General features: G+C 39.3%; 53 protein-coding genes and 1 pseudogene. 21 read left to right on the top strand and 33 right to left on the bottom strand.

Annotation, left to right across the window (positions count from 1 at the left end; all coding sequences use genetic code 11):
- Positions 1 to 79 precede the first annotated feature (79 nt).
- A pseudogene (locus tag P20495_RS22755) lies at positions 80 to 322 on the top strand (alpha/beta hydrolase-fold protein); the annotation flags it as partial.
- A 15-nt stretch (positions 323 to 337) separates the two neighbouring features.
- Positions 338 to 475, top strand: coding sequence for a hypothetical protein (locus tag P20495_RS22270; RefSeq protein ID WP_008133994.1), 138 nt, complete (start codon positions 338 to 340; stop codon positions 473 to 475).
- Between the two features lie 54 nt (positions 476 to 529).
- Here the strand turns inward: P20495_RS22270 and P20495_RS17580 are convergent, their stop codons facing one another.
- On the bottom strand, positions 530 to 994 hold the full coding sequence (locus P20495_RS17580; protein WP_008133992.1) for a nuclear transport factor 2 family protein: 465 nt from the start codon (positions 992 to 994) through the stop codon (positions 530 to 532).
- A 91-nt stretch (positions 995 to 1,085) separates the two neighbouring features.
- Entirely contained in the window at positions 1,086 to 3,512 is a 2,427-nt protein-coding gene (gene hrpB / locus P20495_RS17585; RefSeq protein ID WP_008133989.1) for an ATP-dependent helicase HrpB, read from the bottom strand.
- 285 nt (positions 3,513 to 3,797) lie between these two features.
- Here hrpB and P20495_RS17590 point away from each other — a divergent pair, with 285 nt between their 5' ends.
- Positions 3,798 to 3,995 (top strand): CsbD family protein, encoded by a 198-nt coding sequence (locus tag P20495_RS17590; protein ID WP_008132353.1) that lies wholly within the window; start codon positions 3,798 to 3,800, stop codon positions 3,993 to 3,995.
- A gap of 63 nt (positions 3,996 to 4,058) precedes the next feature.
- Here the strand turns inward: P20495_RS17590 and P20495_RS17595 are convergent, their stop codons facing one another.
- Together P20495_RS17595 and P20495_RS17600 are read right to left on the bottom strand one after the other, a co-directional pair.
- On the bottom strand, positions 4,059 to 6,320 hold the full coding sequence (locus tag P20495_RS17595) for a xanthine dehydrogenase family protein molybdopterin-binding subunit (RefSeq protein ID WP_008133987.1): 2,262 nt from the start codon (positions 6,318 to 6,320) through the stop codon (positions 4,059 to 4,061).
- On the bottom strand, positions 6,317 to 6,814 hold the full coding sequence (locus P20495_RS17600) for a (2Fe-2S)-binding protein (RefSeq protein WP_008133986.1): 498 nt from the start codon (positions 6,812 to 6,814) through the stop codon (positions 6,317 to 6,319). Before P20495_RS17600 ends, P20495_RS17595 begins: the two co-directional genes overlap by 4 nt.
- Positions 6,815 to 7,228: 414 nt before the next feature.
- Here P20495_RS17600 and P20495_RS17605 point away from each other — a divergent pair, with 414 nt between their 5' ends.
- Positions 7,229 to 7,861, top strand: coding sequence for an RpiB/LacA/LacB family sugar-phosphate isomerase (locus tag P20495_RS17605; RefSeq protein WP_007376162.1), 633 nt, complete (start codon positions 7,229 to 7,231; stop codon positions 7,859 to 7,861).
- 157 nt (positions 7,862 to 8,018) lie between these two features.
- On the opposite strand, the gene P20495_RS17610 is transcribed toward P20495_RS17605, so the two are convergent.
- The 6 genes from P20495_RS17610 to P20495_RS17635 all read right to left on the bottom strand — a co-directional run bounded on the left by P20495_RS17610 (position 8,019) and on the right by P20495_RS17635 (position 15,117).
- Positions 8,019 to 8,720, bottom strand: a complete 702-nt coding sequence (locus tag P20495_RS17610; protein ID WP_008133985.1) for a hypothetical protein — start codon at positions 8,718 to 8,720, stop codon at positions 8,019 to 8,021.
- A gap of 26 nt (positions 8,721 to 8,746) precedes the next feature.
- The gene (locus tag P20495_RS17615; protein ID WP_008133984.1) at positions 8,747 to 9,394 is read right to left on the bottom strand and encodes an AbiV family abortive infection protein; all 648 of its coding nucleotides are present in this window, start codon (positions 9,392 to 9,394) and stop codon (positions 8,747 to 8,749) included.
- Between the two features lie 222 nt (positions 9,395 to 9,616).
- Positions 9,617 to 12,247 (bottom strand): methionine synthase, encoded by a 2,631-nt coding sequence (metH, locus tag P20495_RS17620; RefSeq protein WP_008133983.1) that lies wholly within the window; start codon positions 12,245 to 12,247, stop codon positions 9,617 to 9,619.
- Positions 12,248 to 12,256: 9 nt separating this feature from the next.
- The gene (locus tag P20495_RS17625) at positions 12,257 to 13,330 is read right to left on the bottom strand and encodes a homocysteine S-methyltransferase family protein (RefSeq protein WP_008133982.1); all 1,074 of its coding nucleotides are present in this window, start codon (positions 13,328 to 13,330) and stop codon (positions 12,257 to 12,259) included.
- The gene (gene metA, locus P20495_RS17630; protein WP_008133980.1) at positions 13,320 to 14,267 is read right to left on the bottom strand and encodes a homoserine O-succinyltransferase; all 948 of its coding nucleotides are present in this window, start codon (positions 14,265 to 14,267) and stop codon (positions 13,320 to 13,322) included. The genes P20495_RS17625 and metA overlap by 11 nt, the downstream gene beginning before the upstream one ends.
- A 193-nt stretch (positions 14,268 to 14,460) precedes the next feature.
- On the bottom strand, positions 14,461 to 15,117 hold the full coding sequence (locus tag P20495_RS17635) for an outer membrane beta-barrel protein (protein WP_008133978.1): 657 nt from the start codon (positions 15,115 to 15,117) through the stop codon (positions 14,461 to 14,463).
- A gap of 377 nt (positions 15,118 to 15,494) precedes the next feature.
- On the opposite strand from P20495_RS17635, the gene ettA reads away from it, so the two are divergent.
- The 4 genes from ettA (at position 15,495) to P20495_RS17655 (ending at position 19,220) form a co-directional block, all read left to right on the top strand.
- Complete coding sequence (ettA, locus tag P20495_RS17640; protein WP_033015003.1) at positions 15,495 to 17,168, top strand: energy-dependent translational throttle protein EttA; 1,674 nt, start codon at positions 15,495 to 15,497, stop codon at positions 17,166 to 17,168.
- A gap of 155 nt (positions 17,169 to 17,323) precedes the next feature.
- A complete protein-coding gene (locus tag P20495_RS17645; RefSeq protein ID WP_008133974.1) occupies positions 17,324 to 17,689 on the top strand; it encodes a PilZ domain-containing protein in 366 nt (121 codons plus the stop codon).
- Positions 17,690 to 17,745: 56 nt separating this feature from the next.
- On the top strand, positions 17,746 to 18,654 hold the full coding sequence (locus P20495_RS17650; protein ID WP_008133973.1) for a histone deacetylase: 909 nt from the start codon (positions 17,746 to 17,748) through the stop codon (positions 18,652 to 18,654).
- Between the two features lie 62 nt (positions 18,655 to 18,716).
- On the top strand, positions 18,717 to 19,220 hold the full coding sequence (locus P20495_RS17655; protein WP_008133972.1) for a TlpA disulfide reductase family protein: 504 nt from the start codon (positions 18,717 to 18,719) through the stop codon (positions 19,218 to 19,220).
- A gap of 1 nt (position 19,221) precedes the next feature.
- On the opposite strand, the gene P20495_RS17660 is transcribed toward P20495_RS17655, so the two are convergent.
- Together P20495_RS17660 and P20495_RS17665 are read right to left on the bottom strand one after the other, a co-directional pair.
- Positions 19,222 to 20,223, bottom strand: a complete 1,002-nt coding sequence (locus P20495_RS17660; protein WP_007376151.1) for an AraC family transcriptional regulator — start codon at positions 20,221 to 20,223, stop codon at positions 19,222 to 19,224.
- Entirely contained in the window at positions 20,207 to 21,127 is a 921-nt protein-coding gene (locus P20495_RS17665; protein WP_008133971.1) for a GGDEF domain-containing protein, read from the bottom strand. Before P20495_RS17665 ends, P20495_RS17660 begins: the two co-directional genes overlap by 17 nt.
- Before the next feature lie 580 nt (positions 21,128 to 21,707).
- Between P20495_RS17665 and P20495_RS17670 the strand changes: the two genes are divergently transcribed.
- Positions 21,708 to 23,672, top strand: coding sequence for a phytase (locus P20495_RS17670; protein WP_008133969.1), 1,965 nt, complete (start codon positions 21,708 to 21,710; stop codon positions 23,670 to 23,672).
- 121 nt (positions 23,673 to 23,793) lie between these two features.
- A complete protein-coding gene (locus P20495_RS17675) occupies positions 23,794 to 24,462 on the top strand; it encodes a hypothetical protein (protein WP_007376147.1) in 669 nt (222 codons plus the stop codon).
- Here P20495_RS17675 and P20495_RS17680 read toward each other — a convergent pair whose 3' ends face one another.
- The gene (locus P20495_RS17680; RefSeq protein ID WP_007376146.1) at positions 24,463 to 25,920 is read right to left on the bottom strand and encodes a PLP-dependent aminotransferase family protein; all 1,458 of its coding nucleotides are present in this window, start codon (positions 25,918 to 25,920) and stop codon (positions 24,463 to 24,465) included.
- Positions 25,921 to 26,026: 106 nt separating this feature from the next.
- Here P20495_RS17680 and P20495_RS17685 point away from each other — a divergent pair, with 106 nt between their 5' ends.
- Positions 26,027 to 26,602 (top strand): GNAT family N-acetyltransferase, encoded by a 576-nt coding sequence (locus P20495_RS17685; RefSeq protein ID WP_008133967.1) that lies wholly within the window; start codon positions 26,027 to 26,029, stop codon positions 26,600 to 26,602.
- Positions 26,602 to 27,192, top strand: coding sequence for an FMN-binding negative transcriptional regulator (locus tag P20495_RS17690; protein WP_007376144.1), 591 nt, complete (start codon positions 26,602 to 26,604; stop codon positions 27,190 to 27,192). The genes P20495_RS17685 and P20495_RS17690 overlap by 1 nt, the downstream gene beginning before the upstream one ends.
- Before the next feature lie 206 nt (positions 27,193 to 27,398).
- Here the strand turns inward: P20495_RS17690 and P20495_RS17695 are convergent, their stop codons facing one another.
- The 18 genes from P20495_RS17695 to P20495_RS17775 all read right to left on the bottom strand — a co-directional run bounded on the left by P20495_RS17695 (position 27,399) and on the right by P20495_RS17775 (position 45,698).
- Complete coding sequence (locus P20495_RS17695; protein WP_007376143.1) at positions 27,399 to 28,982, bottom strand: RICIN domain-containing protein; 1,584 nt, start codon at positions 28,980 to 28,982, stop codon at positions 27,399 to 27,401.
- Positions 28,983 to 29,403: 421 nt separating this feature from the next.
- Entirely contained in the window at positions 29,404 to 30,288 is an 885-nt protein-coding gene (gene cyoE / locus P20495_RS17700) for a heme o synthase (RefSeq protein ID WP_008133965.1), read from the bottom strand.
- Between the two features lie 9 nt (positions 30,289 to 30,297).
- Entirely contained in the window at positions 30,298 to 30,654 is a 357-nt protein-coding gene (cyoD, locus tag P20495_RS17705) for a cytochrome o ubiquinol oxidase subunit IV (protein ID WP_002958101.1), read from the bottom strand.
- A complete protein-coding gene (cyoC, locus tag P20495_RS17710; RefSeq protein ID WP_007376141.1) occupies positions 30,654 to 31,280 on the bottom strand; it encodes a cytochrome o ubiquinol oxidase subunit III in 627 nt (208 codons plus the stop codon). Before cyoC ends, cyoD begins: the two co-directional genes overlap by 1 nt.
- On the bottom strand, positions 31,277 to 33,265 hold the full coding sequence (gene cyoB, locus P20495_RS17715) for a cytochrome o ubiquinol oxidase subunit I (protein WP_007376140.1): 1,989 nt from the start codon (positions 33,263 to 33,265) through the stop codon (positions 31,277 to 31,279). Before cyoB ends, cyoC begins: the two co-directional genes overlap by 4 nt.
- 2 nt (positions 33,266 to 33,267) lie before the next feature.
- Complete coding sequence (cyoA, locus tag P20495_RS17720; protein WP_008133960.1) at positions 33,268 to 34,227, bottom strand: ubiquinol oxidase subunit II; 960 nt, start codon at positions 34,225 to 34,227, stop codon at positions 33,268 to 33,270.
- A 318-nt stretch (positions 34,228 to 34,545) separates the two neighbouring features.
- Positions 34,546 to 34,965 carry a hypothetical protein gene (locus tag P20495_RS17725; RefSeq protein WP_008133959.1) on the bottom strand — a complete coding sequence of 140 codons (420 nt, stop codon included), beginning with the start codon at positions 34,963 to 34,965 and terminating at the stop codon, positions 34,546 to 34,548.
- A gap of 824 nt (positions 34,966 to 35,789) precedes the next feature.
- Entirely contained in the window at positions 35,790 to 36,002 is a 213-nt protein-coding gene (nqrM, locus tag P20495_RS20070) for a (Na+)-NQR maturation NqrM (protein ID WP_007376137.1), read from the bottom strand.
- 102 nt (positions 36,003 to 36,104) lie between these two features.
- Positions 36,105 to 37,136, bottom strand: a complete 1,032-nt coding sequence (locus P20495_RS17730) for an FAD:protein FMN transferase (RefSeq protein WP_033015000.1) — start codon at positions 37,134 to 37,136, stop codon at positions 36,105 to 36,107.
- 108 nt (positions 37,137 to 37,244) lie between these two features.
- On the bottom strand, positions 37,245 to 38,474 hold the full coding sequence (gene nqrF / locus P20495_RS17735) for an NADH:ubiquinone reductase (Na(+)-transporting) subunit F (RefSeq protein WP_007376135.1): 1,230 nt from the start codon (positions 38,472 to 38,474) through the stop codon (positions 37,245 to 37,247).
- Between the two features lie 18 nt (positions 38,475 to 38,492).
- Positions 38,493 to 39,101 carry an NADH:ubiquinone reductase (Na(+)-transporting) subunit E gene (gene nqrE, locus P20495_RS17740; RefSeq protein WP_007376134.1) on the bottom strand — a complete coding sequence of 203 codons (609 nt, stop codon included), beginning with the start codon at positions 39,099 to 39,101 and terminating at the stop codon, positions 38,493 to 38,495.
- Between the two features lie 10 nt (positions 39,102 to 39,111).
- Positions 39,112 to 39,744, bottom strand: a complete 633-nt coding sequence (locus tag P20495_RS17745) for an NADH:ubiquinone reductase (Na(+)-transporting) subunit D (RefSeq protein WP_007376133.1) — start codon at positions 39,742 to 39,744, stop codon at positions 39,112 to 39,114.
- Positions 39,744 to 40,496: a Na(+)-translocating NADH-quinone reductase subunit C gene (locus P20495_RS17750; RefSeq protein ID WP_007376132.1), complete on the bottom strand. Its 753-nt coding sequence runs from the start codon at positions 40,494 to 40,496 to the stop codon at positions 39,744 to 39,746. Before P20495_RS17750 ends, P20495_RS17745 begins: the two co-directional genes overlap by 1 nt.
- Positions 40,489 to 41,691 carry an NADH:ubiquinone reductase (Na(+)-transporting) subunit B gene (locus P20495_RS17755; RefSeq protein WP_007376131.1) on the bottom strand — a complete coding sequence of 401 codons (1,203 nt, stop codon included), beginning with the start codon at positions 41,689 to 41,691 and terminating at the stop codon, positions 40,489 to 40,491. The genes P20495_RS17750 and P20495_RS17755 overlap by 8 nt, the downstream gene beginning before the upstream one ends.
- Before the next feature lie 4 nt (positions 41,692 to 41,695).
- Entirely contained in the window at positions 41,696 to 43,039 is a 1,344-nt protein-coding gene (locus P20495_RS17760) for a Na(+)-translocating NADH-quinone reductase subunit A (protein ID WP_007376130.1), read from the bottom strand.
- 374 nt (positions 43,040 to 43,413) lie between these two features.
- Positions 43,414 to 44,607 (bottom strand): enoyl-ACP reductase FabV, encoded by a 1,194-nt coding sequence (gene fabV / locus P20495_RS17765; protein WP_008133957.1) that lies wholly within the window; start codon positions 44,605 to 44,607, stop codon positions 43,414 to 43,416.
- Between the two features lie 107 nt (positions 44,608 to 44,714).
- Positions 44,715 to 45,026 (bottom strand): BolA family transcriptional regulator, encoded by a 312-nt coding sequence (locus P20495_RS17770; protein WP_033015006.1) that lies wholly within the window; start codon positions 45,024 to 45,026, stop codon positions 44,715 to 44,717.
- 63 nt (positions 45,027 to 45,089) lie between these two features.
- Positions 45,090 to 45,698, bottom strand: a complete 609-nt coding sequence (locus tag P20495_RS17775) for an alpha-ketoglutarate-dependent dioxygenase AlkB (protein WP_008133956.1) — start codon at positions 45,696 to 45,698, stop codon at positions 45,090 to 45,092.
- A gap of 41 nt (positions 45,699 to 45,739) precedes the next feature.
- Here P20495_RS17775 and P20495_RS17780 point away from each other — a divergent pair, with 41 nt between their 5' ends.
- The 4 genes from P20495_RS17780 to P20495_RS17795 are packed head-to-tail and all read left to right on the top strand — an operon-like array spanning position 45,740 to position 49,484.
- Positions 45,740 to 46,873 (top strand): methyltransferase, encoded by a 1,134-nt coding sequence (locus P20495_RS17780; protein WP_007376125.1) that lies wholly within the window; start codon positions 45,740 to 45,742, stop codon positions 46,871 to 46,873.
- Between the two features lie 7 nt (positions 46,874 to 46,880).
- Positions 46,881 to 47,435, top strand: a complete 555-nt coding sequence (locus P20495_RS17785; protein ID WP_008133953.1) for a YajG family lipoprotein — start codon at positions 46,881 to 46,883, stop codon at positions 47,433 to 47,435.
- A gap of 2 nt (positions 47,436 to 47,437) precedes the next feature.
- Positions 47,438 to 48,058 (top strand): peptidylprolyl isomerase, encoded by a 621-nt coding sequence (locus tag P20495_RS17790; protein WP_007376123.1) that lies wholly within the window; start codon positions 47,438 to 47,440, stop codon positions 48,056 to 48,058.
- 46 nt (positions 48,059 to 48,104) lie between these two features.
- Positions 48,105 to 49,484 (top strand): MFS transporter, encoded by a 1,380-nt coding sequence (locus tag P20495_RS17795; protein WP_007376122.1) that lies wholly within the window; start codon positions 48,105 to 48,107, stop codon positions 49,482 to 49,484.
- Positions 49,485 to 49,562: 78 nt separating this feature from the next.
- Here the strand turns inward: P20495_RS17795 and P20495_RS17800 are convergent, their stop codons facing one another.
- Positions 49,563 to 49,802: a helix-turn-helix domain-containing protein gene (locus P20495_RS17800; RefSeq protein WP_007376121.1), complete on the bottom strand. Its 240-nt coding sequence runs from the start codon at positions 49,800 to 49,802 to the stop codon at positions 49,563 to 49,565.
- 412 nt (positions 49,803 to 50,214) lie between these two features.
- On the opposite strand from P20495_RS17800, the gene P20495_RS17805 reads away from it, so the two are divergent.
- Complete coding sequence (locus P20495_RS17805; RefSeq protein ID WP_033014996.1) at positions 50,215 to 50,403, top strand: hypothetical protein; 189 nt, start codon at positions 50,215 to 50,217, stop codon at positions 50,401 to 50,403.
- Positions 50,404 to 50,452: 49 nt separating this feature from the next.
- On the opposite strand, the gene erpA is transcribed toward P20495_RS17805, so the two are convergent.
- On the bottom strand, positions 50,453 to 50,791 hold the full coding sequence (gene erpA / locus P20495_RS17810; protein ID WP_007376119.1) for an iron-sulfur cluster insertion protein ErpA: 339 nt from the start codon (positions 50,789 to 50,791) through the stop codon (positions 50,453 to 50,455).
- A gap of 321 nt (positions 50,792 to 51,112) precedes the next feature.
- Between erpA and P20495_RS17815 the strand changes: the two genes are divergently transcribed.
- From P20495_RS17815 to hemL, 4 genes are all read left to right on the top strand, one after another.
- Positions 51,113 to 52,795 carry a chloride channel protein gene (locus P20495_RS17815; protein ID WP_007376117.1) on the top strand — a complete coding sequence of 561 codons (1,683 nt, stop codon included), beginning with the start codon at positions 51,113 to 51,115 and terminating at the stop codon, positions 52,793 to 52,795.
- Between the two features lie 15 nt (positions 52,796 to 52,810).
- Positions 52,811 to 53,245, top strand: coding sequence for a CopD family protein (locus tag P20495_RS17820; protein ID WP_007376116.1), 435 nt, complete (start codon positions 52,811 to 52,813; stop codon positions 53,243 to 53,245).
- Between the two features lie 172 nt (positions 53,246 to 53,417).
- Positions 53,418 to 54,434 carry an aspartate carbamoyltransferase gene (locus P20495_RS17825; RefSeq protein WP_007376115.1) on the top strand — a complete coding sequence of 339 codons (1,017 nt, stop codon included), beginning with the start codon at positions 53,418 to 53,420 and terminating at the stop codon, positions 54,432 to 54,434.
- Positions 54,435 to 54,467: 33 nt separating this feature from the next.
- The gene (gene hemL, locus P20495_RS17830; RefSeq protein ID WP_008133947.1) at positions 54,468 to 55,748 is read left to right on the top strand and encodes a glutamate-1-semialdehyde 2,1-aminomutase; all 1,281 of its coding nucleotides are present in this window, start codon (positions 54,468 to 54,470) and stop codon (positions 55,746 to 55,748) included.
- Positions 55,749 to 55,819 lie beyond the last annotated feature (71 nt).

The following is a 55,819-nucleotide window of genomic DNA, read 5'->3' as shown; positions in this document are numbered from 1 at the left end:
CTTAATTACTGCACAATTAATGTTAAACCAGTCGGTTAAATAGATTGAACGAAAAAGATATTTTTAATAGCACCTTTTTATTAGTTTTATAAACGACAAGCTTCGCCCACTGATTAATAAAACATACCGTACCAACTCAACAAATACTTTAATTGGTCAATCATTAGGTGGTCTACTTTCGAGCGGTATTTTATTTAATCACTCTGCAACTTTTAATTATTACGTAATAATTAGCTCAAGCTTATGGTGGGCCGATAATGAATTACTAAATAGCCCTTTTGATCCACAATCGTTTCCTCAATCGGTTTATATTGGCATTGGTAAAGAAGGTGAATTAATGGAAGGCTTAGCAAGGCGATTGAATAAGGAAACAGCGCCTATTTTTGGTAATAAAAGCCAAGTGAAATTAGGCTATTTTAAAAACCTAGATCACGCCGATGCTCTGTATTTAGCTGTATACGACGCTTTTACATAAATTAACTACCATCCAAAAAAGTAATTAATAAAAATGCTTATAAGACTTTAAGTATTATTCATGGTATTTGCGGATCATCGCCACCTTGCCGTTTTCAACTTCTATTACTTCCATCATTGTGGAGGTGTATTCTATTGGCTGCTTACTTTGCGGGTGAATGCCCTTTGCATGACTCTTATAACGAATAGCAAAGCCTGTATCGTTAAACACAAATGTATTAAGCAGTGTGCTTTCAAACAACGTGTGTGCACCTAAGTAAAAACTCATACCTTTGCGCATCTGCTTTTTACCATCTGGAGTACGTGAGTCATCCGGTTGATACGGAATGTGCTGATTGCCAATATCATCGGTTAACAATGCAAGGTAAGCCTCAAGCTCTTTAGCACCTGCGTTAGGTGCTTGTGTAGCGGTCATTGTTTTATAGTACTGCTGCGCAAACGCATTTAAGTCGAGTGGCTTTTCAGCATTCGCCGAAAAAGCAGTTACTAAAGCCAAACCTAACGTTAAAAGTAGCTTCATCACTTATTCCCTGTAGCTAAAAATATTTTATAGGTACATTACCTTAGTAAGTTCAATAATCAAACAAAATCAGTTTTAAGTGAATTAACACCTACATTTTGCTCTTTACTCTATTAGTTGCAACGCTGTTGGCTGGGTCGTCTGGCCAAAAGTGCTTAGGGTAGCGGCCTTTCATTTCCTTTTGCACATCGCGGTAACTGCTAGCCCAAAAGTGGGCTAAATCTTGAGTAAGTTGCAATGAGCGTTTACCTGGCGATAGCAACTCCATAAGCAGTGACAGCTTACCGTTGGCAAGCATAGGCGTACTGGTCAAGCCGTAAACCTCTTGCATACGCACGCTTAGCTTTGCGGGGCCATCAAGCTGGTATTCTATTTTTATATTTGAGCCACTTGGTACCGTTAAGCGCAGTGGTAACAATGCTTTTAACGCGGTTTGTTGTTGCCAATCAAAACAGTTTTGTAATACTTCAAAGTAGTTAAACTTTTTAAGCTGCGTGAGCGTTTTAATATCTTCTAAAAACACGCCTAGCCACTGCGCTGCATTTTGAATAAGTTGTTGCTCGTTTATTTGCGGGAATTTATCGGGCATTAAATTACTTGCTAGGCTCATACGTATCAGCAATTGTTGCGCATCAGGTTGCTCGTTAAATAAAGCAAAACCGTGTTTAGCAAATAAGCTAAGCCACGCTTTAGCACGCTCGCTCTTATCTAGTTTTTGTTTACTAGGCTGGCTGCTGAGCGTTATAGCCCCGAGCTTTACTTCATCTTGATGAATAAAGCGCGCTGATTTTTCATCAAACTCACAACGAGTAAGTTCACTAAATAAATGCGGTAAAAATTCTTGTAACTCAAATGGGTTAAGCGCGGTGGCTGCAAATATACGCCCGCCTTTGTGCCCGCCCATGGTTGCTATGGCTAAGTAATCGTCGTTGTGCCAGTAATCGGCATTTAACTCAGCACCAGCACCATTGGCAAGTAAATAACCATTACCACGTTTTTTAGCAATACGATCGGGGTATGCCAATGCCACCAGCAAACTTATATAATGCGTATTTAATTCGCTGTTTTCGTCTTTTACTTTTAAACGGCTTTGCCAATATTTTAACTGTTGTTTAAATACCGGATGCGGACGTTGCTGTTGGCTATGCAGCGCTAAACTCAACTCGTTTGCACTGTTTACTCGGCTCTCAAGTAATGCCACTAAATAAATAGCGAGCCTAAAAATACCAGGGAGTTGGTTATCAAGTATTTGTGCTTTTAATAGCATATGCGCCAAACGAATATCAGCACCAAAACCTAACATTTTACTGCCAAGCGGTGTGAGCTTACCTTTGCTATTAATAGCTTCTAGCATGTTAAGCAGGTTACTTGCTTGTTCGCATTGCTGCTCAGTGGGCTTATCGAGCAAGGTTAGCTCATCAATACTGGCTCCCCATTGCTTTGCCTCAAGCATAAGTTGGCTTATGTCTGATGTGAGTATTTCGGGATTGTCGTGGCTATTACGTCTCTCAAAGGTTTGCTTTGAGCCAATTCGATAAACAATGCCCGGCTCTATTCGTCCTGCACGCCCTGCACGCTGCACAGCAGACGAGCGCGATATGCTTTGTGTTGTGAGTTCAGTAACACCTGTTTTTAAATTAAAGGTGGCTGCACGGCGCTTGCCGCTGTCAATTACAATGCGTATACCTTCAATAGTTAAACTGGTTTCGGCTACATTGGTGGTAAGCACTACTTTGCGCATGCCGTTTGGTGCAGGAGCAATAGCAGTTTGCTGATTAGCTTTATCTTGCTCGCCAAATAGCGTTGCAACTTGGCAGTTACTTGGTAAATCGCTTAGTGCTTGTTGCACGCGTAGTATCTCAAACTGCCCTGGTAAAAATACCAATGCGCTGCCTGTTTGCTCATTAAGTGCTTGTTTTATTATGTTAGGAATTGCATCAAGCCAGCGACTTTCATCTTTTATGGGTATGTATACTTCGTCTATTGGATAGCTGCGACCGCTTGATTGAATTACAGGGCAGTCAAAAAACGCAGTGTAACGCTCTGTATCAAGCGTTGCCGACATAAGCATAATGGTTAAATCTTCACGTAGCGCACTTTGGGTTTCAAGCGCAAAGGCAAGTGAGGTATCTGCTGCAATTGAACGTTCATGAAATTCATCAAATATCAGTAAATCAACATCGCTTAATTCGGGGTCGTTTTGCAGTATGCGCGTTAGCATGCCTTCGGTAACTATTTCGAGGCGCGTATTAACGCTTACTTTACTCTCGCCTCTAATCCGCAGGCCCACACTTTGCCCAACACTCTCGTTTTGGCACTTTGCTAGGTAACTGGCAATATTACGTGCAGCTAAACGGCGAGGCTCTAGCATTACAATACGTTTAAAATGCCCGTCGCGCATAAGCTGTAGCGGCAACCACGTAGATTTACCCGCACCAGGCGGTGCTTGTAATAACGTAATAGGATTACTTTGTAATGTAGTAACGAGTTGTTGATATATGTCTTGAACCGGCAGCACTGCTATTTACCCAAAATTGCTTTGCGTGCATTGTAACAAAAACCAAAAATAAACGCGCCGCTAAAGCTATGTGGTTATAAAGGATTTATTAAAGGGTTACATAATCAGAAATAATTACAGACCGCTCTGTACATTTTTTAAGGATGTGCTCACAACATTAATCATTACTGCCTCAATAAAAACATAACACCATGATTATAAATGCAAAATAAAAATTTAACTTATTGGTACACGCCTTGCTCCTTTTATACTGAACGTTAATTAAATCTAAGTAAGGAGAAACTTATGAACAGCGATCGTATGAAAGGTAATTGGAACGAACTTAAAGGTAAGGCTCAACAAAAATGGGGCGATCTTACCAACGACGATTTAGACAAAATTGAAGGTAGCCGTACAGAGCTAGTTGGTAAAATTCAACAGCAATACGGTAAATCTAAAGAAGAAGCAGAGCGTGAAGTTGATGAGTTTGAAAAAACTCACTAATCGCTAACTTCTAAAAAAACCGCCATTTTGGCGGTTTTTTTGTTTAAGCTATAGGTTATTTAGTTACGCTTTTAGCTGGTCACCTATTGGTAACTGCCTAATACGCTTTCCACACGCTGCAAAAATAGCATTACATAATGCTGGCGCATAAACTGGTGTAGACGGCTCGCCTACCCCTGCTGGTGGTGCATCACTTTGTATAATTTCAACTTCAATCTCAAGAGGTGAGTCGCTCATACGCGGTACGCGATAATCATGAAAGTTACTTTGCTGCACGCGGCCTTTATCAAAGGTAATACCATCGCTGATTGCAGTTGTAATCCCATAAATAGAACCACCTTGGGTTTGGTTTTTAACGGTGTCGGTGTTTACAACCGTACCCGCATCAATGGCAACCCACGATTTAATTACGTTTAAATCGCCAGCATCCGACACTTCTACTTCAACTACCGTAGCTACGTAAGTTAAAAAGCTTCTGTGTGCTGCTATGCCTAAACCTCGTCCTTTAGGAAGTTCTCGACCCCATTTACTCATGTCAGCCACTTTTTCAATAACATGGCGCAGTCTGCCAATATCTAAAGGATAAACCGCTTTATCACCACCGTAATTATCGTATGTAGCATTTTGCTCTGTTACATCAACAATACGGCTTGGACCTATGGTATCTAGTAAATAGTCTTTTTGGTCGCGACCGGCTTTGTGCGCTGCTTCACCAATAAATGACTGAATAGCAAAGGCATGAAAAATATTTGATACAGAACGCATCCAACCAATTCGTGCTTTAGCAGGCGCATCACCGTTTTCTAACTTCATATTAGGTGTGTTAATAGGGTTATCGGTAAATCCTAAGCGCAGTTCAAAGCTTCCTGGCGTAGTCGCCCCTTCTGAAAAGGTAGAGGTGATCGGTGAAAACGCGGTGCGGTGTAAATAAGATTCTATAGCGCCATTTTTATCTAGCGATGCTTCAATGTGCTGAGCCGAAACCGCATGGTAAAAACCATGTTGTATGTCGTCTTCACGCGTCCATTGCACACGAATAGGTTTGCCTACTTTCATTGAAAGGTACGCTGCTTCTGCTGAAAAGTCAGGTTTTGACTTACGCCCAAAACCGCCTCCTAACATGGTAACGTGAACATTAATTTTGCTCTCATCCATGCCAAGCATTGCCGCCACTGTTTTCATATCGGCTTGTGGATTTTGCGTAGCAGCCCATATATCAACACTGTCTTTGTTGTACATAGCTGTTGCACAAGGCGGCTCCATTGGTGCTTGAGCAAGATGCGGTGCGTAATAATCAGCTACCAATTTATTGCTCGATTTAGCCAACACGCCCATAGCATCGCCTTTATCACGTATGTTTGCCTGTGGAGTTTGTACTGTTTGTAATAATGACTTTTTAAATTCTTCTGAATTGTAATCGCCATTTTTGCCATCATCCCACACGACTTTTAATGCTTTACGCCCTTGCCATGCAGCCCATGTGTTTTTAGCTATAATCGCAATGCCACCTTTTGGCTGAAACTGCGGCGCGCCTTTTGGTGCAGGTATTTCAATAACATCTACAACGCCGTTTATCGCTTTTGTAGCACTGGCATCAAATGACTTAACAACACCGCCTACTACCGGCGGGCGTTCAATTATAGCCACCAGCGCTTGTGGTTCGCGTACATCGGCTGCAAATATAGCTTTGCCTGTTACTAAATCGGCTAAATCTATGTGCGCCATGCCGATATTAATGTAACGCCATTCTTTGCGTGTTTTAAGCGTTAGTTTGTCTGCTTCTGGTGGCGTTATTGTAAGCGCTAAGTCGATTAAATCTTTATAAGTAAGCGATTTACCTGAGCTGTGTGTAACAACGTGTTGATTAGCAGTACAAGTTTGCGGGTCAACTTTCCAAAACTTAGCGGCAGCATGCTGCATCATGTAACGTACACTTGCGCCCATTTCGCGCAGGCGCTGCATGTTGTATCGAATACTGCGCGAACCATCGGTATTTTGATCGCCGTATTTAGGGTCGCCCTTACCCTGAATAACAATAACCTTATCCCACGCGGCTTCCATTTCATCGGCAACTATTTGTGCAATCGCGGTGCGAATTTGCTGACCCATTTCAGAGCGATGGCACGTTATTTCAACCATGCCGTCTGGGCGCAGTGCAATAAATAAGTTTGCGCGTTTTGCTTGCTCTGATGGCTGCTCTAACACACCCGCAATCGCTCTTGGCGCACTGCCTACAAAATAAGTACCGAGTACTAACGCACCTATTGCACTGGTTTTTAAAAACTTGCGGCGGTTTAAATCAAAGTATTTGTTATCTTGGCTCATACTTCTTCCCCTTGTTCATTTGGGTCAAAATATTGAACACTCGCCATTGTTTTAGCGGCTGATTTAATTGCTTTATGAATACGCGGGTAGGTACCACAACGGCAAATATTACCCGACATATTACTTACTATTTCATCGTCGGTTGGGGTTGGGTTTGCAGCTAATAAGCTTGCAGCTTGCATTATTTGGCCGCACTGGCAAAAACCACACTGCGGTACTTTATGCTCAACCCATGCTTGTTGCACTGGATGGTCGCCCTGCTCGCTTAGCCCTTCAATTGTCGTAATTGAAAGACCCGCTACTGCCGCTACAGGCAATACACACGAGCGCTGAGCTACCCCATCAATATGCACAGTACACGCACCACACTGCGCCATACCACAGCCAAATTTAGGCCCAGTTAAATTCAATTCGTCTCGGAGATACCATAATACTGGCGTTGACGGATCGCCAGAAAACTCATGTTTATTACCATTAATGGTAAGCGTGATCATACTAAACTCCTTGGCAAAGCGCTTTACAGGAGGGTCCCTTGTTGCGCGAGAACTATTTTTAATTACTTACTATTTTATACTTACTACTTTTAGCCTATCACTTAGATCTATTTTATAAAAATACTAATTATTAGAACGTTAGTAAAAATAGGACAACCAACTAACCACAATTTAGATAAAATTTAGGTAGCCGTAAACAGCTTGTTGGTAAAATTGAGCAACAATACGCTAAACCAAAAAAAGTAAATGAGTTGAGAAAGGTTATTAATTTATAAGCATTTTAACTAAAGTAGTGCATCACTGTAGCTATCCAAAACTTTATAATGGATAAATTACTGTTCTGACAACCCACAATTGCCACCGGTGGCAATTGAATGTAGAATAAATTTAATATTAATTAATTTGGTAAAATCTATGAAAATCGCATTAATGAATGAATTTAGTCAAGCAGCAAAAAACCCTATTGTACTTGAGCAACTTAATACTGTGGCCAAAGCCCAAGATCATCAGGTATTTAATGTTGGCATGGATGGTGACAACGACCATAGATTAACATATATCCACCTAGGAATTATCGCCAGCCTATTGCTTAACTCTAAAGCTGTGGACTTTGTTGTAACAGGTTGTGGCACAGGCCAAGGTGCACTTATGGCTAGCAATGCTTTTCCGGGTGTTGCATGTGGTTATTGTATTGACCCTTCTGATGCATATCTATTTGCACAAATAAACAATGGTAATGCACTGGCTTTACCGTATGCAAAAGGTTTTGGGTGGGGTGCTGAGCTAAATATAAAATACATTTTCGAAAAAGCATTTACAGGTGAAAAAGGTCAAGGTTATCCAGCTGATCGTAAAGAATCTCAAGTGACTAACGCTGGTATTTTAAGTCAATTAAAAGTAGATATAGCTAAAGATTATCTCAAGGCACTTGAATCGATAGACCCCGACCTTATTAAACAAGCTATTGGCGGCTCACGGTTTCAAGATTGTTTCTTTAAGCATTGTAAAGACGAAGCAATAGCAGCATTTGTTAAAGCTAGAGCTTAATAATAAAATTGTCACATAGCCTGAGTTCTGGTTAAGAGATTTACTAATATATTGAACCATAATGATATTTAGATTTATTATCCAGAGTTCAGGTTACATACCTCTAATAGCAGCTTCTGCATCATCTTGCGATAACAACTACTCACGTCTTTAAGACCTAAAGCCAACCGGCAGTGATGTAATAGCAGCCAATAATGGCTACTTGTAGCACATAACTATAGCGACAATTTTTAAAAGTATAATGGTAATTCCCACCGCTACCCTCAAACGTAATATCGCCATTTAATAAAGCCATGCTGGGCTTATCACTAAGCTTTTTATTAATACCCCAAACTGCATACCAAAAATTATGTTCGCCTAAATCATCAACACGAATATGGTATTTAGCTGTTTTCCAATCGAGTACTGGTTTTTCAAAAGTATTAATATTTGCGTGCAAGGATTGCTTACCTTGTTCGATTAAGCTTTTAGCAAGTGCCTGCTCTTTAGTATTTTGTGTATTTACAGCAATAATTTTACCTTCGGTATCTACCCACATAACGCCGTTATTTAGCATAATGCCGCGCCAACCTACTTTCTCCCAATCAGTATTAATGTTTGAACTGACAATAACGGCTACTAACTCATCATTAAAAACCTCATCAAAGCGGTTAATAAACTCAGCTCCATTTTTAATGTCAGGTATGGGATATCGTCGTTTTAGCGGGTAGCGAATAAGTGCTGCAATCGCAGTTTTATCATGCGTTTTAAAGGCAGCAATAACAGGTAGAACACTCTCGTGATACTTTTGCTCAAGAGCAAATGTTCTAGATGTAAAAAGTAGGGATAGGCAAAGTAATATGTAATTTAGATACTTCATTAATAGTCCTTGAGATTTTATCAGTGTCACTCTCTATTTTTTTGTCTCCAGCTTTTATTTTTCAATCCACTTTTATGAGGCCACTTTAAAAGCTTTTTATATATTTCATAATCAAAAACTTCATCCATACCTTTTCCACCTTCAAAATAAAACTCCTCGTCTTCAATTCTTGTAATGATTCGAATTAATTCATCATTAATTATTGAAATGAGCTGCTTTGCATCTTTTTGTTTAATTTGCCATGGAGTAGAGATTTTACTATCAATATCAATCTTTCCCTTAATTCTAGGTAAACCAACATAAACTGAGTTTTGTTTTTTACTTTCTAATTCACGGCTTTGAATAACTGAAATAAAGTTTGGAGAATAATCCTCAACTTCCCTTGCAACAAAGTTCCACTGCTTCTTTGGATGACCGTATAAACCTTTTAACCAATCTAGCTCTTCAGCAGCATTTGGGTAGCCTTCATTCGTTTCAGATGACCATATGTAATGATCAACCCAATGGGCTTTTGAAAACTCCTCTAAAGCTAATATTGAGAGTTGTAGTGCACTTGGATAAGATCCGTTATTGTAAAGTAGCACCGAGTCGAAATGTAAGCGGATAGTGTTTCTCAAAGACTCCACTGCAATTTTATTTAACTTATACTTAGATATACCATCTTCTTTTTTCACTGAAGCTCCATTCAAAAAAATCCAATTACTTAGTATAAATTTAATAGTCACACTAACTTATCTATATGCAAACAACTACTTGATATTAAGTAAAGTAGATATAACGATTACTAATTGTTAATACCATTAGTAATTAATCCTAATCTGAAAATAAAAACGAGCCTAATTGGGCTCGTTTTTATTTTACTGATAGCTGACAGCTAAAAACTGACCACCTCTCTTTTACTCCGGATCATACCCCAAATTAGGCGATAGCCATCTTTCAGCCTCTTCAAGCGTCATATTGGTTCGTTTAGCGTAGTCTTCTACTTGATCGCGTTGTACTGCGGCTACGGCGTAGTATTTAGCCTCAGGGTGTGAGAAGTACCAACCTGAAACAGCAGCACCTGGCCACATGGCGTACGAGCTAGTTAGCTGCATACCAATGCGTTTTTCGGTATCGAGCAACTGCCAAATTTTCTTTTTCTCAGTGTGCTCTGGGCACGCAGGGTAACCTGGCGCAGGGCGAATACCTTGGTAGTTTTCGCGTATTAGCTCATCGTTTGCTAGGTTTTCGTCTGGTGCAAACCCCCAATACTCTTTACGTACTTTTTCGTGTAGGTATTCTGCAAACGCTTCGGCGAGCCTATCGGCAACGGCTTTAACCATTATTTTGTTGTAGTCGTCTTGCTGCGCGTCAAACGCATTTGCTAAGTCGTCTTCTTCTAGGCCGCCCGTTACTGCAAACGCGCCAAAGTAATCAGGCGTGCCTTTTGGTGCTATGTAGTCGGCTAGGCAATAATTAGCAAAGTCGGTTTTTTCGGTTTGCTGACGTAAATGGCACGAAGTAGTTAATACTTCTTTGCGTGTTTCGTCGGTGTATATTTCTATGTCATCACCCACGCGGTTTGCAGGGAATAAACCAATTACGCCAAGTGGTTGCAAACTGCCTGCTTTTTCAAGGTCGTCTAACATATCGTTAGCGTCTTTAAATAAGCTTTGCGCTTGCTCGCCTACTACTTCATCGTCCATTATGCGCGGGTATTTACCGGCAATTGACCACGTCATAAAGTATGGCGTCCAATCTATGTATTTACGCAAAGTAGCAATTGATACATTTTTAAACTCGGTCACGCCCAGCTTTTTAGGCACTGGTGGTGTGTAGTTATCCCAATCAAGCTTTGCTGCGTTATCGCGTGCGCGCTGGATTGTAACAGGCTTAGAGCGTGGTTTTTTACGCGCTTGTTGCTCGCGTACTTTTACATATTCAGCTTTAGTTTTAGCTAAAAAGTCAGGTTTAATGTCTTTTGATAATAAGTTTGAAACCACACCAACTGCACGGCTTGCGTTATTTACATACACAACGCCTTTGTCATATTGCGGCTCAATTTTTACTGCGGTGTGCGCTTTAGAGGTAGTTGCACCACCAATAAGTAGCGGCAGTTCAAAACTACGGCGTTTCATTTCTTTTGCTACGTGCACCATTTCGTCAAGCGATGGGGTAATTAAGCCCGATAAACCAATAATATCGGCTTTTTCGTCGATGGCGGTTTGCAGTATTTTATCGGCAGGTACCATTACGCCTAAATCAATAACTTCGTAGTTATTACACTGTAGTACCACGCCTACAATATTTTTACCTATGTCGTGTACGTCGCCTTTTACGGTCGCCATCACTATTTTACCATTGGTTGAGCCTTCTTCTTTTTCGGCTTCAATAAATGGGTCTAGGTAGGCTACGGCTCGTTTCATTACGCGCGCCGATTTAACCACTTGTGGTAAAAACATTTTACCTGCGCCAAATAAATCACCTACCACGTTCATGCCATCCATTAACGGCCCTTCAATTACGTGAATAGGTTTATCGGCAGCAGCGCGGCACTCTTCGGTATCTTCATCTATAAAGGTAGTAATACCTTTTACAAGCGCGTGCTCAAGGCGTTTTGCAACAGGCCATGTGCGCCACTCTAAATCTTCTACTCGCTCGGCTTGTGCCATACCAGAGTATTTTGGTGCAAGCTCTACTAAACGCTCGCCTGCGCCTGGGTCGGTGTTAAGTATTACGTCTGTAACTGCTTTACGTAGTTCTTCTGGTATATCATCGTAAACGGCTAGTTGCCCTGCATTTACAATACCCATGTCCATACCCGCTTTTATGGCGTGGTATAAAAATACCGAGTGAATAGCTTCACGTACGGGGTTATTACCCCTAAACGAAAACGATACATTTGATACACCGCCCGACACTTTACAGTGCGGTAAGTTTTGTTTAATGCGGCGTGTGCCTTCAATAAATTCTACGGCGTAGTTATCGTGCTCTTCTATACCGGTGGCTACGGCAAATATATTAGGGTCGAATATAATATCTTCTGGCGCAAAGCCAATGTCTTCTACCAATATTTTATAACTGCGCGCACATATTGCGAACTTACGGTCTGCCGTGTCGGCTTGTCCGTCGGTATCAAATGCCATTACAACGGCAGCTGCACCAAAGCGTTTTATTATTTTAGCTTGGCGAATAAACGGCTCTTCGCCCTCTTTTAGCGATATAGAATTAACAATAGCCTTACCTTGAATACACTTTAGGCCTGCTTCTATTACTTCCCATTTAGAGGAGTCGACCATAATGGGTACGCGTGAAATATCAGGCTCTGAGGCTATTAAGTTTAAAAACTTAACCATAGCGGCTTTTGAATCCAACATGGCTTCGTCCATGTTTATATCAATAACCTGTGCGCCGTTTTCTACTTGTTCGCGGGCCACTGTTAGCGCGGCTTCAAAGTCTTCTTCCATGATTAAACGTTTAAACATGGCAGAACCGGTTACATTGGTACGTTCGCCGACATTAGTAAATACTGCTATTTGTTGGGTCATGCTGGCTCCTTAATTTAAGTTACAGGCTTCAAGGCCTGATAAACGCATGCGTACTTCAAGCTCGGGGAGTTGGCGTGGTTTAACGCCAGCTAAACCTTTTGCAAAAGCACGAATATGCGCAGGCGTGGTGCCACAACATCCGCCTACTATATTAATAAAGCCCGATTTACCCCAATCGATAATTTCGGTTGCCATTTCAGGCGCTTCTAAGTCGTATTCACCAAACTCATTAGGCAAGCCCGCATTAGGGTGTACCGACGTAAAGGTTTCGCACACGCGCGACAACTCTTCTACGTATTGGCGCAGTAAATCAGGGCCAAGCGCACAGTTTAAACCAATCGAAATAGGCTTAATATGGCGAATAGAGTTATAAAATGCTTCAGTTGTTTGCCCCGAAAGCGTACGGCCAGAGGCGTCGGTAATAGTCCCCGAAATCATAACTGGTAATTTACGCCCTGCCTGCTCAAAGGCTTCTTCTACGCCAAACGAGGCAGCTTTTGCATTAAGCGTGTCAAATATAGTTTCGATTAGTATTAAATCGGCGCCGCCTTCCATTAATGCAAGGGTTGATTCAATATACGCAGTAACTAGCTTATCAAAGGTGACATTTCGGTAACCCGGATCGTTTACGTCTGGCGAAATTGAACACGTTTTAGATGTCGGCCCTAAAACACCGGCTACATAGCGTGGTTTTTCTGGCGTTTTAGCCGTAAATTCATCGCAAATTGCGCGTGCTAATTTAGCCGACTCTAGGTTTATTTCACGGCTTAGGTTTGCCATGTCATAATCTTCCATCGAAATAGTGGTCGAATTAAACGTGTTGGTTTCGATAATATCGGCGCCCGCTGATAAAAAACCACGATGAATATCGGTGATTAAATCGGGCTTGGTTAGGCTTAATAAATCGTTATTGCCTTTAATTAATACATGCCAGTCTTTAAAACGCTCTGCGCGATAGTCTTCTTCTTCTAGCTTATGATCTTGGATCATGGTGCCCATAGCGCCATCTAAAATTAAAATGCGTTCTTTTAATGCGGCACTTATTTCGGCTTGCTTATTATTTGTAGGCGCGTTATTCGGCATAGTTGTTAGTCCTCACGTCTTGGCTAACTAAATTAATATCATACGGTGTGGTTTGGTACACGTAGTAATTTAACCAGTTCGAAAAAAGTAAAAAAGCATGGCTTTGCCACGTTTTTGAAGGTTGTTTGGTTGCATCATCATCCGGGAAGTAATTTTCGGGTTTTGGTGCATCAGGGCTTTTTTTACAATCGCGCTCGTATTCTGCTTTTAGCGAGTCGGCGTCGTACTCAGGGTGGCCAGTTATAAATACTTGGCTACCCGATTTATTTTTAAGTAAGTAAGCCCCTACTCGCTCAGAACCAGCCAGTACTACTAACTCATCACAGGCGTTTATTTTATTTATATCAATATGGCCGTAGCGTGAGTGCGGTACCAAAAAGGTATCGTCGAATCCGCGAGTCAGTGCACCGTGATCAAAGTAACACTGGTGAGTAAATACGCCACACAGTTTATCGTCTTTTAAATCGCGCTTTAAATTGTAACGGTGATATAACGCTGCATGCGCTGCCCAACACGAAAATAACGTAGAGGTAACGTGTTGCTCAGCCCAATCAATAATGACTTTTAGCTCATCCCAATACGCTACATCGTCGTATTCTAAATGCGCAAGTGGCGCACCGGTTACTATTAATGCGTCGTAATTGTTGTCTTTAACCTCAGAAAAATAACGGTAAAAGGTATCAAGGTGCTCTTCTGAATTGCTGCTACTGCGGTGAGTATCGAGGCGCAGTAGTTCTACGTTTACTTGCAAAGGCGAATTGGCAAGTAAACGAATAAACTGAACTTCGGTTTCTACTTTATTAGGCATTAAGTTTAAAATAGCCAAACGCATTGGGCGTATTTCTTGCGTTTTTGCACGTGTTTTTGGCATTACAAATACGTTTTCTTGACGTAAACGTGCAATTGCTGGCAACTCGTCTTTTACTGTAATTGGCATTCTTAAAGCTCCTGCTCATAAAAACCGAGAGTTAATTAGCCCTTATTATGAACAGAATGCCAAAAATATCAACCTCTAGATGTATAGATGTCTAAATGAACTTTAAGATAGTAAACGAAATTTATAGAAGCACTTAAAATTATTAAGTAATACTTTTTGAGTTGCGCTACCAGAGTCAGTAGCGCATGCGGTTTTAAAAACGATAATTTATAGAAAAGTTAAGAGCATAGATATTACCTTCAATTGCATCAAAATACTGGTATTCTGCACTTGCCTGCCAGCGTTGGTTTAACATGTAATCAACCCCCGCCCCAAATGTTTTGCCATCTTTATCGTAGTTTTCCTCTGTAATGAGAAACTGATTTGTGTTTGAGCCAATAACTTCTTTTGCAAAACGGCTGTAATCATCGTTATAGCTCAACTTATTTCTAGCGTATCCTGCAAATAAAAATACACCAACTCGGGAAGAAACTGGGTAATTAGCTTTTAAAAATATGCTTGTTTGTAATTGTAAGCCGGAACCAACTTGAGTATGTACAGGTTCGGAAGTAATTTTTCCTGTTAATGGTTCTTGAGTATAAACATCCCCATTTAATGGCGTTGGCTCCTCATTTAAACCAATACCCAAACGCCCTTCTAGTGCAAAATATGGTGAAAACTGATAACCTACTTGAGTATAAATCGTTGTAAACTGCAGGCTATACCCTTCGTAAACATCGAATTCGGTAGAGCCTAAACCGAGCCCTTGATAAGGTCCATTCACTCGCATTATCTCAGCGTTACTCGCAACTGAGTACCCTCCCAAAATTATTGCGCTTACGCTTAGGGATACAAGCCATTTTAATTTCATAATTATTCCTTTAGTTTAGTATCTGGTGATATTTTAAATACCTTCTATAAACGCCTAAACGCTCAATATAAAAATTCAAGTTGTGTTACAACAAAAGTGAAACCAAATTGCAGCTCTAAAATTAAGATGTGCGCTTTCAAGAAAACGCAAATCAAGTTAGAGTTAAACTTATTCATTATATTTTTCTTCTAAACAACTGTTAACACTATGCAGTTATTTAAATACCCATACAATTGATCAATACAATATAAAACAATTTACTACACTTTCTTACAGCCTACTTATTTTTGAAAAACTACGCCATTCGTTGACTGTTTCACCTGAGAGCCACTACAATACAACATTGAAATTTTTATTATTATTTGAAGGCTCCTTTAATGGTTTTACCTGATAAATTTATATTCTCGATGAGTCGAGTATCTAAGGTTGTGCCACCTAAGCGCACTATCTTAAAGGATATTTCGTTGCACTTTTTTCCTGGCGCTAAAATTGGTGTGCTTGGTTTAAACGGTTCTGGTAAATCTACGTTACTACGCATTATGGCCGGTGTTGACCAAGATTTTGAAGGTGAAGCACATCCTCAGCCTGGTACAAAAATTGGTTACTTGCCGCAAGAGCCAGTACTGGACGGAAGCAAAACAGTGCGCGAAATTGTCGAAGAAGCTGTTGGCGAAGTTAAACACGCACTTAAACGCCTTGACGAAGTGTATAACGAATACGCCATGGAAGGTGCTGACTTTGATGCACTTGCAAAAGAGCAAGGCGAGCTTGAAGCGGTTATTCAGGCGCACGATGGTCACAACATTGATAACGTTTTAGAGCGTGCTGCTGATGCACTTCGCCTACCAGAATGGGATGCTAAAATTGAGCACCTTTCAGGTGGTGAGCGTCGTCGTGTTGCTATATGTCGATTATTACTTGAAAAACCAGACATGCTTATTCTCGATGAACCAACTAACCACTTGGATGCTGAGTCGGTTGCATGGTTAGAGCGCTTCTTACACGATTACGAAGGCACTGTTGTGGCAGTAACGCATGACCGTTACTTCCTTGATAATGTAGCTGGCTGGATATTAGAGCTTGACCGTGGTGAAGGTATTCCATGGGAAGGTAATTACTCTTCTTGGCTTGAACAAAAAGATGCGCGCTTACAGCAAGAACAAAAATCTGAAAAAGCACGTCAAAAATCAATTGCGCAAGAACTTGAATGGGTTCGTTCAAACCCTAAAGGTCGTCAAGCTAAGTCAAAAGCACGTATGGCTCAGTTTACTGAAATGCAGCAGTCTGATTACCAAAAGCGTAACGAAACTAACGAAATGTTTATTCCACCTGGCCCACGTTTAGGCGACCAAGTGCTTGAAGTAACTAATCTTCGTAAGAGTTTTGGCGATCGCGTTTTAATTGACGATTTAAGCTTTAGCATGCCAAAAGGTGCCATTGTGGGCATTATTGGTGCGAATGGCGCGGGTAAATCAACGCTGTTTAAAATGATAAGCGGTGAGCAAGAACAAGACAGCGGTAGTATCAGCGTTGGTGAAACAGTACACCTAGCTACTGTTGATCAGTTCCGCGACGGTATGGATGAAAGCAAAACTGTTTTCCAAGAAATATCAGACGGTCAAGACGTATTAAAAATTGGTAACTTTGAGTTTCCAAGCCGAGCGTATGTAAGTCGCTTTAACTTTAAAGGTAACGATCAGCAAAAGTTTGTTAAAGACCTATCAGGTGGTGAGCGTAACCGTTTACACCTTGCTAAGTTATTAAAAGCTGGCGGCAATGTGTTACTACTCGATGAGCCAACCAATGACTTGGACGTTGAAACACTACGCGCACTAGAGAACGCTATTTTAGAGTTCCCTGGTTGTGTAATGTGTATCTCGCATGACCGTTGGTTCCTTGACCGTATTGCTACGCACATTTTAGATTACCGCGACGAAGGTCAAATTAACTTCTTTGATGGTAACTATACTGAATACGAAGAGTGGCTTAAAAAGACACTCGGTGCGGCAGCAGCTCAACCTAAACGTATTAAGTACAAAAAAATTGGCTAATCTTCACTGAAGCTAATTTATTACAGTAACACTAAGCCCTGCATTTATACGGGGCTTTTTTATGCCACCAGCATTCTAAGCACTTATTTTCTAGCATGTAGAGAATTACCCGCTATGATTAATTTATTATAAAAACAATAAGGCTAAATTAGGATATGCAAAATCGTCGTCAGTTTTCTCGTGTATTATTTTCAACCGATGCACAGGTAATTTTTAATGATCATCAATACCCATGTAAATTGCTTGATATATCTCTACATGGCGCATTGATTAACAAATGCGATGCTTTGACAGGCTGCACCAATAACGATGCAATACTGCGTTTTACACTCCCTCAAAGCGACATAGAAATAAAAATGGAAGTAGTTGTGTGTCATATAGAAGCAGATCACATCGGTTTAAAGTGCCGTCATATTGATATAGATAGCATTACTTATCTAAAGCGATTAATTGAATTAAATTTAGCCGATGACGAGCTGCTGCATCGCGAACTCACTATGCTGATTCACGACGCACAATAATAGACTCATTTAGATTAGTTGATTACCATAGGGCAAATTTTTCAACGTGTGAATACATGACTTTAAATCCACATTTACCTTTGGTGTATCATCCTAACTATTCGTTTAGCTTTGATCCAAAGCATCGTTTTGCAATGAGTAAGTTTGCACATTTATATCAGCATGTTGAAGAGCTTGGTTTGATTGGCGATAACCTAGTTGAGCCAATATTAGGCACGCCAGCGCCACTTGAGCTAATACACTGCGAAAATTACATACACGATTTGTGGAACAACCGCTTAGATGAAAAAGCCATGCGCCGCATTGGCCTACCTTGGTCAAAAAAGCTCATGGCGCGCACATTTACAGCCCCTCAAGGCACATTACAAACGGCTCGTTTAGCGCTAAAACATGGCATAGCATGTCACCTTGCTGGTGGGACACACCACGCACATACCGATTTTGGCTCAGGCTACTGCATGGTTAACGACCTTGCCTTTACCACGCAAACTTTAATTGAATCGGGTGAAGTAACTAACGTACTTATTTTTGATTTAGACGTGCACCAAGGTGATGGCACTGCGGCCATGTTACAGCATCAGGCATACGCTTATACTTGTTCTATCCATTGTGAAAAAAATTTTCCGTTTAGAAAATCTGCTAGCGATTTAGACATTGGCTTAACCGACAATATGAAAGACGACGAATACCTCGCTATAGTGGATGAAACCTTAAGTTACTTACTCAAAGAGTTAAATCCGAGCTTGGTACTTTACGATGCTGGCGTTGATATTTGGCAAGGCGATGGTTTGGGTAAATTAGACATTAGCTGGGATGGTATAATTAAACGCGACCATTTAGTGTTAAAACGCTGCCTTGAACACAGCATACCCGTTGCTACAGTAATAGGTGGAGGTTATGATAAAGACCATCTTCGTCTTGCTAAACGCCACGCTATTGTTGTTGAGCAAGCCGCTCGCTTTTAGTGTGAAATAAAAATGTTAAATTCTCGTTCTTATTTAATACATACAATAAAAACGAAAATACTATGAAACAGTTATTTATCGCCATCACACTCATTTTGTTAAGCTTTACAGCACATGCGCAACAGGAAATAACAAATACCATCCACCCTAAATTACCTACATTAAATTTACAAATGGCCGACGGTTCTATAATTAATACCCACGATTTACTAGGCCAGCCTTATATTTTACATTTTTGGGCCACTTGGTGCCCATACTGTAAAAAGCTGCAACCGGCACTTCAAAAAATTGATGATATGGGCTTAAAGGTCATTGCAGTTAGTTTTAAAGAAGATGAAGATGCTGCTCCCGCCAAAGCTCTTAGCGACAGAGGTTATACTTTTAAAACAGCAATAAAGGCTGATGCGATAGCTAAAAAGTTAGGGATCAGAGGTACGCCTACTACATTATTTATAAATAAACAGGGCGATGTGATTTGGCTCACTAACACCTCAAATTCAGAAGATGCAAACTTGCATTTAAATGCACGTACGTTACTTCACTCTATGGAACTAAAAACAGAGTAATTTACTGCGTTTTTAGCTGACTTGGCGTTAAACCTGTCCAACGCTTAAAAGCACGCCGAAAATTTGGGATGTCATAAAATGCTAGACGCTCAGCAACTTGTTCATTACATTTAGCACGTAAGGTAAGTAGGTAAATTGCTTTGTGTTTGTTTTGCTCGTCAATTAGCGCTGAAAAGCCTACTCCGTTAATTTTCAGTTTTCGTTTAAATGTAGCTGAACTCATAGCAAAGTGCTTTGCGGTACACTCTAAATTAGCACTTGGGTGAGAGTATAAATACCTACAAACAGCTTCAATAAAAGTCATGCTAACTAAATTTTTATTATGTAATTGAGACTGCGCTTGCATAAATCGTAATTGACTAGCGCACGGGTTCTTAGCCCTTAACATGGCTTTATTTAATACCCAGCGAGTACATGGCCTATCAAAACTTATCTTTAGCCCTAAATTTTGTTCGTACTCTTGAATATGCCGAGGGCGCTTAAAAGCAAAGTCAAACTGACAATGCGGGTAACTTTCGCTTACTCGTTTGAGTAAACTATAAAAAGCGGTGCTGTATATTTCTAATACGTAGTGGTGCAGCTCTTCATTGAGTCCATGAGCAGGTTGTAAATAAATATAATATTGCCCGCTTTTAATGTATGTTTGGCTAAATAATAAAGGCGCTAACTGCATTCTTAAATGCGCTAATTGCTTTAGTACTTGCCCTAAATCAGCACTGTACATAAGCGCTTGTACTTCAACTCGCGTATCATTTATTAGTTGGCTACCAAGTAAAAAACCACTGTCGGTACTTTTCATTAACAGTTTAAATTGTGCTAGTAAACGCACCTGCTGAGATAAACTAAACGCATGTTGAAAGTTAAATAAATCTTGCTCAAATATTCCCGTACCACGCAGTAGTTTATGAAGTTCAATACCTCGACTTTGTGTTAATTCAACAATCGCAATTATAAGCCCTTGTGCACTTACAAACTTATCATCTTGATTAACAAAGGTGTGCACGTTGCGCTACTTTTTGTTGGTGCTTTTTTTGTTGTAACTGGCTATGCAATTGGCTTGTTAATGTACCTGTATAATTACGTTCATTACCTTGAATTAGAGCAGTTGTTACATGCTGAAACTTTGCTTTTTTTGAGCCTTCCACTTTAAATGCGCAATACCTCAATGCCCCTTTAATTTGCATCATAAGCTCTTTTGCTTGTTGTTCTGTGGTTTCTGGCATTAACACCATAAAGCAGTCTCCTGCATACCTGCACACAACATCACTTAGCCGGCAGTTCATTAGCAATAACTCGCTCACCTCACGCAGTAACCTATCGCCTTCTTTAAAACCAAATTCGCTATTAAAATGCGAGAAGTCGCGTATATCAATAGCACCGATCCACAAAGGCTGTGTGCTTAAAAGCTGATTTTTTATGGCTAAATCTAAGTACTGCGCTTTATAAAGCCCTGTTACAGAACAAACTTTACTGTGTTCACGCAAGTTAGCTTCACGGCGGCGTAATTGGCGATTTAATACATATTGCTCTTGATGCCAATAATACAACCCCAAGCTAGTTAGTAGCATGCCTACAGGGGCTGGTAATGACTCAATCCAACTTAGCCATTTGTGTGCTGGGTGCATTAACCACTCATCGAGTAAATCTAAAGTAGCTGAGAACATAAACAACCCTACGCCAATCACTAAATAAGTTGTTACTTTACTGGGGGGCCTTGAAATTAATAACACCGTGATCCATACCAGAGCCATGAGTACAATACCGCCCTCGCCCATAATATCTAGCCATTGAATATCAGCATACGTTTTAAGTACACCTAGGTAAGCGCTTAAAAAGCAGGCACTGAAAAACATCGCAATAATACAATTAACTAATAATCGGTGGCTGGTAAATGGGTTAAATCTCATTAATTATATCTTCTCTTTGTAGAGCCTATTTTTATGCTAACTCATATCTATATTTGCCAGCAGGGTCATATTAGCTCAACTATATGACAGCAAGATGATCACCATTTTCAAAACCATCTTACACCACACAAAAAACCTCACTTTATAAGGAGTGCTAGTAGCTCATAAAGCCTTTCATAACAGTAAAACACAGCTCACAGTATATGTTTAAAGTAACCCCTGTCACATTTACGTCATAAAATAACTTTAGTTTGCTCGTCATGCCAAAAATCAATGCAGATTTTAACGTTAACAATAAATTAGATATTTCTATATTAGAATCAGAAGCAACTTGAAAGACGGATTTAGACTAGGGGCGAAGCAGCTTTGCTCAGCTTTTACTAAACCTTCTAGGTTACAAGCCTCGCACCGCGATTAAATAGACCATAGATAGAATAAATTTCAATCAAAAAGGTCAGCTGGCCCAAAATCTATAAAGCATGATTTTTAATAAAGAAAAGCTATTTATTACAACACTCGCTTCATGATTTTTTAGAAGAGACTGAGAAAATATAACGCTGTGTTCAGTAAAGGAACCATTATGAATTTTAGATTAAATAAAACACTTAGCTTACTTGCTAGCTGTTTAATGATTAGTGCCATAACCGCCTGTAGTAACGGTGCTGTAAGTGAGAATATAAGCATTGAGAAGCAAATAGTTAGCACTGTAGAGCTTGGTCCAAATCAAAATATGCAAGGCTCACAAGGCGCGTGGCTAAGCAATAATAATTGGTTATTAGCAAGTGAAAGCAAAGGGCTAGTACTTGTAAATAGCCAAACAGATACAAACCAAATAATTGCGCCCGGAAATTTTGAATCTCTTTCAGTTAGGGCTTTATCAAGCAACGCTTTTTTAGTGGCGAGTATTGATAACAACCAAGACAATGTAGCTATTTTTAAACTTCAACATGTAAATAAAACATGGCAGTTATCTGAGCTAACCCGAATCATATCACCACAGGCTCAGCCCGACACAGTTTGTTTATTTGCTAATAATATCACGCAGACAGTTACTGCATTTATAGCCGATGTTCGCGGCTTAATTACCGAAACGGCTATTTTTGATACAGCTAAAAATCAGCCCGTCAATGTCAGTATACGAGAATTCCCTGGCGTAAGTGAAGCTGCGGGTTGTGCTGTAAGTGATATTACAAGCACGTTGTTTATTAGCGAATCCAACGTGGGGATTTGGGCTATAAATGCAAATGCTGAATCGCAAGCTGATAAAAAACCAATTGCGCTTGTTGCACCCTTTGGCGAACTAAAAAATGAACTTGGCGCTCTCTTTGCCTCAAGTGATGGCATGATATGGTTTACAAGCACTGAAAATAGCCTCCTATATGCTTATAACCCAATTAGTAATAAATTAAAACACTGGAGGTTAAATACTAATTTAAACCCTGAATCAGCCGCTATCAAGTACACCAGTAATAATACAGCGACTGCGGTTATTTATAATGATACGACTGGGGCTTATATGCAAAGCCAACTATCCGTGAAAAAAATAGCGGTTCAAAAAAATAGGCAAAACATAACGCAAATACATGCAAATGCACAAACTACACCTGTAAACGCATTTGGTGATGCCGCCGACGATCCTGCTATTTGGGTAAACCCTAGTGATGCTGAAAACAGCCTTATTTTAGGCACTGATAAACGTCGTGGACTAATGGTATATAGCCTAAATGGCAAGCTTGAACAGTCACTTGAAGTTGGTCGTTTAAATAACGTGGACCTACGACAAAATAGCACCATTAAAAACAGTACCAATACATTAATAACAGCCAGTAATCGAACACTTAACGGTATTAGTGTATTTACAGTACAAGCTAATAATAATGTGAAGTACATTGCTGATATTCCTACCAATCTTGATGAAATTTATGGCTTATGTATGTACTCGTCAAATACGGGGAACTATGTTTTTGTAAATGATAAATCGGGGCTGTATCAGCAATATAAAATCAGTGAGAATAACGAAAAAATAACAGGCAAACTTGTTCGCGAGTTTAACCTTCCAAGCCAGCCAGAAGGCTGTAGTGCAGATGATGAACTAGGACAATTATTTGTAGGCGAAGAAGATGCCGGTATTTGGTTTATAGGTGCGGAGCCAAGCACCGGAACAACACCTATCATGCTACAACACATTAATAAGCAATTAGTTGATGATGTAGAAGGGATGGAAATTTATCATGCAGATAACGCACGTTATTTAGTTGTTTCAAGTCAAGGCGATAATAGCTATGTGTTATACGAAATAGGTAATATAACTCAAAACACTGAAGTGCCATCACTCAAATTTAGTGGTAAATTTAGCGTTATTGCTGATTTAAACTCAGGTATTGATGGCACATCAGAAACCGATGGACTAACTGTTACAGCAAAACCTTTACCAGGTTACCCTGAGGGTATTTTAATAGTACAAGATGGTTATAATCGAATGCCGCAGCAACCACAAAACTTTAAAATAATTGATTGGCGAGAAGTTAAAAAAGCCATCAGATAATACGCGCTACCTAATCATTTTATAAAGGCTCACTTGAGCCTTTAAATTGATCTTGTAATTAGATAAATATTACATACATTTTTATACTACAATTTAAACTCATAAATTAATTGAGATTATTATGCGCCTACTACTTACTTTATTACTAATTACTATAAGTGGCTTTGTAACAGCGGAAGAAGAGAAAAAAGTAGAACTCCCCCCTGTCGATCCTGCTTATAAAGCTAAACATCCAATGGTGTTAGTTAATAAAGGCTCGTCTATCATCGCGATGAATTTGCCTACCTATAATTCACCTCATGATGTACAAGTTGTTTATAAAATAGGTAACCCCGATGTGGCGTTTTTAGGCTTTGTCAGAAATGCTGAATTAATCACCGTAAAACCACAAGCATTTAATATTCAACATTTAATGCGTGGTGAAGAAATTACGATTATTGCCGATATTTTTGAAGGCGATTACCAACAAGGTGGTAGTTTAATTTACTCACAAAAAGAACTTGTACTAGGTAAACAGTTGTATGCCAGAGAACTAAAGGGGTTAAGTGAATCATCACAATGGCAAGACTACGACATAATTAACCTAGGCGGCACTGAGCGTATTTATATTCATAAAATTCAACAAGCGCCGAGCTATAACCATCTTATTTTTGTCGATTTAGTTAATGCGTGTATGCAAAAGTTCCGCACCTCAAAACGAGTTCCACCTGTAAATGAGCTTACCTATAAATTTGTTAATTGCGGGACACTCAAACCACTTTACTACAATGCAAATGATTTTAAAAAATAGTTACTTATAATCAGTTATAAGCTTAAGCCCCTGCTGCATAGCATCGATTGATTGCCCTGCAAAACCTAAACGAACATGGCTAGGTTGCTCGGGCATTAAACTTCTTACTGAATTAGCAAAATAAAATTCAAATTCTGCTTGTAAATACACGCCTTTACTTTGCATTGCTTGTTTTATATTACTCGTATTTTTATTTAAGTTAACCCACATTGCCATGCCGCCATCAGGCTTTTTATACTCTATTGGTAAACCCTGTGATTGCAGTAACGTTAACGTATTGCCCATTGCTTCATAACGTTGTTTATAGTGCTTAGTCATGCGTTTTAAGTGGCGTTCAAACCCGCCCTCTTGCATAAAATGCGCTACAGCTAACTGCATAACAACATCATTTTTATGATTTACTAACTGCTTCCATGCGATTAACTGTGTTAATACTTCAGGGGCTGCGCAAATGTAGCCAATTCTAGCGCCTGAGAACATAATTTTAGAAAATGTAGATAAGTAAATAATAATCCCAGCGGGATCGTTCCCAGCCATAGGTTGTAATGGCTGACAGCGATAGTGAAATTCGTGATCGTAATCATCCTCTATAATCATTACGCCATACTCATAACATAATTGATAAATTTGCATGCGCCGTGTGGGCGAAAGCGTAACGGTGGTTGGATATTGATGCAGCGGCGTTAAGTACAACATTTTTATTGGATATCGTTTAAGTTGCGCTTTTAAATCATCTACACACAACCCATATTCGTCTTGTTTTATATCTATTAATTGCGCACCACAAGCTGCAAACGCTTTACGTGCTGGCGGATAACCTAAGGTTTCGGCAGCGACAAAATCGCTTTTATTTATAAACGCCTTTGAAATTAAAAATAAAGCTTCTTGTGAGCCATTACATACAAGCAAGTCTGATACTTTTAAACTTCTAGTTTTATGTAGATAATTGCCTATCTGAGTTTTTAGCTCACTCACTCCACTTATATCGCCATAATGAAGTTTACTGGTGTCTAAATGATTAAATACATGGCTCATAGAGCGTTTAAATTCTTTATAGGGAAAACTATTTAAATCAGGAAGTCCACCTGCGAAATTATATACGTAGTCTTTTAAATTCATTGTCGGAATAGGCACGGCTAACTCTGTAGCAAATTTATAAGGTTTTGGTGTTAAAACTGGCGTGTGCTCACAGTTAGCACTGCTTTGAATTGGCAGTGTTTGAGTGACGCTATACCCAGAGCGTTCATGGGACTCTAGCCATCCTTCGGCTACGAGTAACTGCAATGCGTTCATTATTGTATGGCGATTTAACTGATACGTTTGCGCCATAACTCGAGCAGAACTAAGTTTTGTAGCAGGTGCAATATCTCCCTTTACGATAGAACCGCGCAGAGCATCTGCAACTTGTAAGTACTTAGCTTTGTTTGAGTTATTAAATTCAATATTAAGCGGTTGCATGTTATCCCTTTATAACTGGTATAGCTAAAAAGCCAATTCTGGTTGTTTTTACCAAACCAAATTAGCGTACATTTGTTGCTCGAAAATAGCAAAGCTTAGAGGCAATATGTTTACTCAACAGATGCATAAAACAAATAAGGTCATACTAGAGCCATTAAATTATGAGCATTTAAAAGGCTTATATAAAGCTGGGCAACATCCAAAAATATGGGAATGGGTATTAAGCAACTATACAAAAACACCCGAACAGTTAAAGGAATGGTTTACCACAAGTGCACAATTTAATAAAAAAGAACAAATTGTATTTGCCATAATAGACATAGCCAGCAAAGAGGTTGTAGGCACTACACGACTATTTAGATTAGATGCACATAACTTAAGTGCTGAAATTGGTCATACATTTATAAGCCATCACTGGCAGCAAACTTATATTAATACTCACACTAAATATTTACTGCTTAGCCATGCTTTTGACGCGTTGAATTTAGTGCGAATAACATTTAATACTCACGAACAAAATCAAAAATCTCGAAATGCAATTACTCGACTAGGCGCCCGATTTGAAGGTGTAGCTTATAAAGACAGGCTCCTTAGTGATGGGAGTTACAGAAGCACTGCAAAATTTAGCATTATTGACGAGCATTGGCAGAGTATTAAATTACAGTTAGAGGAGAAGCTTTAATGTACCCACCCACACATTTTCAAGAACATAATATTGAACGTTTGCAGGCTTTAGTAAAGCAATTTCCACTTGCAACTATTTTAATGCCCTGCTCGCAAAGTGACTTAAATAATATATGCCAAGTACCTGTATTATATGAGCTCTCACGTAATGTATTTATTGCTCACGTAGCAAAACATAACCCGCTAACGCAATGTGATAAACAGTCAGTAAAATTACTCTTTAGTGGCGATAACTGTTATCTATCTCCCTCGTATAGTAATAATAAAACACTGCCGAGCTGGCTTTACTCATCAGTACAAGTAACCGCAAAAGTAGATATTATTAAAAGCGACATTGAGAAAGAAAAAATAATGCGGCAATTAACGAGCTATTTTGAGCAAGGCTTTACGCCAATGTGGAGTATTGATGAGGTGCCAAAAAATCACCGTGAAGCTATGTATCAACAACTTAGTTTTATAACGTTTACTCCTATTAACTGGCAAGGAAACTTTAAATTAAATCAAAACAAACCAGTCGATGTAAGAGCAGCTATAAAAAACAGCTTAGCACGTGAAAATAAAGGTAGTATTGCAGCGTTATTTAACTAGCAAAAAGCCTTGCTCGCACTCTAATAATTCTTGTTAGGGGCCATTAAAGAGCCCCTTGATTAAAAATCAAACTCAGAAAATTCAAGTAATCTCAGCTGAAATAAGGTTAACTTAAAATTATAATTTACATATCAATTAACCTTTAAACCCGAACTTAATCTAAATAATGAATAGTTAAATAACCCAATTATTAGCAATAGCATTTATTACTCAGGGCCAGACTCTCCATTCAATAGTGGCATTTGATAAGCATCATCCAATTGATAAATATACATACTCACATCAGTAAACACACTATTTCCAGTATCTCTTTGAGGATCAGTTGCAGACTGTGCAGCGTAAACATTGTTGCTCGCTTTCATATAGCCTGACACATTCCAATGTGGTCTTCTGCTATCATCAAAATAATTAGATTCAATAAGTGCTTGCGCCTCATTTGTCGTATTAATCGCGAAATAAGTAATTTCGAGCCAATAATTATTATATAAATGGGCACGTGTTTTACTGCCATCTAATTTAGGATTTCGCCCTGCAGTGTAATTCCAAAAGTTATGATGAAATGTAACTTCTGAATCAGTGACCGCATTAGTATACCAATGCTGGTTACCACATACGAATGGGTTATAGCCGTCAAATTCATTGTGACTTAGCGTAATATTTTTACTGTTTTTGATATCGACATAACCATCAGAAATATTAGAAAAATTAACATGGTCAATAACTATATGGCTTGAACTATTCAAACTGATGCCGTCTCCCCCCTCAACCAAATGAGGATTGATATTGTCAATATTGAGGTTTTTAACAATAATGTTTTTGCTATTGCTTAGATCTAATGTCGCGCCAATAATTTTAGCATTGTCACCTAAACCGATTAGGGTTTTATTTGATTTAACACTAATGGAAATATCATTACGTACCTTGTTTACGGTCGTATTTGTTGTACCACCTAATGATGTACAACTTTGCCCCGAATTAGGTATACGATAAAATATTTCTCCTGGATCCTGATACTCAGGACACTCAATAGCACATGCTGCTACGGTTGAACCGCCGGTACGACAATCAATGTGTGTATTATTTGGAATTTGGATAATTGTTGTGTTTGACGATACCAATGCTGATTTTAATGCACTACAGCTTGTTACCGTTATTGAAGACCCTCCTGCGCCTCCTGTCGTTGTTGCTAAACCATCACTGCCAGGAAGTGATGCAAAGCCCGTTACATCAATATTTGAATCGTTCGCGCTATCGCAGCTTCCATTGACTGGGTTTAAGTACCAACGTTGTGAACTAACATTTAAATCATCATTTTGATAAATATTTGCCCCATTATCACTCCCCGCAACCGTAATTGCCTTATCACTAAAAGCGGAACGAATACTAAATGCCCCCGTAGAATCTTGTAACAATCGCCATTGTTGATTTGATTGCCCAGACGCTGCCCACTGAATAATATTGCCACCATTAGCTTGAGAGCGCTCTGATACATCCAAAAACAAGTCACTATGTGAAGCTTTAATTGTCCAAAAACCATTTCCTAAATCATTAAAGATAAATTGCTGATTTGTTCCGCTATTTTTTGCATAAGAGATGATATTAGCACCAGACTCTCTTGATTTTTTATCAACATCAATCGCTTTATCTGAACTAAAGTTAACAATTTGATACCGTTGATTATTTTTTGGTAGAGCTTTACAGTTTTCTGCTTTTGCCTGTGTTGATATTAAATTTAACAACATCATCGAAAGTGCAATTTTACTTACATTTTTTATATTCAAGAATTTCATAATTTTCCTCATACTTTTTGATATAAACGAAAACTTAGGCAAAGCAAGAAAATAAAAAAACAATGCCACCGGTAGCATAATTACACAACAAAACCAAACGTCAACATTTTATTAACATTCACTGTCGTTATATTTTTTAAAGTTAGGTTTAAATAGTCAATCTGTACCCAACTATTTTAAACGCTCTTCTTAAATGCGAGTTCTTCCGAGCGTGTGTTTTATTTATTCAAACTACGAGGGTCGTATTATTTAAAATGGTCTTGAAATCGACTTAAGGTGATACTTGCTCTTAAATTGAAATGATTGAAATAAAGTTCTAGCAAGTTTATTACTAATTACGCCTATAAAAACATGCTATAAATATAAAAAAAGGCCCTTTCGAGCCTTTGGATTAACTTTGGAATAGTTAAAAATTTTTAAATTAGGTAAGCGTTAATAGCTGTGGAGCAACGCTATGATAGTCAACAGCCATAGCAATACTTAACGCTGTAATATTAATAATTGAAAATGCGAACACTTTACGTGCCCAACTGCTCATATCAATATTACGACGATAACCACGTAGTGCCATTAGCAACCACCAAAAGCTGGTAATACAAGCAACAGCCATAAAAGCAGCACCTGTGTAGCCAGTAATTGGCAGTAACATCACCACTAAGGCGTATACAGCAATATAAAGCACAATGTGGCGTTTTGCTTTGTCGATACCTTGCGCTACTGGTAATACAGGAATACCTGCCGCTTGGTAATCTTTAAAGCGAAAAATAGCGATGGCGTAAGAGTGCGGCATTTGCCACAAGCTAAACATGACTAGCAGTATTAATGCGCCCATATCGAACTGCCCTGTTACGGCGCAGTAACCAACTACTGGCGGTACAGCGCCAGAAAGACTACCTACAAAAGTGCCATAAACAGAGTTGCGTTTCATGTAGAGGCTATAAACCCCTACATAAATTACGTAGCCAAAGGCTGCAAAAAATACCGCGGCTTGAGTGGTGTAGGCGATAAGTAAACCAAAGCCCACAACACCCAATAAAATACCGTGACTAAGTGCAGCAAAGGCCGACATTTCGCCTGTTACTGTTACTCGCGTACGAGTACGCGCCATGGCCACATCTATGTCTCTATCTATAACATTGTTGATAGCACAACCTGATGCAACCACTAGCGACAAACCAATTAATGTGGCAATCATTAAGCATGGGTCTATATCACCGCGCGAGGCAAGTAAAAACCCACCCGCTACGCTGATCAAATTGCCCATAATAATACCCGGCTTTGTCACTGATAAATAACGACGAAACATCTTCAACTCCTAGTACATCATCATTGCGTTAGATTCATAAATGATCCAAACAGATAACCCAACAACCATTACGATGATCAGAGCACTGAATAGGAATGAGAAAGTACTTGCACGGCCATCTTCGGTGGTAAAATTAAGGTGTAAAAAGTATTTTAAATGCACCCAAATTTGTACGATTGCTAAAGTAACAATGCTCCAAAGCGTTGTTGCTTTTGAGAAGTCACCTTCCATTACCATGTAAAACGGTATAGCAGTTAAAATTACCGATAGCACAAAGCCAATTAAGTAAGTTTTAACACTGCCATGAGATTCATCATGATGATCACTTTGCGTTTGCTTTAACGCGTGCGTTTCGCTGTGGCTCATTACATTGCTCCCATTAAATAAACAACGGTAAATACACAAATCCAGACAATGTCTAAGAAGTGCCAAAATAGGCTTAAGCAGCTTAAACGCGTTACGGTTGCTTTACCTAAACCACGTTTAGCAACTTCAATCATCATTATGGTCATCCAAATTAGACCCGCAGTTACATGTAAACCATGTAAGCCAACTAATGAGAAAAACGATGTTAAAAAGGCACTTTGTTGTGGACCATTGCCATGCACAATTAGGTGATGAAATTCGTATACTTCCATACCAATAAACACAGCACCTAAACAAAACGTAACAAATAACCAAGTCAGTGTTAGTGCCTTTTTTTGCCCTTGAGCGGCAATCATGGCAAAGCCAAAGGTAATACTACTAATCAGTAGTGCTGCAGTTTCTACTGCTACAAAGTCGAGTTCAAAAATATCTTTACCCGATACACCACCCGCTGTGTTCATAAATAACACAGCGTAAGTGGCAAAAAACGAGGCAAACAGTAGGCAATCGGTCATTAGGTATAACCAAAAGCCGAATATGGTGTCACCCGAAGTATCGTGGTGTTCATGCGCGAGGGCATGATCATCATGCGATACTGATTCTAAATTTGCAGAAAGTGTACTCACGCTTTTAACTCCTTAATGCCACTTGAATTATACGCAGCTTCAGTGCGTGCAATTTCATCAGGTTGAATATAGTAATCAACATTGCTGGTGTAACAACGTTTGATAAATATGGCAATCCCGCCCACTAGACCAACAACAGCTAACCACCAAATATGCCAAATCATTGCAAAACAAAATACTGTTAAGCTTGCTGCCATGAACACGCCAGCTGATGTGTTTTTAGGCATATGAATAGGGCTGTAATTTGCTTTATCTTGATATGCTTGGCCTTTTTCTTTCATGTCGGTCCATGCATCAATATCATCAATATGTGGAATTGTTGCAAAGTTATAAATTTGCGGAGGTGAACTTGTAGCCCACTCAAGTGTGTGGCCGTTCCACGGATCGCCTGTTGTATCGTCAAGCGCTTCACGGTCTCTAAAGCTCACATATAGTTGAATAACTTGGCTAATAATACCAAACATAATAATTACAGCACCGCCTGCGGCAATGTATAACCATATGTTCCAATCTGGGTTGTTAGTGTGGTTTAAACGACGTGTCATACCTAAGAAACCAAGTACGTACAACGGCATAAATGCAACGAAGAAACCGATAATCCAACACCAAAATGATGCTTTGCCCCATTTTTCGTTAAGTTTAAAGCCCATTGCTTTAGGGAACCAAAATACAAAACCAGCAAGGTAGCCAAATACAGCACCACCAATAATGGTGTTATGAAAATGTGCAATTAAGAATAAGCTGTTATGCAGTACGTAATCAGCACCAGGAATGGCAAGTAATACACCGGTCATACCGCCTACTGTAAAAGTAACCATAAAGCCAAGTGTCCAAAGTACCGGTACGCTAATACGTAAACGACCTCTGTAAATAGTAAATAACCAGTTAAACAACTTAACCCCAGTTGGTACGGCAATAACCATGGTCATTACCCCAAAGAACGCGTTAACATTAGCACTTGAGCCCATAGTAAAGAAGTGATGTAACCAAACAATAAAGCCTAAAATTGAGATTGCACCGCTGGCGTAAACCATCGACTTGTAACCAAATAGACGCTTACCTGCAAAGGTCGAAATAATTTCAGAAAAAATACCAAACGCTGGTAATACTAATATGTATACCTCAGGATGACCCCATGCCCAAAACAGGTTGATGTACATCATGGCGTTACCGCCCAATTCATTGGTAAAGAAGTGAAAGTCGAGATAACGGTCAAGCGTTAGCATTGCAAGTACAGCCGTTAAAATTGGGAATGATGCTGCAATTAAGATGTTTGCCCATGTACATGTCCATGTGAAAATTGGCATTTTCATTAGGGTCATACCTGGTGCACGCATTTTAAACACAGTTGCTAAAAAGTTTACGGCTGTTAGTAGTGTACCGAGCCCGGATATTTGCAAGGCCCAAATATAATAGTCGACCCCCACCCCTGGGCTAAAGGTCAGCTCCGAAAGCGGCGGATAAGCCACCCAACCTGTTTTTGCAAACTCACCAAACACAAGTGATAAGTTAATTAAAATTGCACCACTGGCTGTAAACCAAAAACTTAAATTATTTAAAAATGGAAAAGCAACATCGCGAGCACCAATTTGAAGTGGTAATACAATATTCATCAGACCAATCATAAATGGCATTGCCATAAATATGATCATGATTACGCCGTGGGCAGTAAATATTTGGTCGTAGTGTTCTGGTGGTAAATAACCTGGCGCACCACTGGTAGCAAGTGCCAACTGCGCACGCATCATTATTGCATCAGAAAAACCACGAAACAGCATTATTAGTGCTAAAAGAATATACATTACACCTAAGCGTTTGTGATCAACAGACGTGATCCAGTCGCGCCAAAGCACGCCCCATTTTTTATACTTTGTAATAAGCCCGGCAATAATAAGCCCAGCTATCGCAATAACCGACATCGTGAACACAAGAATTGGCTCATGAAACGGAATTGCGTCGAGTGAAAGATTACCTAATAACGACATTATTATTCCTCGCCTTGGCTGTGAGATGAAGGTATTGAGTGCTCATTTATTTCATGATGCTTTTTACTCATTTGCCCATGTTCGCCCATTGCATGGTGTTTTTTGTTCATATCGCCATGCGCCTGCATATACTTCATAACAATGGTATGAAATAAGCCGTCATCAACTTTTCCGTAATATGCTACTGGGTTATTTTCACTTGCTTTTGCAAGCTCAACATAATTTGCATGAGTCAGGTTATTAGCGCTTGAATTCGCTTTCACATCACTCACCCACTTATCAAAGTCTGCTTGAGTAGGTGTAGCAATGGCATTAAATTTCATGCCAGTGAAACCTGCGCCGCTGTAATTTGCTGAAAAGCCTTTAAACGTACCTGGCTCATTTGCAATTAAGTGAAGCTTGGTTTCCATGCCAGCCATTGAGTATATTTGACTACCCAATTGCGGAATAAAAAATGAATTCATTGTGCTCTGTGAAGTTATTTTATATTCAACAGGTACATTTGCTGGGAACACTAATTCATTAACCGTAGCAATACCTTGCTCAGGATATATAAATAGCCATTTCCAATTTAATGAAACCACTTCAACAGTAAGATGCTTACCTTTACCTTCAATTGGTTTGTAAGGGTCTAGCTCTTGGGTAGACTGCCAGGTAATAACACCTAAAATGATCACAATAACAATAGGAACAGCCCAAACTGCGGCTTCAATTTTATTTGAATGAGCCCATTTTGGAGCGTAAATTTCATGAGTTTGCGTGTCTCTATATTTCCATGCGAAATACAAAGTCATCACAATAACGGGAACGACTACAAGCAACATAAGCACGGTTGCGATGATGATTAAATTTTTCTCATCAATGCCTATCTGCCCTTTTGGATCGAGTATCCCGCCTTTACAGCCTGACAACGCCAGCACTGTACTAGCTAAAGCAATATTACAAAGGTTACGAATTAACAAGGGAGTATCCTACAAACCTAGAGTTTCAATTTGCTGCTTTAAATAAAAAACAAAGCAACGATTTTTCAATAAAAACCCAGGTTAACTAGAATTAAATTATAAAAATAAGGGGGCTATTCAAACCTAAAGCTCATGCCATTAATGACCTAGCAACAAACCCAGCTTTCTAAACGTATTTATATAACGTAATAAAAGTTAACTTGGGTGAGTGGTGGTTGGCTGAAATGTGTTTTAAAAAACACGGAGCTACTTTGTTTTAGCTAACCTTAATTATTTACAGCAAGAACAAATAATTAAAACCAGCAACGAGATGCAGCGTTACAGGCAACCTGTAAAGCTAGGTGGAGCACGACAACCATGTGAAGAGATCACAGGCTGAAGAACTTTAGCCTCGCTAAAAGCAAAGGCTGCTTTACGGAGGATTATGCCAGCACGACGCGCTGGACAAATATGGAACAATAACCAACAAAGGCCAATAAGTAACTGACTTGATATGATCGGATGAGCTAAAAATTGCGCAAGATTAAGTAACAGTGGCTCTACAATAAACCCATCACTTAATAGCGCTTCAAGCTTGAAGACATCCTCTAATGCACCGCTTAGCAACATTACAGTATTAAACACTAATAAAGTTATAGCTACACACACACCCTTGCCTGCTTTGTTCAAGCGTTCACACGTCAGCGGCTCGCCAGAGGCAAGTTCCGTATTTGTATGATGCAACGAAAGTGTGTTCAAAGACATTAACCTACTAAAATGACTATAACAAAATTAGAGTAATACAGTTTGCAATGGAAAAATTTAAAAAACATTGCTGTTGTAAGCCCTAAAGCCAGGTGCTAAATACAATCAAATCCAGCTAGCACATATTTACCTAGCGAAAATTGATCCGTATCAACCAAACTTTCAAAACTTACTGAAAGTTCGAACGTGAGTATAACAAAGAGAATTTTCTGTTCAACTAAAAATCAATTAATTTGAGTTAAGCTTTCGAAGCTATTTTGTTAATAAAAAATAACAATATAAAAAACATTAAGTTAGATTAAATGAAAAACGATTTAAAGAGAAATATTTAATGGAATTATAGGTTTTTAGGAGGGAGTAATAATTGTGTCGCACAAATAAAAACAACTCAAGCTAAGTCACCACCGAACTTGAGTTGCCTTTCACACTGACAACATCTTCACACACAATATAAAGATTCTTGGTTTACATTACGTGGCAATTGAAAGGAAATAAAAACAACCCAAATTCAGTCACCACCGAACTTGAGTTGCCTTTCACACTGACAACATCTTCACACACAATATAAAGATTCTTTTAAGCTAGGCTAAGTTGCCTCAAGCTTATGACTAGAGCCTTGCTCTGTGTCTATGATTAAACTTTAGAGTGTTAGCTCCAATTTGACAAACGAGAAAAATAAACCTAATAGGTGAAAAAAACTAAACTATATACCTTTGTCTAATACATTTAGATTGGATTGCTTTGGAAGCTATGATGTTGAGGCGTTTTACAGACACAAAAAAAGCGCTATAAAGCGCTTTTTAATATTTAAGACAGACTTAAATAATTTGGTTTTCTTTCCAGGCTTGCTCTTTTGCTAAACGGTTTTTGCGTTTATCACATGGATCATCGCAATCACAGGCTTTATCAATACCAACCGAACCTAAACCACCACAGCTGCTTGCCATAGATTTTTTTTGCACGATCATACCAACGGCCATAGCCGAAACTATCAAAATTAGTAAGCCAAAAGTAAGAAGAAAAAGTGACATTGCTTAGCCCCTATTGATCAGCAATAAATTAAGCTCAAAACATTGTTGAGCGACTGCTATTATATACTCAAATAACGTGGAAATAAACAAACCCGCACCATACTATAAATAAGGTTTAAATGCAGGGCTTGAGTAGGTTATTAAACCGTCTTTCGATTTACCTATTAAGTACACGGGTAAATCATGCTGCTCAGCATAAGCTTGCGCTTTATCCATACCCATAACAGTTAATGCTGTCGCAAGACCATCGGCAGTCATAGCACTTGAATGAAGCACGGTTACCGACACTAAGTCGTGCTTAATCGGCATGCCGGTCACGGGATCAATTAAGTGAGTATAAATTTCACCATCCATTTCATAAAAAATACGATAATCACCCGATGTAGCAATACCATTTGTACCTGGCGACAAAATACGGTGTACTTTACGCTCTCCAGGTTGTGCGTCTGGTTGCTCTATAGCAATTACCCAATCTTTATTATTTGGCTTCTCGCCTGCAATTCGTAGCTCACCGCCAATTTCAACCATGTAGTTGGTAATATTGTGGCTTTCTAATAACTGCGCCACCTTATCAATACCGTAGCCTTTAGCCGTTGCCGAAAACGATAACTCCAAGCCTGCCACTTTTTTAGCCAAACCTTGAGCTGTTAGCGTAAGCTTATCAACGCCTATATTTTTAATCATACTTACAAGCTCTTCATCGCTAGGACGATTAGTTGGCTTTTTATCTGGGCCAAACCCCCATAAATCAATTAAAGGCCCCATAGTTACATCGAGTGTTTTAGTCGATTCACCTAAGCGAATAGACTCGCTTATAACAGCCCTAAAATCTTCACTAATCGGCATAACCTGATTTGCTGGTAATCTGTTGAATGTATTTATCTCAGAGTCTTCTATGTAAGTAGACATAGACTGATTAACATCTTTTAAAACAGCGTCTATTTGCGACTGTAACTGTGAGGCAGACAGCTGAACTTGCTCATCATAGTACTTAATATGATAAGTAGTGCCCATAGTCTTACCTTCTAAAAAGGTCTCTTTTGACTCTGGCTTTTCACCACAACCAGACAATAATAAAGTCAGCGTAATTAGCAAAAAGGCCATTATGCCTTGTGAAGTACTTACTCGATTCATAACTGTTCTACTTAATAGATTGATAAAATTAAAGAATAAAAAAGCCTCGTAACACAAGTGCTACGAGGCTGGTATTTTAACCAAAACTAAACTGTTTTGGTATTAGTGTTAGCCACCGAAGTCATCTAGTAAGATATTTTCGTCTTCAACACCTAAATCTTTAAGCATAGTAATAACTGCCGCGTTCATCATTGGAGGACCACACATGTAGTACTCACAATCTTCAGGCGCTTCGTGATCTTTAAGATAATTCTCAAATAACACGTTATGGATAAAGCCAGTGTAGCCTTCCCAGTTATCTTCAGGTTGTGGATCTGAAAGTGCTGTATGCCATACGAAGTTAGGGTTTTCAGCGGCTAAGCCGTCAAAATCTTCTACGTAGAACATTTCACGCTCAGAACGTGCACCATACCAAAAGCTCATCTTACGTTTAGAGTTCAAACGTTTAAGTTGGTCAAAGATATGAGAACGCATTGGCGCCATACCAGCACCACCACCAACAAATACCATCTCTGCATCGGTGTCTTTAGCAAAGAACTCACCAAATGGACCCGAAATAGTTACTTTATCGCCAGCTGTAAGTGACCAAATGTACGAAGACATTTTACCACACGGCAAGCTAAGGTTTCTTGGCGGCGGAGCAGCAATACGCACGTTAAGCATAATGATGCCTTCTTCTTCTGGGTAGTTAGCCATTGAGTAAGCACGAATAGTCTCTTCGTCTACTTTTGACTCCAGATCGAAGAAACCAAAGTGGTTCCAATCACCACGATATTCTTCAGGAACATCGAAATCTGCATATTTAACATGGTGAGGTGGCGCTTCGATTTGGATGTAACCACCCGCACGGAACGGCACTGACTCGCCATCTGGAATTTGCAGCTTAAGTTCTTTAATGAATGTTGCTTTGTTATCGTTAGAGATAACTTCACAATCCCACTTCTTAACACCGAAAATTGACTCTTCAAGCTCAATTTCCATGTCGTTTTTAACATTTACCTGACACGCTAAACGGCAGCCTTCACGGGCTTCGCCTTTAGATATGTGATCAAGCTCAGTTGGCAGAATATCGCCACCACCTTCTTTAATGTGTACACGACACTGGCCACAAGAGCCACCGCCACCACATGCAGATGATACAAATATACCTGACTCAGATAGCGCGCCTAAAAGCTTACTACCTGCTGATGTTTTAATGGCTTTATCTGGGTCGCCATTAATGCTAATGATAATATCACCACTTGCAACTAACTGAGATTTAGCACCAATGATGACTAAAACCAGTAGTACAACGATAGCGATAAAAACACCAACGCCTAAGAAAATCTGATAATCCATGATTTATCCTCGCTACCTTTACAGTGAAATACCAGAGAATGACATAAAGCCAAGTCCCATTAAACCAACAGTGATGAAGGTAATACCTAAACCACGTAAGCCGTCTGGCACGTCTGAATACTTCATTTTCTCACGGATACCTGCAAGTAATGTAATTGCAAGTGCCCAACCAACACCAGCGCCAATACCATAAACAACAGACTCACCGAAGTTATAGTTACGCTCAACCATGAAAGATACCGCACCAAAGATTGCACAGTTAACTGTGATCAATGGTAAAAAGATACCTAATGCGTTGTAAAGTACTGGGAAGAACTTATCTAATACCATTTCAAGAATTTGCACTAGCGCTGCTATAACGCCAATGAAAGTTAAGAAACGTAAAAAGCTAAGGTCTGCATCAGGATAACCAAGCCACGTAAGTGAACCTGGTGCTAATACAGCATGGTAAACTAAGTTATTAACAGGTACTGAAATACCTAAAACAACGATAACCGCTACACCTAGGCCAATTGAAGTAGTCACTTTTTTTGATACTGCTAAAAAAGTACACATGCCTAAGAAAAATGATAACGCTAAGTTTTCAATAAAAACGGCTTTTACAAATAAACTAATATAATGTTCCACTGTGTGCCCCTTACGCTTTAGCTTCTACTTGGTCTTTCTTATAAGTACGAAGTACCCATATGAATAAACCAATGATGAAGAATGCACTCGGTGGTAATATCAATAGACCCATAGGTTGATACCAACCGCCATCTTGTACTAATGGGATAATATCAACACCGAATAGTGTTCCTTTACCGAATAGCTCACGAATGAAACCAACAGTAAGTAAAACAACAGAATAGCCTAAACCATTACCAATACCGTCAAGGAATGACATTAGTGGTGGCGACTTCATCGCATATGCTTCAGCACGACCCATTACAATACAGTTAGTAATAATTAGACCAACGAAGACTGAAAGCTCTTTAGCCGTAGCATAAGAAAACGCTTGCAGTACTTGGTCAACAACAATAACTAATGATGCAATAATCGTCATTTGTACAATGATACGTACTGACGATGGGATCTGGTTACGAATAGTCGAGATAAAGAAGCTCGAAAACGCAGTTACCAAGGTCAATGCTATTGACATGATTAACGCATTTTTTAAGCTAGACGTTACCGCTAACGCAGAACAAATACCCAGTACTTGTAGTGCGATTGGGTTGTTAGCTAAAACCGGACCAAATAGGACCGCCTTCATTTCTTTAGTATCAGCCATTATTTCAATGCTCCTTTACGTACTTTCGCAAGGAAAGGGCCAAAGCCGTTTTCGCCAGTCCAAAAGTCAACTGCATGTTCAACACCGTTAGACGTTAATGTAGCACCTGAAAGACCATCGATCTTATGCTCATTATCACCCGCAGTACCTTTAACAATTTGAATTGGTAGCTCTTTACCTTGCCACGTAGCAGTCCACTGTGGATTTTGAATTTCACCACCTAAGCCAGGCGTTTCATTATGCTTGTAGAAAATAATGTTTTTAACTGTTTCACCATCGCTTTCAAGCGAGATAAAACCGTACATTAAGCCCCATAAGCCGTAGCCCTGAATAGGAAGAATGATTGCATCAATAGAGCCATCTTCTTTTTTCGAGATATACACCGGTGACTCTTTAGTCACACGTTGAATACCTGCAATGTCTTTAACGCCTTTCTCTTGAAGAGAAACACTTAGCGCTGCATCGTATTTGCTTTTTTCAAAATCAAAGATTGTTGGGTCTGTGTCTACAAACTCACCTGTGGTCATATTTACAACACGCGCTTCAATTTTAGCATTAAATGTATCAGATACATTCTCAACTTTATCGATGCCTGCCGCTGCTAAGATATTGCTTTGAATATCTTTATTTTTATTAGCTTGCTGTAAAGGACGAAGCTGTACAGAAGCAAACGATACAATGATTGCACACACTAAACATAGTGCTACAACAACTGCTAACGTTTTACCGATTGATTCGTTATTACTAGACATTACGTGCCAACCTCCGCTTGATATTAGCTTGCACTACAAAGTGATCGAACAGTGGAGCAAATAAGTTAGCAAATAAAATTGCTAGCATCATGCCTTCTGGGAAAGCAGGATTCACAACACGGATAAGAACCACCATAAGACCAATTAGTAAACCGTATGCAAATTTACCTTTATTAGTAAATGCAGCCGATACAGGGTCTGTAGCCATAAAGAACATACCAAACGCAAAACCACCAAGCACTAAATGCCAATACCAAGGCATTGCAAATACAGGGTTAGTTTCTGAACCAACAGCATTTAATAAGAATGCCGTTGCTACCATACCAAGGAATACACCTAGTACGATACGCCAAGAAGCGATGCGAACGTAAATTAAGAATAAACCACCTACAAGTAATGCAAGTGTCGATGTTTCACCAACAGAACCTTGAATGAAACCGTAAAATGCATTCCACCATAATTCCATGTTTGAAAAATCAAGTGTGCCAACAAAAGCTTGACCTAGCATAGTCGCACCAGAGAAAGAATCTACTGCAGTCCATACTGTGTCACCCGAAATTTGTGCCGGGTATGCGAAGAATAAGAACGCACGGCCAGCCAAAGCAGGGTTTAAGAAGTTACGACCAGTACCACCAAAAATTTCTTTAGCGATTACTACACCGAACGTGATACCCAGTGCAACTTGCCATAAAGGAATTGTTGCAGGTAAAATAAGTGCAAATAATACAGAAGTAACGAAGAAACCTTCATTAATTTCATGCTTACGCACAGAAGCAAAAATCACTTCCCAAAAACCACCTACAGCAAACGTGACTGCGTAAATTGGTAGGAAGAAACATGCTCCGTAGAACATTTTAGCGCCCCAGCCTGCATTAGCGGTTAATTCACCACCAAAGAACTGAAACAGACCAACCTGCCACGAATTTGCTAGTTCAAAACCTTGTGCTAAAGCACCTGCGGCCTGGTGACCGATGTTGAACATACCAAAAAACATAGCTGGGAACGTCGCCATCCACACTAAAATCATCATACGTTTTAGGTCGATATTATCGCGTACGTGTGTCTTGCCTTTATTTACATAGCCTGGTGTATAAAAAATAGTTGCAGCTGCTTCATACAGTGCATAAAATTTTTCATATTTTCCACCGGCTTCAAAATTCGGCTCGATATCTTCTAGATATTTTTTTAAACCCATCTCTCTAGCCTTCCTTCTCGATCGTAGTTAAGCAATCGCGTAGGATAGAACCATACTCGTATTTGCCAGGACAAACGAAGGTACATAACGCTAAATCTTCTTCATCAAGTTCAAGCGCGCCCAGTGAAATTGCACTATCTAAATCGCGTGCAATTAAGTCACGTAATAATAGTGTAGGCAAAATATCTAACGGCATCACGCGCTCGTAGCTACCAATTGGAACCATGGCACGTTTTGAACCACCTGTAGACGTTGTCATTTTAAATAAACGACTCGGCGTAAGGTGAGAAAGGAATGTACGCGTTACAGAGAATTTATCACTACCTGGTGCAATCCAGCCAAATAGTTCTTTTTCGCGACCTTCAAGTAATACAGATACTTGAACGTGGTAACGACCTAAGAACGCATTAACACCGTTTGAAGTAGCGCCAGATAAAACAGAACCAGAAATAACACGGTTATCACCGTCTTCTAATTCTCCAGCAACTAAATCATCCAATGAAGCACCTAATTGTGTTTTCACTAAACGTGGGTTTTTAACACGAGGACCTGCAAGCGAAACAACACGGTTTGTGTAAATTTCACCCGTAAGGAATAAGTGACCATACGCAATAACGTCTTGGTAACCAATATGCCAAACTTGTTTACTAGCAGATACAGGGTCAAGATTATGGATATGAGTGCCTACAAGGCCAGCAGGGTGCACACCACCAAACTCATGTACTTCTACTTGAGCTATAGATGAGCTAGGAACTTGACTGCCAACTTGCTTACAAACAAATACTTTTCCATCAGTCAAACGCGATACAACGGCTAAACCCGCTTCGAATGCTTGCGCATTATCAGCAATAACTACCGCAGGATCTGCAGCAAGAGGATTAGTGTCGATAGCGGTCACAAAGATAGAGCTAGGATTTGCATCCACAGCCGCAACTTTGCTGAATGGGCGAGCACGAAGTGCCGTCCACTGACCAGACTGGATAAGTACTTCTTTAGCTTTTTCACGATCTAAGCTCGTAAGCTCAGTGTCAGAGAAAGAGTCAAAGGTGATTTGCTCACTGCCGTCTACTTCAATAACAACAGATTGCAGCACACGTTTAGCACCACGATTTATTTCTTTTACAACACCAGAAGCTGGTGCGGTAAATAGGACGCCGGGGTTCTTTTTATCTTCAAAAAGTACCTGGCCTTTTTTAACTTGGTCATCCATACGGATATGCATGGTTGGACGCATACCAATAAACTCTTCACCTAGCACAGCTACACGTTTGACGGGAGAACCGTCGTGAATAACTTGCTGAGGTGCGCCCTCTATGGGTAAATCCAGACCTTTTTTTATGTTGATCATACGCACTTGCACTACATTAACGGAAAGAAACTGAAAAATCGTACCAACCACGTTGCCATTTGAGCTATCCCAAGTTATATCTATGTATACAAAGAACAACTTGCTATGAATACTAAACAAGCAACGCGGTAAAAACTCTTCACATATTGCCTTAATTTTAACATCATTGTGGGCGACTATGCGAGTCTAATTATGAAAATTATACGACAGAAACACTTATTTAGTTTTGTTATGTGTATTTAATAAAATTTAAGTTAGACCAAAGTGGTAGCTTAAGCAAAGAATGACATTTTTTAATCACAATTGTTCAAAAAAGCCCGCAAAACAAAAAAGTCGCACTCAGCGACTTTTTAATTACATATTTGCAAATATGGTTAATCAATCATATTTGCAATTGGTTTGACCGAATCCACATCTTGATCGTAATCAACTCCGTTAATACCAAAGCCAAATAAACGTAAAAATTCGTTATGGTAACCCACATAATCGGTTAACTCATCAATTGAGCTTGTATCTACGCTATCCCAAACAGCTTGAACACGTGCTTGCACATCGTCTTCTAATTCTTTGTAGTTTTGAAATAAGTGGCCACCTTCATCAAAGCGTGGGTTATCACCATATAAGTTCTCACTAAATAAAGCCTGAATTTGCTCAATTGTACCTTCATAAGTACCATCTGCTTTCATTACTTTAAATAATGCTGAAATGTATAAAGGCATAATAGGAATAGCCGAGCTTGCTTGTGTTACCACAGCATTAAGAGACGATACATAGGCTTCGCCATTTAAATCTTTTGTAGATTCTTTAATTGCAGCAGTTGCTCGGTCTAAATCTTCTTTAGCCTTACCAATAGTAGCGTGTCCGTATATTGGCCATGTTAGCTCTTTACCAATATAAGTGTAGGCCGTAGTTTTAAAGTTATCAGCTAATGCGTCGGCTTCTTTTAATGCGTCAATCCACATTTCCCAATCTTCACCGCCCATTACTTTAATGGTGTTGTCGATATCGTCCTGGTTTGCCGCTTCAACAGTAATTTCATCAATTTCACGCTTTGACGTATTAAGGTTTTTAGTTGTAACTGCGTTACCAATCGGCTTAAGTGTAGAGGAGAACACTTCACCCGTATTTGGATCAGTACGACGAGGAGACGCCAAGCTATAAATAATACAATCTACTTTGCCCAAATCTGCTTTAATAGTGTCGATTGCTTTTTGTTTGATTTCGTTAGAAAACGCATCACCATTAATATTTTTAGACCAAAGACCCGCTTCGTCAGCTGCTTCTTGGAATGCTGCAGTATTGTACCAACCAGCAGAACCTGTTTTACGTTCAGTGCCTTCTTTTTCAAAGAAAATACCGAGTGTTTTAGCGCCGCCACCAAATGCAGCTGTGATACGCGACGCCAAGCCGTAGCCTGTAGATGCGCCAATAACTAATACATTTTTTGGTGCGTTTTTTAACACGCCTTGTTGTTTTACATAGTTAATTTGTTCTTGAACATGCTCGCTACATCCCGTTGGGTGTGCGTTGGTACAGATAAATCCACGAATTTTAGGCTTAATGACCATTGATGATCCTATATCTTTTACAATAAAAATTAGCGCTAGTTTAAAGGCTAATACTAAAAACACTGATCTGATCAGTTAATCACTAATCAGATACTTCAAAAAAACACTTAGCTAATTTTAGAGCCGCCCATACAATTAGGCGAATCAGGTGCTTCTCCGCCCTGCTCGGTATACTCATCCGGTGTATAAGTATGGATAGCGAGTGCGTGAATATGATTTGCTAACTCATCTTTTAATATTTCATTAATTTCACGATGGCGTTGTAATAGGCGTTTGCCGGCAAATTCTTCACTTACCACAATAACTTTAAAATGTGACTCGGTGCCTTTGCTGTGCATGTGACTTTCGTTAATTACATTTAAATGCTTACAGGCAATTGCGCTGCTGATTTTTTCTTGAATTTGTTGCTGCATTGACATAAAAACCATTTTTGTAGTTAAGTTATGTTGTTATCATAACAACTAGCCAAGCCTATTGGCTAACTAAAATTGAGCTTGCTTGATTTGCTTTATGCATCTAAACGTTAAGCTAATTCGTGGGTGAGCCAATGTAGTTTGCTTTGGGATTGCATGTTGATAATCACGCTGACTGTCGCCACTCATGACTAAACAGCTACCACTTTGCAGCTTTAAATCGGTTACTTTATTTGTCGATTTTTGTTTAAGCTTTAAAACACGCTCTGCTCCAAGTGATACACACACAATAGTAGGTTGATGGCCCAGCTCTATTTCGTCATCACTGTGCCAGCCCATAGTATCGTTACCATCTCGGTAATAATTAACTAATAAAGAATTTAATGGCTGATTTAAATGTTTTTCTAAGCGCTTACGCATTGCTAATAAAATATCAGGCCAAGGCTCTACTATTAGCTTACTATGCGAATAACCATATTCAAAATTATGCTCGCTAATAAAGCATTGAAGTCGGGGAATTGGGCCTGTTTTAGAATAAACGGTGACGTCGGGTTGCTGCCAAACTAGGTTTTTTTGTAAATAATAAAATAAATCGAGGCTTTTTTGCGCGCTAAGTGCCCTACTTTGATAAGAAAAGCCATTTGGTAACTGTTGGGGGTTGGCGTTTTGCCGTTGCATGTTAGAATTTACCTACATTAGTTTACTGATCAAATACCATTATGACGACGCAAGCCCAGCTAGGCGATAAAACCTTTACTCTTGAACGCTTTCCTTTGGATCAAAAAAACCGCAGTTTACAAGCGTGGGATTCAGCCGATGAGTACCTTATCAATTATGTTAACGAACATCACCCTGATTGTCGCTCACTGCTTATTTTAAACGATAGCTTTGGTGCACTTGCTTGTAGTTTTAATCAATTAACGGTTTGTTCAGTTAATGATTCTTATATTAGCCATCAAGCAGTGGCATATAACTTACAAATAAACAAACTATCCACGGCGCAATTTAGCCAAATAGATAGCCTGTCTGCATTGCCTGAAGACATAGATTTAGTGCTAATAAAAATACCGCGTAACGTAGGTTTTTTGCAATTTCAACTAAGTGAATTAAGCGAAATACTTGCACCTGGTACACCCGTAATTGCAGCCGGTAAAACAAAAGAAATTCATAATTCAACAATAAAATCGTTTGAGCAATTTATTGGTGAAACAAAAACAAGTTTAGCGGTTAAAAAATCACGTCTTATATTAAGCACTGCAAAAGGTGGGTATAAAGCAGCTGATTTCCCTATTACTTGGCCACTTGAAGGCACTGAATTTAATATAACAAATCATGCAAATGTGTTTTCACGTGATTCGTTAGATATAGGTGCTCGATTCTTTTTCAACTATTTACCAGAAACCAAGAAAGAAACTAGCATAATCGATTTAGGTTGTGGTAATGGTGTTGTAGGTGTTATGGCGCTTGCTCGTTGCCCTAAAGCATCTGTCACATTTGTTGATGAATCATACATGGCGGTTGAGTCTGCACGTTTAAATGTAGAACAAAACATGCCTGAGCAGTTTGATAATTGCCAATTTATTGAAAACGATTGCTTGACCGACTTTGATCAAGACAGTGTGGATATGGTGCTATGTAACCCACCATTTCATCAAGCGCAAGCTGTAACAGACCACATAGCGTGGCAAATGTTTAAACAAGCAAAAGAAACCTTAAAACAAGGTGGCGAATTACGTATTATTGGTAACCGTCATTTAGATTATCACGACAAACTAAACCGTATGTTTGGGAACTGTAAACTACTTGGCTCCAACAAGAAATTTGTAGTACTTAGTGCCACTAAAAATTATTAGGAATTTAATGATTAAAATTACTTTTAGCCTATGTGCGTTACTTGTACTAGCTGGCTGTACTAGTCAGCCTAATCAAGTGATCCTTAACCCGGTTTATAAAAATGGCCAGATTAGTACAATTAACAGCAGTTTAAGTACCAGCGTGATTGATTTACGTGGTGACACTGCAACGCTTAAGCTGATTGAATCTGATAAAACTAAAACGTTTGCAAGTCAAGGTATTACAGAGTCAGTTAAAAGCGTTTTAGATAGCGCGCTGAGTCGAAACGGAGCAAGTATTTCAAACCTAGCGACTGTGCGTTTTGAAGTAGATATTCATGCACTGCAAGCTGTGGTAACAGAAAAACTAGTAAGCCACACCAGTGAAGCTCAGATAGAGCTTGGTGTTCGTGTTATTCGCGCTTCAAGCAATTTTAGTAAGGTGTACCGAGGTAGTGCTAATTTAGAAGGCCCATTTAGTCATGAGCGAGCAAAAGTAGAAGGCCAGCTCAATAAGTTGACTGAGCAAATTATTACCCGCATTGTATCAGATCCTGAATTAATAGAATTTTTAGAAGGTTAAACATGAAACGACTTTTTTTAATCTGTTTCGGCCTATTTTTTAGCGCAAGTAGCTTAGCAGCCCAAGAAGGCCGCTTTGTGCAAAAAGATAATATTTTTCCGCGCGTCGAAATCGTAACCTCAATGGGCAGTATCGTAGTCGAGCTTGATCGCTCAAGAGCCCCTATTACAGTCAATAACTTTTTAACGTACGTGTCAGATAAAAGTTACCAGGGGAGTGTTTTCCACCGTATTGAGCGTGATGTAGAAAATGATCGCGATTTTGTTATTCAAGGTGGCGGGTACGACAAAGACTACGATGGTTTACATGAAAACGATCCTATTTTTAACGAAAGTGGTAATGGCTTAAAAAATGACATGTACAGTATAGCCATGGCATATCAGGACAGAGAGCCGCATTCTGGTACTCGTCAGTTCTTTTTTAATATGGACAATAACGACCATTTAAATCCAGATAAAGACTGGGGATTTGCCGTATTTGGTAATGTAATGGATGGCTACGACACACTTGATAAAATAATGGTTGTCGAAACAGGCTTTAACGAAAAAATTGGTTACGATTTCGTGCCAAAAGTACCTGTTGTTATCTTAAATATAAAAGTCCTTGAGCAAGTACCATTATAATTAATGAGCTGTAGTTTAACTACACCCAATCGCCAATGAAGGCCCTATGAGCAAAACTCTCTCTATTAGCGAATATTTTTCTTACTTTAAAGACAAACGCTTAATCAATATTTTTATATTTGGTATGAGCAGTGGTTTTCCTTGGGTTTTAATTGGCTCAGTGCTGTCGGCTTGGTTAAAGGATGAAGGCCTAAGTCGCAGTATGATTGGCCTATTTGGCATTGTATTTGGGGCTTACAGTATAAACTTTTTATGGTCGCCACTCATTGACCGGACCAAGCTCCCTATTTTATATAAATGGCTTGGCCAACGTCGTAGCTGGATACTATTATGCCAAAGCTTTATCTTAATTGGCACGTTACTATTAGCTGGACTTGATTTAAAAACTAACTTAGCGCTTGTTGCCGTAATTTGCTTATTAATCGCCATTGCTTCTGCTACGCAAGATATTGCAATTGACGCATTTAGAATTGACACTCTCAGTGAAAACGAATCTCATAAAGCTACGGCAGCCGCCGCAATGGCAACATCTGGTTGGTGGACAGGTTATGCGCTTTTAGGTGCTATTCCATTTTATATGGCTGATATCCCCTCGCTTGACTGGCCCCAAATATATTATTTTTTAGCCGCTATAATTTTGCTGTTAATGGGTGGAGCTTTGTTCGCAAAAGAGCCTAAGTCAAACAGAGAAGCCGTGCATGCTGAGCTTGAGCGTGTATACCTTGAAAAACTTTCATCAACAAAACAAACCCCACTTACAAAAACAGTTGCGTGGCTCGCGGTAACCGTTATTGATCCCTTTAGAGCCTTTTTCACTAAAAACGGCGTTAAAACTGCACTTGCGTTACTTGCATTTATTTTCTTATTTAAGATAGGTGAAGCGTTTTTGGGCCGCATGTCTATTGTGTTTTATAAAGAAATTGGTTTTAGTAATAGCGATATTGCTACATTTTCAAAAGTAGGCACTGCCGTACTTACCATTATATTTACCTTTGTTGGCAGCTTATTTAATCAAAAATATGGCATTGTTAAAGGTTTATTTATAAGTGGTATTGCAATGGCAGCATCAAACTTAGCATTTTCATGGATTGCTTTAGTTGGACCTGACTTAAGGCTGTATGCCTTTGCTATTGTTATTGATGGATTTACACAAGCGTGGTCGTTAGTGGCAATGGTCGCGTTTATATCAATGCTTTGTGATAGGGCATTTAGCGCAACTCACTATGCGTTGCTAGCATCATTAGGGAACTTAGGAAGAACGTTGCTTTCAAGTTATAGTGGTGTAGTAATAGATGATTGGTTGGCAGGTAATTGGTCGCTATTTTTTATTCTTACAGCGTTAATGGTTTTACCATCGTTACTATTTTTGTACTTAATTAGGCACAAGCTGTATGAACTTGAGCGAAATTATCATCAAAAAAATTAAGAAATATAATGCATCCCTGCATTAATTTACTGCCTAGAACATTTATATAACTCATAAATGAACTAAACAATCACATAATTAATCTACTTTCAGCAAATTTAATGCTTCATGTGGATCAACGTCTAGTGCAGTACAATAGCGAACAAATTCAATAACATCTAAACGGCGCTCTTGATTTTCAATTTTACCGATAAACGAATGAGGTGTACCTAGCACTTGTGCAAGGCTGCGCATTGTATGCCCTTTTTCATGGCGCTTACTCTTAAGCCACTTTGTTAGCTTTGCGTTTTCTTCTGAAGAAACGGTTTTGCCCATCATTTTACATCTCCTACTCGATGATTTGACATACCCATTAAAGCAGTAGCCTATCAATAGCTGTAGGTAAGTAAGCAGCGCTACTTAATTTCACTTCAATAGCAAGGTGTTGCAGTTAAGCACTGTTGCCACTTACTTCTACCCACTTAGCTAAAAGCTACGCTAAAAATGTGGTATAAGTTTGTTTTTATTGAGAATGAAATTTTGCCCGTCTCATTCTTGGATACATTATATACTATTAATACTTTGGTTGAATGATTAATTGCGTTGTTCGGTACAAAATTAACTTGAGCGAATGTTTATAAACACTGAATATCCATCCATTTTCATCAAAAATTGAATTTTTTATGATTTTGTTTCATTTTAATGCGACATGTTTATTATTGAGTCTTATTAATTTTAAAAAGGTTGAGTCATGTTCAGGATACTATTTTTATTGCCAATTTTACTGTGCTTAGGTTGGTATCTTTTTTTGCGCAATAACGGGGTTCCAATTAAACAAGGTAAAAAAGGCTTTATGTATATTTTAGCTTTTTCTGCGTTTGTGCTCGGCTTTTTTATATTTATTATGCAAATAACCGAATACGCACCAACTGATTTATAGGCATTAAAAAAGCCGCAAAAGCGGCTTTAATCTATTTAGCGTTTGGCTGTTAAACGCTAAAGCTTGCACCACAACCACAGGTTGTTGTTGCATTTGGATTAGATACAAAAAAGCGTGCGCCTTCTAATCCTTCAGTGTAATCAACCTCACCATCAACCAAATATTGAATACTCATAGGATCAACAACTAGGGTTACACCATTTTTTACTATTTCTAAATCGCCGGGGTTTGCTTTTTCATCAAAAGTAAAACCATATTGAAAACCTGAACAACCACCGCCTGTGACATAAACACGCAGTTTTAGCTCTGGATTTTCTTCTTCGTCGATTAACTGTTTAACGCGAACAGCTGCTGCATCGCTGAACTTAATTGGTAATTCTTCTGACATTTTAAAACCCTCAATATCGTAATGGCGTGATTATCTAATACCCGAGTGTTTTAATCAAGTATAGTAAAACAACTCTTTCCTCTAAGTTATATCTATAAATTAGTAAAAAAGTGGCCAAACATTAACTAGCTAAAATAATACTTAAGCAAACTAAAAGCGACCTTTATACGCTATAAACTCATTAAATATTTTAGTTATAGGCAATAGGTCTTAATCTTCATTGCAAATTATTAATATAAGTTACGAAAATTTCAAAATCACAAGGACTTAGCTAAACTCTTTTGCTAAAATGCTGATGAAAAATACAGCGAGGAATAATGCATGTGGCTTGAGCAACTCAGGCGTCGGCTGGCAAAACCTAAAACATCTGTACAATTATGCTTATTAGGCGTAGTTGCCGGATTGATTGCTGCATTTTTTATTATTTTATTTCGTTTAACTATTTTATTTTTCCAAAGCTTATTTTTAGAAACACCTGACGACTTTACTACCCTACCAACACTTGAACGTGTTTTAATGCCGCTAATAGCCGCACTATTAATTGCGTGTTTTGCTGCGTTTACTGGCTTTAAACATTATCGTTTAGGCATTCCTTTTGTTATTCACCGTATTAAGCGCCATTACGGACAAATGCCTCTTTATAATACGGTAAATCAGTTTGTTGGTGGTGCATTAGCACTTATAAGTGGTTTTTCGGTCGGCCGCGAAGGCCCTTCTGTTCATATGGGCGCCACTGGTGCAAGCATTTTAGCCGACAAGCTCCACTTACCTCATAACGCGATGCGTACATTAACGGGTTGTGGTGTTGCAGCTGGGATTGCTGCTTCATTTAATACCCCACTGGCAGCTGTTATCTTCGTAATGGAAGTAGTACTTAGGGAATATAAAGTACATATATTTGTGCCCATTATGCTTGCTGCGGTTACAGGTGCACTCGCTACTCAATTTGTTTTTGGTGAAGGCTCTGAACTTGCTCTTATTACAATAGCGCCACTTAGCGGTTGGCACTACCCATATTTAATATTGTGCGGCATGGCACTCGGTGCAATTGCATTTAGCTTTAATCAAAATTTAATGTTAATTATTAAAACATTTAAGCCTTTGAGTATGTTCCCTCGCCTATTGATTGCAGGCTGTATTGCCAGTTTAATTGCATACGCAGTACCACAAGCAATGGGGTCAGGTATGAGTGCAATTACCATTGCGGTAGAATCCCCTGAGAACGTAAAATTACTTACCACCATTTTAATTGCCAAATTACTTGCCACTTTATTTGCGATTGGTTTGGGTATTCCTGGTGGGTTAATTGGCCCAGTGATCGGACTTGGCGTATTAATTGGTACTCTTATGGCCTTTTGCGCACAATTTATTAGTCCTGGAACTGATATAGCAGGTACTTATGGGGTTTTAGGAATGGCGGGATTAATGGCTGCAACGTTGCATGCCCCATTAGCTGCTTTAACAACCGTTATGGAGCTAACATCATCGCCTGAGATTATTGTGCCTGCCATGCTTGTTATAACGACAGCCTATGTAACTGCATTACAATTTTTTGGAAATCGCTCCATATTTTTACAGCAATTAGATTTTCAGGGACTTCCCTATCATGTATCTCCAGCCACAGAAGCGCTACAAAAAGTAGGGATAATGGATGACATGGACGAAAATTTCAAATTGCTATATTCAGATGATAAAGAGCAAATAAAAAATACCCTTGATGCTATGGATAGCCAAACACCACTTATTGTATTTGATGAGGAGAATGGCTACAGGCTTGCTGAATACGATTTAAGTCTAATGTCTGATCAGGCCATCAATTTAAACTACATTAGCCTGCAGGGCATTAGTAGCCAAGCAACACTAGCCGATGCATTCGATATGTTAAAAGACAAAAGAAGTGGCGCACTGTACGTTTACAACCTTTTAGATAATCAACAAATTATGGGGCTTTTACGTTGGGACCAAATTCATCATATTTTGACCATTCGTAACAGCTTACTTTAAACAATAAGGATTATTATGAGCGCATTATTGATTTATAAAACACTCCACATATTTTTTATGATTGCGTGGTTTGCCGGTATTTTTTACTTACCTCGATTATTTGTATATCACGCCATGAGCGAAGAAAAGTCGTGTAACTCTATGCTTAAAGTTATGGAGCGCAGACTACTTTATTTTGTCACCCCATTTGCTGTTTTAACGGCTGTATTTGGAGTACTAACCATTGTTGAGTATGGTCGTGATTGGTTTAGATACAGCATGTGGCTACATTACAAACTTGTACTCGTTATTATTTTGTATATATACCACGGCTACTGTTTTAAATTATTGAGCGACTTTAAGCATGACCGAAACACTAAAACGGATCGTTTTTACCGAATTTTTAACGAGCTACCTGTTATTGCGCTACTCATAATTGTGGCATTAGCAGTAATAAAGCCTAGCTTGTGAAAACCTCTGGCTAGAGATGAATAAATTTAAATATCATTATTTCTCAATGTATTAGTGAGCAGCCCAACCAGAGTTCAGGTTAAGTCACATTTTAATTTTGTTTTAATACGCGCGATTGCGTGCCCCATTTTTTTGGATTATCGCGCCCTTTTGAAAAACTAGGAATAACCCCATGTTAAGTTTCCAAGGTGAAAATATACTGTCTGTTAGTCAACTAGACAGGGACTGTATTGAACGCATTTTTGCAGTTGCTAAAAAAATGGAGCCTTATGCTAAAAAACAAAAACGTACCAACGTACTTGAAGGCGCTATTTTAGCTAACTTGTTTTTTGAGCCAAGCACACGAACACGTGTAAGCTTTGGTACAGCCTTTAATTTACTCGGTGGTTTAGTTCGTGAAACAACCGGTATGCAAAGCTCAGCCCTTGCAAAAGGGGAATCACTTTACGATACCGCACGTGTTATTTCAGCTTATGCTGATGCTGTCGCTATGCGTCACCCAGATTCAGGTTCGGTCAGTGAGTTTGCTACGGGCTGTAGCGTACCAGTAATTAATGGTGGCGATGGCCCAAATGAGCACCCCACTCAAGCCTTACTTGACTTACTCACTATTGAACGTGAACTCAGCCGTTTTGATCAAAACATTGATGGTATGCATATAGCCTTAGTGGGCGATTTAAAATATGGTCGCACCGTACACTCGCTTTCAAAACTATTGTGCCATTATAAAAATGTAAAATTTTCGATGGTTGCTCCCGATGGCTTACAAATGCCTGACTACATCTTAGACGCAGTAGATAACGCGGGTCACAAAATTGAATTGGTAGACAAGATGGAAGGCAATTTAGCGGCCGACATCGTTTATCAAACACGTATTCAAGAAGAACGCTTTCCTTCACAAGAAGAAGCAAATAAATACCGAGGTGGATTTAGAATTAGCCAATCAATTTACAGTGCACACTGTAAACCTAACTCTGTTCTTATGCATCCACTTCCGCGTGACAGTCGTATTGAAGCCAACGAGCTCGATAATGACTTAAACGCTAACGACAATTTAGCTATATTTCGCCAAGTACAAAATGGTGTATTAATTCGTATGGCACTGTTTGCTTTAACACTCGGCGTAGAAAACAAAGTTGAGAAGTATGAAGTAGACGTACCTTGGTTTAGCCGCAAACGCGATAGCTAAGCCCCTTTTAAGTGACAATTTATAGGATTTTTCATGACAATTAGCCAAGACTTATTTGAACGCGCTCAAGCCTCTATTCCAGGTGGCGTAAATTCGCCAGTTCGTGCTTTTAATGGTGTAGGCGGTACGCCGCTATTTATTACAAAAGCAGAAGGTGCGTTTACATTTGACGCTGATGGTAATCGTTACATTGATTACGTTGGCTCTTGGGGGCCAATGATTATGGGGCATAACCACCCTGCGATTAAACAAGCCGTTCACGAAGCAGTAGAAAACGGCCTCAGTTATGGCGCGCCAACTGAAGCCGAAATTTTAATGGCTGAAAAAGTAAAAGAGCTAGTCCCATCAATCGAAAAAGTGCGTATGGTCAGCTCAGGTACTGAAGCAACTATGAGTGCAATTCGTTTGGCACGTGGTTTTACGGGTCGCGATAAAATATTAAAGTTTGAAGGGTGTTACCACGGCCATGCAGATTCGTTATTAGTTAAAGCAGGCTCAGGTGCACTAACAATGGGCGTACCGAACTCTCCAGGTATTCCAGAAGACTTTGCAAAGCATACGCTTACGGTATCGTTTAATAACTTAGATGAAGTAAAGGCTATTTTTGCAAAATACGCAGACGAAATTGCTTGTATTATTGTAGAGCCAGTAGCCGGTAACATGAACTGCATACCACCTGTGCCAGGCTTTTTAGAAGGTTTACGCGATGTGTGTGACGAATATAAATCAGTACTTATTTTTGATGAAGTAATGACGGGTTTTCGAGTGGCACTTGGCGGCGCACAAGCTTATTACAACATTAAACCAGATCTTACATGTCTAGGTAAAGTAATTGGCGGCGGCATGCCCGTTGGCGCGTTTGGTGGTAAAACAGAAATAATGGATTACATTGCACCTGTTGGCCCTGTATATCAAGCGGGCACTCTTTCTGGTAACCCTATCGCAATGGCTGCTGGTTTAAAATCACTGGAGCTATTAAGTGAGCCAGGCCTGCACGATAAGCTAGAAGCAATTTCAAAAGCAATTTGTGAAGGATTTGAAGCTGGCGCTAAAAAAGCAGGTATTGCGTTAACGACTAATTACGCAGGCGGGATGTATGGATTCTTTTTTACCGATGCGGAAAAAGTAACAACCTACAAACAAGCAACTGAATGTGACTTAGAGCGTTTTAAACGTTTTTTCCACCTTATGCTTGAAGAAGGTGTTTACTTAGCACCATCTGCGTTTGAGGCCGGTTTTGTATGTGCTGCACACTCTGTTCAGGAAGTAAAAGAGACCATCGCAGCTGCCGAACGCTCATTTGCCAAACTGTAACTTAAAAATTACTTTTGTATTAATTAAACGCCTGTTTTTAATGCGTATAATTAATATAAATGATTAAAAAA

The organism is Pseudoalteromonas sp. BSi20495 (assembly GCF_000241185.1).
In the GTDB taxonomy this organism is placed as follows: Bacteria; Pseudomonadota; Gammaproteobacteria; order Enterobacterales; family Alteromonadaceae; genus Pseudoalteromonas; species Pseudoalteromonas fuliginea.
This window is presented reverse-complemented; position numbering and strand designations above follow the sequence as displayed.

What these genes read in the sequence shown, in the direction of transcription:
- cyoD (WP_002958101.1), bottom strand. Translation starts at nt 30,654, where the DNA reads ATGAGCCACAGCGAAACGCACGCGTTAAAGCAAACGCAAAGTGATCAT.
- P20495_RS17670 (WP_008133969.1), top strand. Translation starts at nt 21,708, where the DNA reads ATGAATTTTAGATTAAATAAAACACTTAGCTTACTTGCTAGCTGTTTA.
- P20495_RS17655 (WP_008133972.1), top strand. Translation starts at nt 18,717, where the DNA reads ATGAAACAGTTATTTATCGCCATCACACTCATTTTGTTAAGCTTTACA.
- P20495_RS17595 (WP_008133987.1), bottom strand. Translation starts at nt 6,320, where the DNA reads ATGAGCCAAGATAACAAATACTTTGATTTAAACCGCCGCAAGTTTTTA.
- P20495_RS17610 (WP_008133985.1), bottom strand. Translation starts at nt 8,720, where the DNA reads ATGAAGTATCTAAATTACATATTACTTTGCCTATCCCTACTTTTTACA.
- metH (WP_008133983.1), bottom strand. Translation starts at nt 12,247, where the DNA reads ATGACCCAACAAATAGCAGTATTTACTAATGTCGGCGAACGTACCAAT.
- P20495_RS17795 (WP_007376122.1), top strand. Translation starts at nt 48,105, where the DNA reads ATGAGCAAAACTCTCTCTATTAGCGAATATTTTTCTTACTTTAAAGAC.
- P20495_RS17825 (WP_007376115.1), top strand. Translation starts at nt 53,418, where the DNA reads ATGTTAAGTTTCCAAGGTGAAAATATACTGTCTGTTAGTCAACTAGAC.
- P20495_RS17780 (WP_007376125.1), top strand. Translation starts at nt 45,740, where the DNA reads ATGACGACGCAAGCCCAGCTAGGCGATAAAACCTTTACTCTTGAACGC.
- P20495_RS17665 (WP_008133971.1), bottom strand. Translation starts at nt 21,127, where the DNA reads ATGAGATTTAACCCATTTACCAGCCACCGATTATTAGTTAATTGTATT.
- P20495_RS17750 (WP_007376132.1), bottom strand. Translation starts at nt 40,496, where the DNA reads ATGTCTAGTAATAACGAATCAATCGGTAAAACGTTAGCAGTTGTTGTA.
- P20495_RS17820 (WP_007376116.1), top strand. Translation starts at nt 52,811, where the DNA reads ATGAGCGCATTATTGATTTATAAAACACTCCACATATTTTTTATGATT.
- P20495_RS17690 (WP_007376144.1), top strand. Translation starts at nt 26,602, where the DNA reads ATGTACCCACCCACACATTTTCAAGAACATAATATTGAACGTTTGCAG.
- P20495_RS17685 (WP_008133967.1), top strand. Translation starts at nt 26,027, where the DNA reads ATGTTTACTCAACAGATGCATAAAACAAATAAGGTCATACTAGAGCCA.
- P20495_RS17645 (WP_008133974.1), top strand. Translation starts at nt 17,324, where the DNA reads ATGCAAAATCGTCGTCAGTTTTCTCGTGTATTATTTTCAACCGATGCA.
- P20495_RS17605 (WP_007376162.1), top strand. Translation starts at nt 7,229, where the DNA reads ATGAAAATCGCATTAATGAATGAATTTAGTCAAGCAGCAAAAAACCCT.
- P20495_RS17805 (WP_033014996.1), top strand. Translation starts at nt 50,215, where the DNA reads ATGTTCAGGATACTATTTTTATTGCCAATTTTACTGTGCTTAGGTTGG.
- P20495_RS17590 (WP_008132353.1), top strand. Translation starts at nt 3,798, where the DNA reads ATGAACAGCGATCGTATGAAAGGTAATTGGAACGAACTTAAAGGTAAG.
- ettA (WP_033015003.1), top strand. Translation starts at nt 15,495, where the DNA reads ATGGTTTTACCTGATAAATTTATATTCTCGATGAGTCGAGTATCTAAG.
- P20495_RS17730 (WP_033015000.1), bottom strand. Translation starts at nt 37,136, where the DNA reads ATGAATCGAGTAAGTACTTCACAAGGCATAATGGCCTTTTTGCTAATT.
- P20495_RS17600 (WP_008133986.1), bottom strand. Translation starts at nt 6,814, where the DNA reads ATGATCACGCTTACCATTAATGGTAATAAACATGAGTTTTCTGGCGAT.
- P20495_RS17635 (WP_008133978.1), bottom strand. Translation starts at nt 15,117, where the DNA reads ATGAAATTAAAATGGCTTGTATCCCTAAGCGTAAGCGCAATAATTTTG.
- P20495_RS17650 (WP_008133973.1), top strand. Translation starts at nt 17,746, where the DNA reads ATGACTTTAAATCCACATTTACCTTTGGTGTATCATCCTAACTATTCG.
- hemL (WP_008133947.1), top strand. Translation starts at nt 54,468, where the DNA reads ATGACAATTAGCCAAGACTTATTTGAACGCGCTCAAGCCTCTATTCCA.
- P20495_RS17680 (WP_007376146.1), bottom strand. Translation starts at nt 25,920, where the DNA reads ATGCAACCGCTTAATATTGAATTTAATAACTCAAACAAAGCTAAGTAC.
- fabV (WP_008133957.1), bottom strand. Translation starts at nt 44,607, where the DNA reads ATGGTCATTAAGCCTAAAATTCGTGGATTTATCTGTACCAACGCACAC.
- P20495_RS22270 (WP_008133994.1), top strand. Translation starts at nt 338, where the DNA reads ATGGAAGGCTTAGCAAGGCGATTGAATAAGGAAACAGCGCCTATTTTT.
- P20495_RS17800 (WP_007376121.1), bottom strand. Translation starts at nt 49,802, where the DNA reads ATGATGGGCAAAACCGTTTCTTCAGAAGAAAACGCAAAGCTAACAAAG.
- P20495_RS17775 (WP_008133956.1), bottom strand. Translation starts at nt 45,698, where the DNA reads ATGCAACGGCAAAACGCCAACCCCCAACAGTTACCAAATGGCTTTTCT.
- P20495_RS17675 (WP_007376147.1), top strand. Translation starts at nt 23,794, where the DNA reads ATGCGCCTACTACTTACTTTATTACTAATTACTATAAGTGGCTTTGTA.
- P20495_RS17760 (WP_007376130.1), bottom strand. Translation starts at nt 43,039, where the DNA reads ATGATCAACATAAAAAAAGGTCTGGATTTACCCATAGAGGGCGCACCT.
- P20495_RS17770 (WP_033015006.1), bottom strand. Translation starts at nt 45,026, where the DNA reads ATGTCAATGCAGCAACAAATTCAAGAAAAAATCAGCAGCGCAATTGCC.
- cyoB (WP_007376140.1), bottom strand. Translation starts at nt 33,265, where the DNA reads ATGTCGTTATTAGGTAATCTTTCACTCGACGCAATTCCGTTTCATGAG.
- P20495_RS17625 (WP_008133982.1), bottom strand. Translation starts at nt 13,330, where the DNA reads ATGCCGAATAACGCGCCTACAAATAATAAGCAAGCCGAAATAAGTGCC.
- P20495_RS17785 (WP_008133953.1), top strand. Translation starts at nt 46,881, where the DNA reads ATGATTAAAATTACTTTTAGCCTATGTGCGTTACTTGTACTAGCTGGC.
- metA (WP_008133980.1), bottom strand. Translation starts at nt 14,267, where the DNA reads ATGCCAATTACAGTAAAAGACGAGTTGCCAGCAATTGCACGTTTACGT.
- P20495_RS17580 (WP_008133992.1), bottom strand. Translation starts at nt 994, where the DNA reads ATGAAGCTACTTTTAACGTTAGGTTTGGCTTTAGTAACTGCTTTTTCG.
- P20495_RS17755 (WP_007376131.1), bottom strand. Translation starts at nt 41,691, where the DNA reads ATGGGTTTAAAAAAATATCTAGAAGATATCGAGCCGAATTTTGAAGCC.
- P20495_RS17790 (WP_007376123.1), top strand. Translation starts at nt 47,438, where the DNA reads ATGAAACGACTTTTTTTAATCTGTTTCGGCCTATTTTTTAGCGCAAGT.
- nqrM (WP_007376137.1), bottom strand. Translation starts at nt 36,002, where the DNA reads ATGTCACTTTTTCTTCTTACTTTTGGCTTACTAATTTTGATAGTTTCG.
- erpA (WP_007376119.1), bottom strand. Translation starts at nt 50,791, where the DNA reads ATGTCAGAAGAATTACCAATTAAGTTCAGCGATGCAGCAGCTGTTCGC.
- nqrF (WP_007376135.1), bottom strand. Translation starts at nt 38,474, where the DNA reads ATGGATTATCAGATTTTCTTAGGCGTTGGTGTTTTTATCGCTATCGTT.
- cyoE (WP_008133965.1), bottom strand. Translation starts at nt 30,288, where the DNA reads ATGTTTCGTCGTTATTTATCAGTGACAAAGCCGGGTATTATTATGGGC.
- P20495_RS17815 (WP_007376117.1), top strand. Translation starts at nt 51,113, where the DNA reads ATGTGGCTTGAGCAACTCAGGCGTCGGCTGGCAAAACCTAAAACATCT.
- P20495_RS17745 (WP_007376133.1), bottom strand. Translation starts at nt 39,744, where the DNA reads ATGGCTGATACTAAAGAAATGAAGGCGGTCCTATTTGGTCCGGTTTTA.
- P20495_RS17695 (WP_007376143.1), bottom strand. Translation starts at nt 28,982, where the DNA reads ATGAAATTCTTGAATATAAAAAATGTAAGTAAAATTGCACTTTCGATG.